A 57,671-nucleotide genomic window follows, 5' to 3' on the forward strand; every position below is an offset into this window, starting at 1 on the left:
ACTTCTTTTTTAGCTTATAAACTATACGAACAAGGAAAACAATTTATGAAAATAGACAAATGGTTTCCTTCCACAAAAACATGTAGCAGTTGTGGGAATGTAAAAAATATGTCATTGTCTGAACGAATATATTCTTGTATATGCGGTGTAAATCTCGATAGAGATTATAACGCAGCTATCAATATCAAAAATGAAGCAATACGCCTATTAGCGTTAGCATAAATAGCAATAAAATAACCTTTGGAACAAGGGAGTTAGCTCGGCTGTCTTAAGACGAATTCGTTAGCTATCAAAAGTAACGACTAACCGAGAAGCCCCCACTTCAAACAGTCCGTTAGGACGTTAAGTGGCGGGTAGTTCACAGGTATACTTCTATAAGAATTTTTGAGGGAAATGAATAAGTTGTGATAAACCTAATTAAATAAATGATTTGAAAGTAAACTAAACGGCTAAAAGTTTACTTTCATTTTTATTAAAAAAAGAACATGTAGAAATTACTACATGTTCTTTTTGATTTGATGGCAATATTACAACTTGTTTATATTAGTTTGCTACTTTCATACTTTTGTAAAACTCGTTTTCACTATATGGTGCCCCTAATATCCTGTTTACATTTGTACATATTAACAGATTGGTATTGCATAGATCGTAAAATTTGCCTAGGTAGAGCTAAATACTTTATGGTATTACTTAATGATTGTAGAGATGGCTTGTTTGTATACCAGTTGTTGTTTACCATGAACCATCATTAAGACAGTAAATTTATCTGTTGCAAGGATCTGCCCACGTACTGGAACGCCATTCTTTAAAAATACAGTAACTTCCCCTTTTTTCTCTTTCAATTGTTCATACATATCTTCTTGTAAATTAAACATGAAATGCGCCCCCTGGTTTGTTTGTATTTACTTTTCTTCTCATACTTGCTGCTTTTCACTGTTGGATATATGTGATTCCCATTCACTTTCTATTTTTCTAAACCATTTTCCTATTTTGCTTAGATAATATCTTTTTACTTCACCATAAAGAATCCAAATTTCACGTTCCTGCATTTGAATCATCACTTCATGAAGAATCTCATCATGTTCATACTTTCTAGGTTTTCTATGATGTGTTTTTAAAAACTGTGTATATTCTCTACGTAACCAATTAGAAATATGTTCTTTTTGTTTTCACTTGAGATGTGACCATTTTTTATTTGTTTGAAGGATTTTTTCCATTTACTTTTTTGTGGTTTTTCATCGAAACTCATCTCCTTTTACTAGTAAAACGAATATATAACTATCGTATCACATTTAAATTGAAATACTGCTTTAGGGACATATTTCGCAAGAAATCTATGCAAAATAAACAATACATGATCCATTTAGCGAATTAATTCAACATAAAAGTAAATGTAGACTATTTGTGTGGTGTTTTATCTTTTATTAATTATTACGGTACGTGAAATTATAATGTTAAACCTAAAAAAGCCCCTTGAAAGGAGCTTCTTATTTTACAAGGTATTGTTCTATTTCTTTTATTAATAATTCTGCACCTTCTGGACTTAATGCTATCTTACCATTTGCTAATGTTATGTTACGATTTGACACTTCTTCTGTTAACGCACAAACACCACCAGGCTGATACCTCTGTAAAACAATGTCTTCACCTTCTACAAAGATCTCTAATGGTGATTTTTCTTTCATACCTAGCGTATTTCTAAGTTCCTTTGGAATTACCACACGCCCTAATTCATCTATTTTTCTAGTTACTCCGGTTGCTTTCATCTAATATCTTTCCCCATTTCATTATCAATTGTACCCAAGCTATTCTTTACTATTGTAACAAGCTTTTCCCATACATGAAAATTTATTTGCATTTACAAAAGAACAAGTAAAATAAATAGAGGATTTTTGGCACGATAACAAGATAAGTAATTGAAATGAAGCAATTCTTCAGCTCGTAGAGAAAGCGTTAAGTCATAAAAAGCAAAGCCTTTTGGCTACGCCAAACCGAAATTCATCTCCCACCTACCGCTGGGCTACGCCCTTCACGCGCTTGAGGAAGGAGTATTCTTTCGAGGAATTCGTTAAAATTTCGTTCTGGGGGTGCCACAAAATTTCAAGTTGATAGCGATGTGTTGCTATCCCAATGAATAAAATTTGATTATATAAAAATAATAAAAACACGACCGTTATACGTAAAGAGGTGTAAATCATGTCTTTAAATGAAAAGACCTTAGAAACCATGGAAAATACCATTGTTGAAACTATCCAGACAAATAATTTACAAGAACTTAAGAATACATTAGAACAGATCTTTGATATTTGTGCCGATTTAGTTGAACATCCATTACAATTAAAAACAAAAACGAATGTTTTACTATATTATTTTGAAGGTCTGACAGATGGTTTTGCACTAAAAGGAAATGTCGTTACACCATTATTACAAGAAGTAAATGAAGACAGGCAAGTATTTAATTCTAATATTATTGCTACTTATACAAAAACAGTATATACATGGAATGAAATTAAAAAAGGGCTGCTCGAGGGACAATGTGTACTGTTTATGGAAGGAGAAAAGAAAGCCCTTCTCATAAATACAAAGGGATGGGCAGAAAGATCGATTCAGGAACCTATTTCAGAAGTTACCATTAAAGGTTCTCATGATGGGTTTATTGAGAATGCCACTAAAAACATAGGTCTCATTCGTAGATATATTCCTTCTACTGAGTTAAAAATCAAAAAATTGACAATCGGAGAACGGGCCACTACTTTTGTATATTTACTTTACTTAGGCGATGTAGCTAACGAAGATGTGGTACAGGAAGTGGAGACAAGAATCTGTAAAATTAAAACTGATACAGTATTGAGTGTAGGAGAATTGTCCAACTTTACAAAAGATCAAAATTGGACTCCCTTTCCACAGGCTTATTTAAGTGAACGCCCAGATGCTATTTCTAATCATATTCTTGATGGTAAAGTAGCAGTGTTAATTGATAGATCTCCTGGTGCAATGATCGTTCCAATGAATTTAATTGGATTTTTTCAGACTCCCGATGATTATAATGTACATTGGCTGATTGCATCATCTTTTCGCTTATTACGCTTTTTAGGATTTATTATAGCTATATTTTTACCCGCGATATATATTGCAATGGTTTCATTCCACTTTGAAATCATTCCTTTAGATCTATATACTTCTATTGCAACGTCAAGAATTAAAGTCCCTTTCTCGCCTTTATTGGAAGCATTTATTATGGAAATCACATTAGAAATGCTTCGTGAAGCGGGTATTCGTCTACCACAACCAATTGGACAAACAATTGGAATTGTTGGAGGTATTGTAATTGGACAAGCAGCTGTTCAAGCAGGACTTGTGAGTAATGTTATGGTTATTATCGTATCTATTACTGCCATTGCATCATTTGTTGTTTCTAATTATGATTTATCAAGTTGTATTCGGCTTATTCGTTTTCCAATGATGTTATTTGCCTACTTTTTTGGAATTGTAGGTATTGTTAGTGGATTAATGCTCTTATTTGCTCATTTTGTTTCACTAACTTCCTATGGTTCACCATATGGATTGCCAATTGCACCATTTCGTCTCCAAGAGTTAAAAGATTCTTTTGTAAGATTTCCCATTTCTATGATCACCACCCGCTCAAGCACAGGACAGCCGAAACAAAGAAAGAAAAAAGAAGGTGGCTCGCATGGGGAGTCTTAAATTCCAAAGCATAACCTTATTCGAATATATTGTTTTCATTCATTCACTGCAACTTGCATCAGGTATGTTAATTATGCCAAGCCCTCTTGCCACTACCGCTGGTACAGACGGCTGGATTTCTATCATTCTGGGATGGATAATTACTTCTATAATTGGTGTAATTATTATATTAATGTTACAAAAAAATCCTAACAAAAATTTCTCTCAGATCTTAAATGCATACTTTGGTAAATGGCTAGGGACAATTTTTCTTCTTTTATATGCCTTTTATCTATTTTTTGCTGGTTTTAATACTTTATTAAAGGCAACTGATATTGTAAAAGTGTGGATATTCCCTTCCACTCCTGCTTATCAAATTGCCATATTATTACTATTACCTTTTATTATTTTATCACTGAGTGGGATAAGGGCTCTTACTAGTTACTCTATGCTTGTTTTCTTCTTCACTACTTGGATGCCAATCTTTCTCCTTTTCTCATTACAGAGTATTTACAATCCTTTACACCTACTACCTATTTTTAAAGATGGCTTATATCCTATTGTAAAGGCAACAAAAGAAACCATTACTCCTTATGCGGGCTTAGAAATTGCATATTTTATTTATCCGTTCTTACAAAAAAAACAAAAAGCCATAAAAGGAATACTAATAGCGAATACTGGAACCATGTTTTTCTATCTATATGTGACTATTCTTTCTTATATATACTTTAGTCCGGAGGGGATAAAAGACGTAATTTGGCCAGTATTTCATCTGTTAAAAGGGGTTCGTTTTTCTTTCATAGAACGATTAGAAATTTTATATATCGCTTACTATTTGATTGTATTTTCCACTACAATATATCCGTATTTATTTTTCAGTTTCGAATCTGTGACCATTTTATTTCAAAAAACCGTTCGCAATTGGGTGCTGGTTGGTTTTATGGTATTAATAGTCGGCTTATTCGTTTTTCTAAATCCCGATGTGGATCAATATTTATTTATATATTCTCTTATGGATATCTTAAATATCATTTTCTTTATTCTATTACCAATCTTCTTTTTCGCTTACAGCATTGTTTTTACTTGGTTTACTAGGAGGAAACAGCTTTGATTCGAAAATGGATATGGATTGTAATCTGTTGTGTATGTTTAATTGGTTGTGGTCAGAGAATTCCTCTTGAAAAAGTTTCTTTAATCCTTTTAATCGGCTTAGATAGTACTTCTAATGGAAACATAAAAGTGGGCACAAGCATACCACTCTTTCATCATAAACAGCAAAGCAGCACTGTAGAGCATTGGGTTCAGGCGTCAACCATATATGATGGATTTAGCAAAATGGATACGAAATTAACAGGGTATGTGACATCATCCAAAGCTGAAGTTATTTTAATTGGGGATAAATTAGCACAAGAAGAAAATTGGATACAGGCGCTCGATTCCTCTTACCGTGATCCTTACGCTACCATCAATGCTAAAGTGGTGCTTGTTGATGGACCGGCAGAAGATATGTTTAAAGTTAATAGGCCTGATAAGCCATCACTTCCATCTTATATAAATGGTGTAATCGAGTCTTCAATTCAAAATAATCAATCCGTCTCTTCTACAATTCAACAATTAATGAGAGAAAAAAATGAACAGGGAATGACGCAAACTGTTCCCATTATCAAGAAAACAAATAATGAAATTGATACGGTAGGAATTGCATTTTTAAATCATCAAGGAAAGTACTTAACGAAGATTCCTAAAACCGATGTGAAGTTTTTCAACCTTATTAATAAGTCAAAAAATACAGGTCGGATGATACTACACCTTGTTCTTTCTCCAAAAAAATCTGATAAAAAGCCAAATACGTCTGTTTTCGTACAAAATGCAAAGAGAAAAATTAGTGTTGATTTCCAAAAAGGTAAATTTATTTTTAATATAGATGTAAGTATGAATGTATCCTTAATTGAAAAAACCAACGGAAACTTAACTAAAACTCGTTTACATGGTAATAAGAATATAGGTAGATTGGAACATGAAATCCAGGAAGAGTTCAATAAAAAATTACAAGGCATGTTACAGGATATGCAGAGAAATAAAATTGATCCAATTGGTTTATCGTTACACGCTAGAGCTTTTCAATATAAAGAATGGAAAAAGGTAAAAGAAGATTGGTTGCGCGCTTTTTCAAAAGCTAAAATACGTGTGAATACACATGTTAAAATAAAAGATACAGGAACAATTAGGAATTAAACTATCTAGATTATTTTTAGCCAAGAAAACTTCCCCCTCAATTTGGGTGAAGGTGCAAAGTTTCTCAAGAGATAAACAGAGGCATGAATATATGAGGAAATATTATGAGGCTACTAGTAATTCCTGTAATTCATGATATACCGAAAAGGCGAAGTCTCCAAAGAGACTCCGCCTTTTCAACGTACAATGAACTTCAACAAAATGGTTTAGTTTTAAAGCCATCGATTAAACTTCCTAATGTATATTTTCTTTATAATTTCAGTAACTAGAGCATATATTGTTAAAATTCCAAATAACCACGGGAAATAATACAACGGAAGTGGAGTTAAGCCAATTTGGGTACTTAACCTGGTAAATGGAAGGGAAATCCCTATAATCATAACTAAACCTGTAAGTATCAAAACAGGTCTAGCAGCCGTACTTTGTAGAAAAGGAATATGTTGAGTACGAATCATATGCACAATTAATAATTGTGTTAGTAACCCTACTACGAACCAACCCGTTTGAAATAAGGATTGCATTTCAGGAATATTTGCACCAAATATATTCCACATTACAATAAAAATAATTATATCAAAAACACTACTTACCGGCCCAATAAAAATGATAAAACGAAATAAATCTTTTGTATCCCAACTTCTTGGTTTCACTAAAAATTCATTGTCTACTTTATCCCATGGAATTGAAAGTTGGGATAAATTATATAGTAAGTTTTGACATAATATTTGAATTGGTAACATTGGAAGAAAAGGAAGAAATGCGCTAGCAATTAATAAACTTAATACATTTCCAAAATTTGAACTTGCTGTCATCTTAATATACTTCAGTATATTTCCAAACGTTGTCCGCCCTTCCACAATAGCATCTTCTAATACATGTAAATTCTTTTCTATAAGTATAATATCTGAACACTCTTTAACGATATCATCTGCTGTATGGATAGATACACCAACGTCAGACTGTTTTAAAGCAAACACATCGTTAATTCCATCCCCCATAAATCCAACTGTATGGCCATTCATTTGAAGTGCCTTAATAATACGAAATTTTTGACTAGGATTTAATTTTGCGAACACACTTGTTTTACTTGCAAGTTTTACTAATGCTTTATCAGGAAGACTATCAATTTCATAACCCAGTACTGGTTCTCCTATATACAAGCCCATTTTCCTACATACATTTCTTGTCACGGACTCATTATCACCAGTTAAAATTTTCACTTGTACCCCTTTCTTTTGTAGAGTATGAAGTGCAGCCATAGCCGATTGTTTGGGTGGATTTGAAAAACCAACATATCCAACAAGTATCATATCTGATTCATCATCAATAGAGTAACTCCCCACTTTATCACTCTTTAACTGCTTATATGCAACTGCAACAACACGCATCCCCCGTTCCTGCCAGAGTTCAATTAAGTGTTTATTTTTACGTTGGATTTCATCTGTAATAGGAATTATCTTATTATTTTCTTTTATATAACTACAAATTGATATAACTTCTCTAACAGCACCTTTACATAGCATTATTCGTTCGTTAGCATTTGTTTCTACAACAACTGAAACTCGTCTTCGATTAAAATCAAATGGGCATTCATCTATTTTTGAGTATTGAGATATATCATATTCACTACTATCTCTTACATAACGCATAACCGATAGATCAATTTCATTTTTATATGCTGTATGAAAGTAGCCATTTAAATACGCTAATTTCAAAACCTCATCCGACTTCTCTCCATTAGTATCTGTATGGCATACCAGGTCCATTTTATCTTCTGTCAATGTGCCTGTTTTATCGGTACAGAGAATATCCATAGCTCCGAGATTATGGATAGAAGATAGTTGTTTTACAAGTACCTTCTTTTTACTCATATTAATAGAACCTTTAGCCAAATTAGCGGTTACAATCATTGGAAGCATCTCTGGAGTAAGTCCAATCGCTACAGCTAAAGCGAATAAAAATGCCTCATACCAATTCCCATTTATAAATCCATGTATTATCATAACAATAGGTGTCATGATAATCATAAATTTAATTAATAGCCAGCTAACTTTGCTTACCCCTTTATCGAATCTAAAATCAGATTTCTTGTTCAGTTTAAACTGATTCTTTGCTATTGAACCAAAGTAAGTATCTGTTCCAGTACCCACAACTATTGCTTTTGCGGTACCACTTATAATATGAGTTCCCATAAAACAGAGATTTTCCAATTCGATCAAATTTTGGATTTTTCTAATTTTACGTTTTTTGTACATATGGAAATACTGATTTGTTTTAACAATGGGTAATGCTTCCCCTGTTAGTGATGATTGATTTACAAGTAAATTTTCCGATGAGATGATTCGTACATCTGCAGGTACAATATTCCCGCCAGATAATTCTATAATATCCCCTGGTACCAGATTCTCAAGAGCAACTTGTACCTTTCCACTTTCTTCTAATACCGCCCTCTTATTTTCCTTATATAAAACATCTCCCCCCCTGAGAACAGTTACCTTTTCATATACAAGATTTTTTAATTTTTCTATAGACTTCTGAGAACGAATTTCTTGTATGAACCGAATTAAAACACTTACAGCCACCATAATGCCTACAATAATAGTACCCTTTATATCATTAGTAAGAAAAGATAACATCCCTAATATGATTAGAAGAGAAATAAACGGACTTCTAAAAGAATTAAATAATGTAATATACCATTTTATCCTTTTTTGATAAATCACTTTATTTTCCCCATATACTTCAAGCCGCTTAGTAGCTTCTTCCTGAGAAAGTCCATGAGACGATGTTTTAAAAAAAGCAAACGTCGACTCAACATCACTTTTTGCAATTTCACTTAGCATTTTATAATTTTTGCCTAGTACTTCCTGATTATAAAAAGATTTTTTTTTATTAGATCGCAACAACTTAACCTCCTACCCATTAAATAAAATCCCCCTGTTTTTTCAAAATATAATTTTAAAGCTACATTTTTATAATCATCCTGAATTTTTAATCAAATTTAGAAGTGCAATTGCACTTAAATAGTATTATTCTCACCGTAAAAAGTAATTTTTATTTATCAGTTTCCTCTTATTAGCAGCAAAACTTTTGAATATAATGTGGTCTGTCGCAAGTATAATAGTGTAGACGCTTTATTTATTATTTTTGAAGTTAGTTTTAACTATATAATGGATTATGAAGGCCCATAAAAATCCTAAAACAGCTCCTATTAATACATCCAGCGGATAATGTACTCCTACCCAGACCCTTGAAAAAGCAATTAAAAAAGCTAACAATAAAAATGCTTTCCCTAAACGTTTTTCATATAAGCATAAAGTTATAGCTATTGCGAAGGCACTTGTAGCATGATCACTAGGAAAAGAGGCATTAGCCGTATGCTCAACAAGTTGTTTTATATTCAACTGAGAAACAAATGGTCGTTCTCTATAAAAAAACAATCCAATAATTCTATTCAACACAAAAGCAAAACAGCATGCTATTATAGCTTGAATTACACAGGTTCTATTTTTATATTTTTTGTTTAACCAAAGAATCATAAATAATAGTATGAACATATACTGAGCATATTCAGCAAAAAAGATCATTAAATAATCGATGTATACATTTCCTTTCACATGCTCATTTATATACCGAAATCCATTATAATCTAGATTGTTTATTAAATTTAACATTTCTCCTCCATAAGCAAATATATTATCTGCTTTTTTATTGAAAATTGAGATATTTATTAACAGTCCCATTGCTATTAAATTAGCCATTAAAGAACTTCCGCCAAAACCAATAAATGGAAGGAGGGTACCTGTAAGAGGGAACATTCCCGTGTCACCTCCTAAATTAACAATAGATTGAAGACCTATCATACTCCCGATTCCTATTGATATTAGACTTCCAAATTGACTTTTACACTCTTGAACAATCTTAAAAGAGCGAAGTACTATAGTTAATAAACCAGTTAATATGATTAGTACCCCTATAATTCCAAGCTCCTCAGATACAATTGACATAATAAAATCAGTATGAGGCTCAGGTAAAAAACCTTCCTTTTGAATACTATTTCCATATCCACGTCCACTAACTCCACCAGATCCTATGGCAATAAATGAATTTACAAGTTGGTAACCATCCCCTTTTGCATCAAGAAATGGATTGAACACCGTTGTAATACGTGCCATTTGAACATCAGATAAACCAAACCTAAAAAGAAAGTATAAAGTCGGTACCCAAACAATTGAAGTAACAGCTATCCATTTCATTAAAATAGAAATGTTTATTCCAGAACATATAAACATACTTGCCCCTATTCCTGAAATTAATAATGCAGAACCTAGATTGGGTTGTTTGTATATCAAAAAGAACGTAAACATTAAAAACAAAATAACTTTACCACTGCCTTACCAATATGATTTTTGCACCTCTTGACGCTTTGAAAAAAAACCTGCTAGTACAATAATCACACCCAGTTTAATAAATTCTGCAGGCTTTATTCCAAATATCCAAGATTGTGCATTATTAACAACTTTCCCTTTCCATAAAACTAAAAATAGTAATACAATACTTACCATTACAATACACACGGAAACGATGCGTTTTTTCCATATATGAAAAGGTAGTCCTATACAAATTATTAACCCTATTACTCCTAAAAAAGTTTATTTAATTGAGAGCGAAAAAAGAAATCACCACTATAACCATAATTTTTTACTGCAACAATTGAGCTAGCACTATACATCATCATAATTCCAAATATAATTGTAACGATAAGCGAAAACACCAACGGATAATCCAGTAACTTGAATATTTTTTTCATTTCTATTCTCTCTTTCTCCATGCTTCCAAGAATCTTGTCTACAAACTTTACGGGAACGAACCTAGGTATAAAAACTTAATATAAATTTTTTATAAGCCTAATAACGTTTTTGCAATGGTAAAGTACAGAATTAACCCCGTCCCATCGACTAATGTCGTAATGAACGGACCTGAAATAACAGCTGGATCCAACTTTAACTTATTTAGAATCAAGGGTAATACAGATGAAACAATAGACGACCAAATAACAATGAATAATCCAGTTATAGCTACAACTTGTGCGACTTCTGTACCTACGCCTAAAGTGTACGCACGAATTAATGCCGCCACGGCTAATGTAAGCCCAAGTAAAATACCTACTAATGCTTCTTTTTTCATAACACGAAATATATCTTTAAATTTCACCTCATTTAGAGCTACAGCTCGAACCAATGTAGTTACGACCTGTGTACCTGTATTTCCACCAGTTCCAATTAACAAGGGAATAAAAAAAGCCAGTGCAACTACATGAGTCAAAGTTTCTTCATAATGTCGAAGTACAGAACCAGTATATGCTTCTGCTACAAACAGAAGTAATAACCAACCTATACGTTTACGGTATATTTGCCAAATAGAGGTTTCGAAATACGGCTTATCTAATGGGGTGCTCCCTCCTAATTTTTGAATATCTTCAGTTGCTTCTTCTTCGAAAACATCCATTGCATCATCGAAGGTTATGATACCTATCATCCGATTATCCATCGTTGTTACAGGTATAGCGGATAAATCATAATCCATTAGCTTTTGTACAGCTTCCTGTTGGTCTAGGTCCACTGAAACTGAAATAACATCCGATGCCATTATTGATGATAAAGTTTTATCATCTGAAGCTAGCAATAATTCACGAATAGAAACAATTCCATTAAGCTGACCACGCGTATCAAGAACATAAATATACGAAATTGATTCTACCCCTGCCCCAATTTTTCTAATATGCGACAGCGTATCTTTCACTTTCCAATTTTCCCTGGCAGCAATATAGTCAATTGTCATCAAACTACCCGCTGTTCCAGATTGAAAAACCAACAGACTTCTAATTCTTTGTTGAGATTCTTTAGACAAAAGTTGTATCAGTTTTTCAGCCTGTAGTGGATGAATTGAAAGAATTACATCAACAAGGTCATCAATAGATTGCCTAGCTAATAGCTCTTCCCCTTTATCCACAGGCACGTTGGTGCAAATATTATATTGCTCCTCTGGAGTAAGGTAACTAAGAATTTTCGCACCTTTTTCAGCAGGAAAATATTTCATTAAAGATATCTGATCTTTATGGTGAAGATCTTTCATTTCCATCGCAATATCATAGGATTGAATTTTTATTAGCTCTCGCACTAAATGTATATCTTTTGTTGCTAATAATTGTTGTAAGCATTTTTTCATCGTAATTCCTCCTTAAGGACAGTGGTACTTGTTATCATTTTCCCACTTCTGGGAAAACAAATTTCTTAATAAATATGGGATCAATATCATCAATCATTAGTTTTCCCCCCTTTTATAAGAGATTTATTACAAATAAAATTTTGCATATAAAAAACCTCCCCTAGTGATTCAACTAAAGGAGGTTGATTTAAAAAAGACATAGCTAAATAAAGCTCATTCCCCCTAGTTGAGTTTTGGCACTATACAACGTAAAGGATGAATCATTCATCACTTAGCTATCTTAAGAAGAGCCTTAATCCGACAATTCCTGTTCTACCCATTGGCATCTTTCGATATTTTTGGGCAATAGCCTGTGTTTGTATAGGAGCCTCACCTAACAGGTTATAAATATTTAAAATTTTTGTTCGTTTCGTGTTAAATCATATCCACTATTTTTGAGCTTGTCAAGTAATAATAAAACTTATTTCTTCATTTTTTGATATCATACCATTCCCAAATCATAGATATAAACAACTGTATACTAATTTATATTTATACAACGAACTTTACAATTCATGCGCTAAATTTTCTAAACTATAAACTATTAAATTAATTTTTTTTTATTATTACACGTGTCCTGACGCTTTATAATTGAATATTGGTGTAAAAATAAAATATTTAAAACAAAAACGTCCGATAGATAACAAAAATTTCAACTTGATTTCCTCTCACTTTCGATATAATCTGTATCTTGAAAAGGGATGAATTTTAAACTCATTATTTTCACATTAGATAAACACACAACATTTAATTTGCTTATTAGTGCAAATAAAATATGTCTCTGTTAGGTGAGGCTCCTGTATAGAGAAACGCTGCTACCCAAAAATGTCGAGAGACGCCAATGGGTCAACAGGAACGGTCGAATTAAGGCCCTTCTTAAGGTAGCTGGTTTTAAACCTATGCTGTACAGTGCTAAAACTCAATGAGGGGGACCTTTATGATAAAACGACTTGTTTAGCTTTTTCCTAACAAGGTTTCTTTGTCTTGAAAAAGGCCTTTACTCATATGAGTAAAGGCCTTTTAAATGTGAATATAGTACAAAAAGAAAGGGTGAATCTTCATGAAAAAAATTGAATCTATCAAAATAAAATAAAAGTTCTCCCTCCTCTTCCCATATTCATATTTCTAATAATTACACGCATTTTAGAGTAGCGTATAAAAAAAGAACTACAATGATAAAGAATAATTTACCTCTTGAATTTCAGAGTTTAACAAAATTTTATGCAGTGAATATGGGGAAATTATGTCCGTTATTCGAATTATAATATTTATTTATATTAATTATATATTAAAAATAAAATTAACTTATTCAAAACAATATGTAAAATTATTCAAAGATATCATAACCACATTTTTTACTCAATACGCGTGAGAATTGCTCAATGTTTAGAATTAATAATTGAAGTACATATTATCTATGAGGTGCCTGTTCACTCTATTTAGTATGTTTTTTGATTTTCATTATTTAGAGACCTCATAAGCAAGTGGTGATAACGATCACTTGCTTTTAACATTATTATATTCTTAATATGTGATTTATCACATTGATGATACTGCTCACCAAATGTTCACAAAAATACTTACACAGTATTTTTTCGTTCAACTGGGCTTACAAATAAATATATAAATAATATCAATTTTCCATCCCAATTTATTATGTCATTTTTACTTAATCACTTAAAGAAAGCGAAATTACAGCCAACTAGCCAATCCATTGAATTCGCCTCTTTTTGCTCGAAAATTGTTCTACAACTATTACTCAAAATAACGTCTATCAAAACATTTCATTATCGAGCAGTTACATTCTACATGAAATTCCTTTCTAATATTCCTCGGTATTGTTTTGTATTCTTCTGCTATAATTCCCTCACTTATGAATGTAATTATCCGTTCTAATTTTAGGTTTTTTTGTAAAAAAACAAAAAATAAGAGCGTATATTGCAAAATAATTCAACATACACTCTTATAAAACCTTATGTGTTTTAATAATTTCAATAATTTCAATAATTTAAGGGTATACCAAAATTTTACATTTTAAATCCACCTATTAACTCCTGTAATTCTTCGGCCATTTGTGCTAATTGAATTGCTGAAGAATTTATCTCTTCCATGGAAGCATGTTGTTCTTCGGATGAACCAGCTATAGTTTGCATACTTGTGGTGTTCTCTTTTACAGCTACTGCTATTTGATTAATAGATGTATCGACTTGCATTGCATCAAATGTCATCTTATTTGATAGGTCCACCATACCATGTACTTTGGAAACGATATCATTCGCTGAATTTGAAATCTCATAAAAACTTTGTTTTGTATCATTCGCTACCTTAATTCCCGACTGTACTTCTATTCCTACTTCATTCATAGCTTTTACAGTCTCATGTACATCTAATTGTATTTCTTTAATTAATTTTCCAATTTCCATTGAAGATTGTCCTGATTGTTCCGCTAATTTCCCAACTTCATCCGCAACAATTGCAAATCCACGTCCCTGTTCTCCTGCCCTAGCCGCCTCAATCGCCGCATTTAGTGCTAGTAGATTTGTTTGTTCAGCAATATTTTGAATCGCTTCTAATATAGTGCCTATTTGCTGCGATTTCTTATCTAATAATTTAATTACATTATCGGATTGGGAAACAGAATGATGTATAGACTGCATTTGTGTTACAGTTTGTTCTACTAATTGTTCCCCCTCATTTGCTTTTTGTTTTGTGTATAAAGATGAGGTCGATACTTCAGAAGCATTATCAGCTACACATTGAATATTTCGTGTTACCTCACCTATTAATTTAGCTCCAGACTCAACTTCATTATTTTGAACTTCTGCACTATGTGAGATTTCTTCCATTTCTTTTGTAATTTGTTCTGTTGCAACACTTGCTTGCTCTACACTAGCAGTTAGTTCCTCAGAAGAAGCTGCTACATGTCCTGCAGATGTGTTAATTTGTGAAATAATATTGCGTAAAGACTCTGCCATTGCATTGAAACTATCACCCAATTGACCAAGTTCATCCTTTGAACGAATATCAATTTTCTCCGTTAAATCTCCTCGACTAATTCTTTGAGCTGAAATAACTAATTGTCTTAGTGGATTAATAATAGATCTAAGAATGAAGAAAATTATAATTCCACCTAATAATAAAGAAGCTCCTATTATAGCAAATGTTTTATAAAAAATAGGATTAGTAGCTTCTTCAATTTCTTTCGTAGGCATTACACCAGCTATTTTCCAACCTGTTTTTTTATTTGTCTTAAAGCTTATGTTTCGATCCTCACCATTAAGGCTATACGTAATCTCTCCATCTTCTTTCTTATAAAGTTCATCTGCTAAAGATTTATCTAATTTTTCACCAGGTTTTAATGTTGGATGAACAACTATAGTTTTATCTTGACCCACTATAGCTACAAAACCTTGCTTTCCTATCTTTATCATTTTAGATGTTTTTACGATATCATCAATATTTAAGTCCATACCAATGACACCACTTTTATCTGCATTTTGTTTGGCAATCGCTATTACCATATTTCCTGTAGCTTTTGATTTATACGGAGATGAAACAATAATTTCTCCATTCGCTTTTTCTGCATCCTTATACCAACTACTTTCTAACGGATTAAATCCTTCTGGTATTTCTCCAACAGGCGCATGAATAAATTGATTGTTACTGGATGCGGAATAAATTGTTTCTATCTCTGGATGTAACTGTATATATTGTTCAAATTTACTCTGCACATTTTGTAATTGATCAGGATTATAATTGCCTTGTGTGAGTAATTTTGCAAAATAAGTTACATCTATATATTTGTTTTCTAATTCATCATCAACAATCTTATCTAAAATACTTACATTATCTTTTGCTGTTTGTAGAATTGTTTCATTAAGATCTGTTTTCGCCTCATCATAAGATGTTATTCCTACAATAAGACTAGGTATAATTAATATTGTAATAAATGCCATAGACAACTTCGTTTTTAGCTTTATTTGTTCCAATCTTTTTTTTATATTAAACACGATTTTCTTCTCCTTTTCATTCTTACAACTCATATTATTTATTTAAATGTTTACTCCTTTATCTTTTTCTACAATTATTTATGGTATCATTTGAAATGAAATTACTACTACATCCTTTTACATGCATCTTCAGAGATAGCAATTTAGCTTTCACAAGCGGAGTTTTATTTATCCCCCCTTTCAAGTATGTTATTTTTCTATTTTAAGCAAATATAAAAATAAGAATTATTCCAAATAAACCGTATTAAATATATACTTCACTCTATTAAAATGGTTTTTAGTTTTGATTGGATAAAAGGTTTAATTTAGGCCTAATTAAATTGTATGAAATCCTTACCATAAGAAATTCTCTAAAACTTAACTAAGTGAATATATCCCCTGGATAATTCTACTTAATGGCTTTTTAAACCACTCTAACTGCTTCACTTCATTCATACATCTATTTACTACAGCCGCTTGTTGTTTTGTTGGATTACTGAACCATAAATTCTAAATAGAAGAATACAATAAATTGGAGGACTATATTGTAACATGTATACATAAGTTTTAAATATTAAAATCAAAAAATATATAAATTTTTCATTATACGTATCTCCATATATTACAAATAATTTAGTATGAATTTTAATTTGCTACCATCTATATAGAAAAATACTAGCATTAGAATATATAACCGCAGGAACCAATATGTATTTTGGAGAATGGAACACATCGCTATCAAGCTAAGGTTTTGAAGTACCCCCTAAACGAAAATTTTCCTTCTCTACAGGTAGCTACTTTGAGAAGTCAGTTCATTTTTTTCGTTTTTGGGGCGTTTATTTTTCTTAAGTTGATGGGCATGGCCTCACCATATCCAAAAAAGAAAATTGTACGTTTATACACAAAATTAACACGTTTCGATTAGTTCCCTGTACGTTAAAGAATTAGTTTGTATAATTGAGGAGATGTATAAGACAGGTGTAAATGTAGGGGAATCCAATATTTTCTATTCAAATATGATAGAATAGAAAGAAATCTAAAACGGAGGAAAAACAACTGAACTCAAACACAAAACAGTTTATTTATGATATCCAGCAAAGAAAGAACAATTATATGTAAGATATATTAAAAGCAATACAACACCCTAAAAAAGAGCAAGCTGAACAGGTCATTCAAAATATAGTAGAGAAGATGGATATGATGATTAGGTTAGTTACTGCTTACATGACTATTGAATCAGAATCTATGAAAGAATTAAAAGAACTTCAGGAAGACATTATTCATGCTAAAGCATATATTCAAGAACGAAAATTTGAAGAAACACAGAGATAAAACCCTGTGTTTTTATTTGTTGGTCTATGACAACAATCTGTTATGAATCAAATTAGATGTAAAAGGTGCTGAAAAGAGCTTAAACTTATATACGCTTAGCTTAATAGCAATGTGGCGTGATCCCTATTATCTTGCTTTTATTTTTGCTTATTGCCTTTATTCGGATCATATAATACCATTTGAACTTAAAAAATATCACTGTCCGTGAAACCTAAAACATTCATTTCTTCTTTCAATGAACGCCATGGTTCTATTTTAATGAATTTCGTAATTTTGTCCCTTAGCACGCATGCAGATAATATGCTTCTTCTTTCTTTTTCAAAATCCCCCCTACTGCAAGATAATAAACCATATAGCTATATAAAAATTATATAATTACTAAGTGCATTATGAAGTAATATGTGTTAGTTAGGTGGTTCATACTTTACTTTATTTCTTCTCTTTATACTCTTTAATTATAGATTCCAACGAAATAAACAAAGACGAAGTCTTCAATCAGACCTCGTCTTTTCGTCGTATAACGTATTACAAAAATTATTAGCGGCTTCATAAAATTCAATTGTAATTTCCTCACCGTTTTATGTGTTAAGAAACTTTACAACAGAACCGTTTCTAGTTTATCAGAAATCTTTTGGCTGCACCAAACCGAAAGATTTCTCCCACCTATCGTTGGGCTATCCCCCTGTACACGCTTGAGGAAAGAGAATTTTTTCGGATAATGTGTTAAAATTTAATTTCAAAATGAATCCAAATTATCACCATTAGAGGCAATAACATTTTTATACCATGCAAAACTTTTTTTTCTATAACGTTTTAGGGTTCCATTTCCATCATTATCCTTATCTACATAGATGAATCCATAACGCTTTTTCATTTCTGCTGTTGATGCACTTACTAAATCAATTGGTCCCCATGTAGTATAACCTAATAAATCGACTCCATCAGTGATGGCCTCTTTCATTTCTGTAATATGAGATTTCAAATAATTAATTCGATAATCATCATGTACTGTACCTTCTGTATTTAGTACATCTATTGCTCCAAAACCATTTTCAACAATGAATAGAGGTATTTGGTATCGATCATATAACAAATTCAAGGCTATGCGTAAACCTTTTGGATCAATTTCCCATCCCCAATTTGAGACCTTTAGGTATGGGTTTTTAACACCACCAACCTGTAAGTTACCGGCAGAAGTTTCATATTTATCAGGAGATGCAGATGCCGTACCGCTATTATAGTAGCTAAAACCTAGGTAATCTACTTTATGGGATGAGAGAATTTCCTCATCACCAGGTTCCATTGTGATTTGTATTTGATTTTCAGCGAAATATTTTTCAGTATATGACGGATAATATCCTCGAACTTGAACATCAGTAAAGAATACTGTTTCACGATCTAACATCATAGCTTTCCATACATCTTCAGGATTACAAGTATGTGGATAAGTTGGCGCATAGGCAAGCATGCAACCTATCTTACTATTCTTTATCGTTTCATGACCTGCTTTTACAGCTAAAGCGCTTGCGATAAATTGATGATGAGCCGATTGATACTGTATATTTTGCTTATGATCCCCTTCTTTAAACTCGAGTCCCCCACCAGTAAAAGGAGCATGAATTACAAAATTAATTTCATTAAACGTCAACCAATATTTCACGTGTTTATAGCGTTCAAATAAATTAGTGGCAAAATTTAAATAAAAATCAATAAGTTTACGATTTCGCCATCCTCCATATTTTCTCACTAAATTGAGAGGCATTTCATAATGAGATATTGTTACGATAGGCTCAATGTGGTATTTTTTCAATTCGGCAAATACTTGGTCATAGAAAGCTAATCCTTCTATACTTGGTTGAGACTCATCACCATTTGGAAAAATCCGAGTCCATGCTATACTCATACGGAAGCATTTAAATCCCATTTCTGCAAAGAGAGCAATATCTTGTTTATAGTTATGATAATAGTCAATTGCAGTATGATAAGGGCAATCTCCATTTAATAAGAAATTTGGTGGGCTAAAGACACCATTTGGTAGTACATCTGCTGTAGAAAGACCCTTTCCACCTTCTTTATAAGCCCCTTCAATTTGATTCGCTGCTGTTGCTCCACCCCATAAAAAATTTTCAGGAAACGGTTTAGTGAATGGTTTCATATTTAATACCCCCTATTTAACTATTGTTAATAAATTAGCATTAGTTGAGACGGATTGATTCGTCGTTTGAATAATATCTAGAAATTGATTGCTATTTGTCACAATAATAGGTGTCGTTGTTTCATATCCAGCTTCTTTAATTTTATCAATTTCAAATTGAATTAAAGATTGCCCCATCGACACTGAATCTCCTGTTTCTACAAGCTTAGTGTAATACTTTCCATCTAATTGAACTGTATCAATTCCTACATGAATTAAAATCTCGATTCCATCATCTGAGGTAATTCCCACTGCATGTCCAGTTGGAAACATAGTAGTCACAGTCCCGTTTACTGGGGAAATCACCTCACCCTTATTAGGATCAATGGCTATACCTTTACCCATTGCTTCGGATGAAAATACTTGATCGTTTACTTGTGATAATGGGATGACTTGTCCAGATAATGGACTGTTAATTATTTGTTTGTTTAATACTTTTTTCGTGTTATTAGGATTACTCAGCTGCTTAGGTTCCCCTTCCATCTTTCCCTTATGTTTTGAAGGTTTATCTTCATATCCAAAGAAATAAGTAAGCAGTGTAGCTCCACCAACTGTAAGTAAGATCATGAAAAAGTAAGGTAACCATGGAGTGGTAGAACCACCTAGTGTAAAAATACTATGCAGCATAAACGCTTTCGCTTCGGCTTTAAATGACCCAATAAATGCGCCTCCGATAGCACCAACAATAATGACGTAAGCTAGGGTACGTTTATGAGTTAAAATTAAGCCATAAATAATTGGTTCTGTTACACCAGAAAGTAAACCAGTAATTGTAGTAGATCCTGCTAGAGATTTTAGTTTTTTGTCTTTCGTTTTCAGGAAAATTCCTAAAGCGATTCCCATTTGTGCAAATGTACTTGCTGCCCACATTGGATCTATTGGATCTCCACCATTCGTTAAGTTTTCGATACTCATTGGAATGAGTGCCCAATGAAGTCCAAAGACAACTAGAATAATCATTGTACCTCCAATCACTGCACCAGTCAGTAATCCACTGTGTTCGCTTAAAAAGTTAATACTAGAGGTAATCATTTTCCCTACATAAATTCCGAATGGACCAAACACTAGTACTGTTAATGGAACTATAATAATCAATGAAATCATTGGAGAAAGAAATAATTGTAAATCTTTATGGATAACTTTTTTTAGGAACTTCTCCAATTGTGCATAAATAAGTACAGCAATAAAGGATGGAACGATACTTGAAGAATAATCCATTAATAGGACAGGAATTCCCAAGAATGAAGTTGTATCTCCATTGCTCATTAGACTAGTAAAATTCGGTTCTAATAATGAAGCTCCAATAATTCCACCCATATATCCATTAGCACCAAGTTTAATAGCAAGAGTAATACCAATCATAACAGGTAAAAAGTATAAAATAGCATTTCCTGCTGCTGCTAGGATTCCATACGTACCACTTCTTTCAGAAAGAACACCAAACATAACTAATACTGCTAATATCGCCTTTAACATCCCAGCTCCAGCAAGTGGTGCTAAGAGCGGTGTAAACGTACCAGAGATTAATTCGAAAATCATTGCTGTGAGCTTTACCTTTTCTTTTGGTTGATTATTTGATTGAACAGATCCACTATTAAAGTTTCCTACTTGAACTAAATCATTGTACACATCTGCAACATTTGAACCAATTACAATTTGAATTTGTCCTGTACTCTCAACAACACTAAGTACCCCTTCTAAATGTTCTAACTTTTCTTTGTCTAAAAGCGTTTTATTATTTAGTTGGAAGCGAAGACGCGTAGCGCAATGGACAACGCTTTTGACATTCTCCTTTCCTCCGATTCCTTGTATAATCTTTTTTGATAATTTTTCATATTTCATTCTACACACTCCTTTATTATTAAAAATTATTATATATATCAAGATAGCCTGAATTTCCTTAGAGATTTGTACTCAAAATCTTAATCCCTTGGACACAAAAAAGGAAATTGGAGAAACAAAAGGTTTCTTCTAAGAGAATTTCTTAATTTTTGATTAGATAAGGATCAATTATATAAAATGTAGCATCAGAAATATAAAAAACCTGAGTTGAAACTATGTATATACATAAGCTTCAACTCAGGTTTTGCCTGCCAAACAGTCACAACCCTGTAAATTAATCATTTTGATTTAATTTTCTTTGAGTAACACGATTTATATGAATAACAAAATAAGTAATCTCATTTTTTGTAAGTTTTTGATTGTAGTTAGATTTTAAAAGTGCCATTATCTTCTTTGCACAACCGTAAGCTTCCGGATAACTTTCCTTAACTTGTTGATATAATAAGCTATCTTCTTCTACTATTTGTTCATTACGAGAGAGACGATAAGCAAAATACCTTAAATGTGTAACAAAACGATTATAGTTCATAGATTTTTCATCTAATTTGATTCCAAAATGGTAGTTTACAATTTTTAAAATTTCTCCTACTATTTTTGTTACCATAATGGTTTCTTCCATTACAATATTATCTTGTTGTGCATTAATTACATGTAAGGCAATAGAACCTGCTTCTTCTTCTGGTAGTTCAAATCCAGTATGTTCTTTAATTATTGTAAGAACTGTTAAACTAACATTATACTCTTCTGGATAAAACTTTTTTATTTCCCAAAATAAAGGATTTCTAATAATTTGACCTTGTTGAAATCGATTAATTGCGAAGTTAATATGATCAGTTAAGGTAAGATAAATATTATCACTAATTAAGTTAGAAATTTGTTTCTTTATATATTCCACAATTTGGGTAGTAAGCTCGAAGTGTTCCGTAGGAATCTCATTAATTAATTGTAATAATTTATTCGATACTTGACTTTCCTTCTCTAGCACAAATACTTTATCCACTATGGATTCATCAATATATTCACCTACTTTTTTTTGAAAAGAAATTCCTTTACCCATGACAATCATTTCTGTTCCAGTTCGGTTTACCAAAGCAACATTATTATTAAAAACTTTTTTTATGAGCATATATCATCACCTTATTAGGTTTTTAGATATTGATTGCTCAGCAGCAGCTACATACTTTAGAGTATAAAAAAACCTAAATTAATTAGAATCCAGTATTTCAAAATCTGGTTTCACCATAATTTAGGTTTTGCCTGCCGAACAGTCACAATCCATTTGAAGTTTTATACCCTGATTATAGCCAACTATGTTAGCGTTTTCAATAAGTTTTTATAATTACATATTATTTCCTGTTTTTTTAACTGTTTTGACAGTACATGTTGACCATAGGGTTCGTAGCATAAATTGAATACGAATCCTAGCTAGCAATACTTCACTATGCTTTGATTTGAACTACTCACCACTTCAAACAGTCCGCGAGGATGTTAAGTGGTGAGTAGTTCAAAGAACCTTACCCTTATTAAAAAACTTTACAATAAAACCTTAATTTGTAATAGCGTATATTTTCACTGTAAATTTGCTAGTTGCGCCACTTGGGCTTGCAATATAGTATTTAGAATTTGTATATGCTTCAGTCTTAGATCCATTCGAAATGTTTCCCCAACGAACAGAATCCGTCCCCAGAGAAACATCGATCATAACATTGAAGGAAATAGTAGATGCATTATCTTTTTCTGTAGGCTCGATAACCCATTTTAACCCCTTTGTTCCTATAGGTAAATTATTAATGCTAAAGTTTTGATTTGATCGATTTTTTTGTCCAGATAATGGATTCGATTCAGAAGAAATTTGGGAAATTAATATTTCTTTTTCACTTGAGTCTATCCCATTTAATCTGATAATACTATCTATTAAACCTGGTCCAGGAAAATCAGCAGCAATAATACCAGAATGCTTAATACCACCTTGTTGTATGAAATCAGTTCCAAGTGTATTCATTCCCCCATAAAATACTTGTCCATTTATGTCTCGAGGGAAATCTCTCCATTCATTTGTTACATTTTTTTGAATCAGTTTTGGATTACTATTAGTATTTCTGCTCTCTTTTCCGCTTGCAACAAACCAAGGGTAACAATTATTCAATAATGCTGCTGCACCACCCGTGCCACTAAAATGGTTGAGATAGATCTTACCATTGTTAAAGTTATTATTTGCATTTAGAAGATGGGTTTTCACCGCATTCCATTTCTCATACATTCCGTCTGGTCCAGTGCCAACTTCAAACTTATCTTGGGTATTCAAAGATTCATAATTAATACCATATTCTTGAGATGCCGAGAAATTTTGTAATATTACAATTTTCCCTCGAACATCTCCTAACTTAGGATTATTTTTTTCTGAGGATGGTACAGAATTCGGATCCCAAAAATAGGAAGCATTACGGTCTTTATAATTTTTAAATATTTCCTCGAATGATAGCGAGCCACTTTCAGGATCAGTATCTTCCTTTAAACGCATTAAAATAGTTTCTTTAGGATTATCTCTTAGAAATTGAATTGTCTCTTTTAATACATCTTCAAACATTGCTTTTTGATTTACAATTCCATGGTGCATCGCAAAAGAATCTTTTACACGTTTAACACGCATGTCTACATAACGAATTCCTGCATTGAATTGTTGAGATAGGGTCATTGTTTGATTTCTTGTCAAATTTTCATCAATAAAACTTGCCCCATGTAAAGCCATTGAACCATGAGTCCCCGGGATAGATACTTCGCTTATTCTTTTTGTATCTTCTAGTTTTGACATCCATGTTGGATTTTGATAGCCTATATTGGATTCATAGGAATAACCTGGATGACTATCAGCAAATACTGTAGAAGTCGTACATAAACTTGCAAGTGTAAAACAAGTAAGGATTCCACTTTTTAAGATGTTTTTCATTTTTATTTTCTTCATTATATCTCTCCTAATTTTTAATAGATTCGTCTCATAAAATAAGGTACGTTTTTTTACAATATACATTGCTTCTTTTCCCAGAATAATGAGATTTTCTGCTTAAAAATATTTTTTGATAGCGGTCTGTTACTTGAAATTTTGAAGGGCCATAGCGGTTCATCCAACAACCATCAGATTCATGCATATACAAATTTCATAGAGCCGAACCATAGACATGTAAAGACACCATTCTTCATCATACTTCACGGATCTTAAAAAGAATCGAAGCCACTCATTTTTTATACAAACAAAACAGAAGTCTTAAACAAGACTCCTATTTTGTGACATATAATGATAGACAAGATGGTTAACAAATTAAGAAAATATAACAGGTGTGTTAATACATGGTTTATATTTATTTAAAAGCTTTTTATAACAAGGATGCTTACGAAAAATGGGCTTCTGCAAAACTAAACAATAACTTATTTCCCCTTCAATTTCTACTCATTAAAAGTTAAACTAACTACAGTGGCAATAGATTGTGCTGCTTGTTCCCAGCTTCCATCTATAACTTTTCCCATCTGTTGACCAAGTGAGTTTAAATCGTTTGGATTAACTGGGATTCCATTATACGCAGCAAGAATTGATAAAAGCGGAGCCACAAATGGTGTAAAACCACCCCTATCAATATTAAATACAGGCTTATCTATCACCTTTCCATCTTGTACTGTAAACTCATAATAAAATTGATCATCTGGACGAAAACTTAAATGATGAGAAATTTGTCCCTTAACATATTTTTTACCGCCAGCTAAATTTACAACTTCAATTGGTTTTACATTAAATTCGTGCTCGAATACTTTGATTTTTTTGACTTCGGGACCATGTAAAGCAGCATTAACAGCTGTTTCCAAATTATTCTGTGCAAACGGTTGAATACTAATTTGTGACTCTTTTTGTTGAATAGGTGCTTCTTTTTCTGCAGCAAATACCGATGTAGTAGGTAATGCACCTGTAGCTAAAGTAGCTGCAAGCGCTGTTGTCATGATCATCTTACTCTTCATTTTCATAGTTTTCTTCCCCCTTTAAGTTATGATATATAACCTTTTAAATACTGACACCGTACATTGTATTTATCACAATATACGCCAAAGATTATTATAAGAATACCGATAATTAATGTCAGAAAATTAAAATGAATTATATATGTATTTACAATAATATCTATCTACACACCTTTTCGCAATTTTCAGATAAATGATTAGGTAATAGCCTTTTATAAGATAGTTTATCATCTTAAATTTTTATATATACTCTATAAACATAGTAAAATCATATTGCTAATACTATAATTGAAGCGAAAAATCATATTAAAGTTAATAAATTAACACAAATTTTCATATTTATTTTTAGGTTCTGTTACAAACTTTCTTAACAGATAAAAGATGAGAGGGTTTACAAGGTGAGTATCGTGAACTACTCGCCACTTAGCAAAGCTTGAAGTGGGAGCTTCTCAGTTCCACGATGAAAGCAACCTTTCGTCTCCCTGAGCGTTACTTCGGGGTGTTCCATCCCTAGATGTCCAACGCTTGGACGCTCTTTTGGTACGGTTGATATTTTACGCAGGAACCGAATGGCTTGGTTTTCGCACTCAATTTTCTTCCTGCAACCTCATATATCAAGTTATCAAAGAACTTCATATAGCTAGTTTATCAAAAGCTTTTAGCTATGCCAAACCGAAATTCATCTCCCACCTACCGTTGGGCTACGCCCTTCACACGCTTGAGGAAGGAGAATTATTTCGGGGAATTCGTTAAAAAGATTACCTCATCAAATGTATTTTCGATTTCTTCTATTAAATAATTTTTTACACCATAACACAAAAAAGACATGAGTCTATACTTCTCAATGACTCATGTCTTTTCTTTTTAAAGTTTATTCTACCGTTTTTATTAAAAGCAAATACTTCTACTTTGTGCTACTATATCGAAACACATACTTTATTTTATAAAAAGTATTATTTTAATTTTGTCAATTCCCAGCATTGAGCATCTGTACCATTGTCTGGCCATTGTTGAATATTAGCACCATTGTTTTGTATACTACTCTTCAGATCAAGTAATTGGCCGCTATGCTTAGCTATCAATTTAAGCGTTCCATCCGAATTTTTTTCGATTTTCCATTTTTGATTATCTCCACCAATGTCTTCCCATTGTTCTACATTCGCACCATCACTGTTTGAAGCTCCGGACACAGTAAGCAATTTCCCACTATGAACTGCTTTGATTTTATAATACCCATCCAGCTTCTCTAGTTCCCATTTTTGATGATCTCCGCCGTTATAATCCCATTGTTGGACGTTTACACCATTATCCATTGAGGCGCTAGATATATCTAATACTTTTTGACTTCCTTTATTTTTGATGATATAGACACCACTGTAGTCAATCCCTTCAATACCATCGCAACAAAGTATTTTTGCTTTTTGCAATGTATCTTGTTGCAATTTTTCGTCTAAAATTATTTTTGTTAGTTTGTGGGTCAACTGTTCATTCTCATTGAGTAATTCTTCTGCACTCTGCTTCCCTTCGTTGAAGGCCCGAATTGCATCTTGTATTTTTAATTTTTCTGCTACGATTACTCCTGCAGCCGCTAACTCAGCTTCTCCAATACCTGTCACGATTTTCTTCTGTGCTTCTTTACAATTGCTTTCGTGAATAGCTGTCACTTCATTCGTCATTTCTACTTTACGATAAATTTGTCCATCAGGAATAAGCTTATATTTATAATCAACTTTTGCTTTGTTTGTCACTTTCTTAGGCACTGGGTTATCAATCAACACTTGGAAGGTGACTCTTGTTGTCGTCCCGGGCTCTACCGTACCAATATTCACGCCACCTTCTATATTGCCTGAGATAGGGCGCCCATCTATCTGTAAACTGCCTGGAACCAACTTCGTTCCATTTGGAACTTGATCCTCAATTACGACATCGGTCAGTTGTGTATCACCTGTATTAGCAAATTCAATGGTATAGGTTATAATGTTACCTGCCTTGACATAAACTGACATGTCTTGCCGTTTCACTACCTCTACCTCTACTTTTCGAATGACCGTAATGGCTTCATTACTATCTGCTGTACCTGAAGAGACTGGTAAGCCTGGGGCACTTTGGAAATCATACACGACAGTAGCTTTATTCACCGCTCTATTGTCTGGTGGCACTTTTAATACTAAGGCTTGAAAGGTAACTTCCGTCGGGCCTTCGATAGATATGGAACCAATGTCTACTCCTTTTATCGGATCTCCACCAGGTATAGGAACGCCATCGATCTGTAAGCTGCCTTCAACAAACTTTAATTCTGGTGGAAGAGTGTCTTTTAAAATAGTTTTTTGTGCTTCGGTCATTCCACTGTTTTCAATTAATAGAGTGTAAGTAAGGATTTCACCCACGATAGCTGCTTCTTTATTTACTTCTTTATTAATTTTGATTTCTGGACTATTCACATCAATTTGGACACCCAGACCTGTCACTATATAACCATCTGATTTCGAAGTCAGTTGAACTAATGCCTCCGTTTGTGAATTCTCCATAGCTGTAGAAGCGTCCACATTGGTAATATCCCAATTATAACGAACTGCTGGTCCGGCACTTCCTGGTATGACATTTACATTCCCATAGGTACCACTCGTATCCAGATTCCCTGCATCATCATTAATTTGTGAAGCAAAGAAGTTGTCAATCGGATTATTGGGACCTGAAATGGGCTTTAAAGAAGAGGCATCTTTTCCAAAAAGTAACTGATCTCCTGGAATCTTTGAATCTCCTTCCATTGCGGTTAGCAACAATCTTGCTTTGACATCACCAAGTTCAGGCGTAGAGAAGCCAGAAATTTTCTGGCTTACTGATCCCGTTTTCTCAATCGATGCTGTTCCGACATGAATGTTCATATTTCGAAGAGGCAGTGTAGGATCTTTATAAACCACAGATAAAGTCCATCCCCCCACGTTGTTCCCTTTATATCTTTGTACTGTCGCTGGTACACCACTGACAGTATAATTACCAGCCCCACCTGCATCTATAAAACTAGTAACATTGGCAGAGCGAACATAAAATATTTGGTTCGCCTGAGCTACTTGCTGACTCGTAGTCGGATCTGGCGTAATGAGGGTACTCCCTTTTGGCGAGATTAACGTTATGGCCCGATCTATTTCACTCGTCACATCCTCGGTACTCGTTTTTGTTGATCCACCCCAAATTAACTCTGCATATAATACTATGCTTCCCGTTGGTAAGCGAAGCTGTGCAGCAGAAGCATTTTCTTTCCAATCCAGTGTGGTACCTGCAGGATATCCTGGTACCTGCTTAGACAAATCTAATGTGATAAATGCACCAATATCTGTATAACTGATATTGGTATTACTTAGACCCAGTGTGTTGCCAGTAAAAGTAACCGCTCCGTTAGTCGTGGTTGAATATCGCTGAATAAACGCCATGATTCTCACCCTTTCTCTATTTATCTATTTCTATCCCTACTTACAACCACAACATAGGTCTTTAACTTGATCTAACTTTTTCTTCAACTCTTTTTCCAGATTAGCAATTTGCTGAACTGCTTCCTTTGCACTCTTGTTAATTGCTAGCAAATCCGTCACTTTAATCCGGCCACCTCGGAATGAATTAATTGCTGCTTGAATCTTTTCGCCTTCCATGTAAAGAATCATGGCTAGACTTTTTTCCTCTTGTGCGATGGAATGAATGATTAAGTCACGTGACCATTCACAGGTTGTTCGTCCTGCTGGCACATTGGTTTGTACTTCGTTACTGACCGCATCTACATAACCACCTGAATACTGAGAGCCCATGTAAGCTTTATTCCTAATCACTCCACTAGAATGAGGTTTAATCACTTCAACTTTAAATGTAATGATGATAGGCCCTTCAATGGATAGTCTATCAAGTACAATCGTTTTCGTTGGATCTTCACCAGGTTTTGATTCACCGTCAATTTCCACACTATTCGGGACAAACTGCACCTCTTCTGATAGAAAATCCTTAAAATGACAATTAGTAACATCAATTAGACTATCATTGGAAATGGTAAACGTATATGTTAGAATATCTCCTACCACCGCATCAATTTTGTCTACTTCCTTTTCTATACTCACTTTCGGAAAATTAGACATGTGCCTCTCCCTTTCTTTTCTGTAATTCATACCTTATTAGTGATGAATCAGATTCCCTATTTTTCAAAAGCATCTGAGGGAAAGTAAGACATCCTCTTCTTCTCTACTTACAACCACTACATAAATCCTGAATCGTATTTCTCTTGTTCTGTAGTTCTTGTTTCAATGTAGATAATGTTTGAGAAACACTATTTTCACTCTGAATAATCAAATTCTGTTCATTTTTTGTAATCCTACCACTATTAAAGGCTTGATTTGCCGTCTTTATTTTTTCTGCCTCTGCATCCAGTAACTCCTGAATGGCCTTCTCTTCCTGTTTAATTGAAAATTCGATGGTACTTTGATTGTTCTCACAGTTAGTAGGAGGACGCACAATCACTTTTGTCTCTGTTATATTACTGGCTGCTTCTCCTTTTTTGATAGGCGATCCAGAAGCACTTTCAAATTCATAATTTAAGGTGGCTTTATTTTTCACTAGCTCATCTGGAGGAATATTGATTACTTTCGCTTGGAATGTCACTTCAATCAGTTCTCCTGTTCCTACCATTCCTAGCTTAATCCCATTATTTACATTCACACTAGGTTGAGGCACACCATCCACAAAGACACTACCTGGAACAAACTTCAACTCTTTTGGAAGGATATCTTTCAAGATAGTGTTTTGTGCGTCAACAGGATCCATATTTGTTACAAGAACGGTATAAGTCAAAATATCTTTTACTTTTGCCTCATTTTTGTTTACTTTTTTATTTATTTCCATCTTCAGACTATCCTCCATTAATCTATTCGCCTCAGTTTTCATATTTACATACCCCCGACTTTGAGACATATTTCATCACCCTTTCCATCATCGAATCAAATTATATATGGATGTTATGAGCAAAAATCACAAATTTCTTGGATAACAGCGAGTTTATCTTTAAGCACTGATTCTAGTACGATTAGGCTGTCTAACATATCCTCCACACTTTCATTGACAGCGATGAGATCTTGGACTCCTATTTTCTTATCTCCAAACGCACGAGCAGCTACTTCAATTTTTTCTGCTTCTGCCCGCATAATCCTAGCAATGCTTTGTTCCGCCTCAGCAATCGTTTGGATAATCTGATTTTTCCCTTCTTCACAGGTAGGTGGCTCAATCACTTCAATCCCAGGTTTGTTACTAATACTCGTCGCTGTCGATATAGGTAAATCTGGTCTACTCTGAAAATCAAAGATCATCGATGCTTGATTATGCACCACTTTATCATCAGGCTCTTTCATGATTTTCGCTTGATACGTGATGAGGACTGTTTCTCCTACAGCCAAAGTACCAATGTTCACACCCTTAGCAATATCTTGTCCTGGCCATGCCGCACCTCTGATTCGTAAACTATCTGGTAAATATTCAAGTTCTGGATCTAAGTAGTCCTGAAGAATCACATTAGTCGCATCTACATAGCCATCATTTTTTACTTCCAAAGTGTAAGTTACTATTTCACCTACTACAGCTTGTTTTTTATCCCCCGACTTATTCATTTTTACGATTGGGCTATTGGCGTCAATCTGTACTCCATATCCACTCACCAAATAGGTATCTTGCGCCGTCGCAATACGGGCGATTGCCTCGGTTTGACTATGATGCAACGTGTGAGAAATATCTACATTCGTGATATCCCAACCCGATCGTACGCCAAATCCGTCTGATCCAAGAGGCTTATTGAGCGTTCCAGCAGTTCCACTAGTATCTAAATTTCCTAGATCATCGTTAATCTGCGACGCAAAAAAATTATTTCCAGGATTATTCGGACCAGATATCACCGAAAGCGACGAACGATTGGGACCAAATTCAAAGCGATCGCCAGGAAGATTAGAGTTTCCTTCCAGTGCCGTAAGCATGACACGTCCCTGGATATCCCCACCTTCTGGTGTTTTAAAATTATAAATCAACTCATCCACTGGAGGATTAGACATAGAAATCACTTGAGACCCAACATAAATATTCATATTTCGAATTTTAAGTAATGGATGTTTATAAGCGACAGCCAACGTCCATCCCACTGTATTGGTAGAAGCTAGAAAAAAAGTACAATCTCTTACCGTTCCGGGAATACCACCTACTATATAAGTTCCAGCTCCACCTTTTTGTACAAATTCAGTTACATTCGCAGAGCGAACATAGAAAACTTGACCGCCAAAGACGGACTCTTCTCGTGCAGTGAAGGCATCTGGTGCGATGGATACAGTAGCAGCTGGGGTAGTAAAAGTAATCGAAGTATTGATAGCTGAACGAACATCAGTATATTGATCTTTAGTCGATCCACCCCAGATCAACTCGGCATACAATATTTCACTGTCTGCAGGGATTCTCAGCATAGCCAAAGAGGAATTTTCTTGCCAGTTCATTGTACTTCCAGCTGGATAGCCTGACACTTGTTTAGAACTATCTGTTGTCAAAAAAGCCCCGATATCTGTACTTCCATCTGCATAACCTAATGTATTTCCTGTAAATGTAATCGCACCATTGGTTGTTTGGGTGAAACGATGAATAAATGGCATATTCTTCCCCCTTTTCAATCTAAATAAAGCTATAAATTCTTGTGCTTCTTTCTCATTAATCTACTAACAACAAATCTGCTTAGCAATTTCTAATTTATCTTTTAATAATTTCTCCAACTGTGTAGCTTTTTGGACTACTTTTTCGACACTCTGATTAATCCTAGCAAGTTCTTGGGCAGAGATTCGTTCTTCTTCAAATGCCTTTACCGCTTCTTGTACCTTTACACTTTCTGCTTGAAGGATTTTCATCAAACCGAGCTCTTGTTGTGCTACTGATTCAAAAATCTGATTTTGTGCTTTTTGACAATCGGTCTCCAACCACGCCGTAATTAGGTTACTTGTTACTATTTCCTCACGCACATTGCTACCTGGTTTCAGCTGAAATTGATAAATTGCCTCTGCTTGGTTATCTACTTTCACTGGCAACGGACTCTGTAACGCTACTTGAAATGTAATCACAGCTGTTTGGCCAGGAATTAATGTACCAAGAGGAATTCCTGTTGTTAAATCATCAAGCACCGGTGCACCATTTACTTTTAAACTCCCTGGAACGAGTACCGTTCCTGTAGGTATGACATCTTTAATAGAAATTGCATTTACTGAAGTATCTCCATTATTGGTAATATCGAGCGTGTAGGTGATAATATCTCCCTTTTTATCGTAAACCGAACGATCTTCACTTTTCACGAGATCGACTTGTACATGCTTAATGATAGTATTTACTTCATTTGAGCTACTAGATCCTGATGTGAGAGGTAAACCCGCTGCACTTTGGAACTCGTAATCCAGCTTACCCGTATTAGTCACCTTTCCATCTGTAGGGACTGCAATCACTTTCACTTTAAATATGATCTCGACTGGCCCTTCTATGCTTACAAATCCGATATTGACTCCTTTAGCTGGATTTTCCCCGGGTTTGGCTTGCCCATCGATAGTTAAGCTGTTCTGCACAAATTCTAACTCATCTGGAAGAATATCTTTAAAAATGGAATTCTGAGCTTCTACTAGTCCACTATTTTCTACTAAAATTGTGTAAGTTAACTCATCTCCGACTATTGCTATATCTTTATCCACTTGTTTGTCTATCTTGAGCTCCGGACTATTCACATCAATTTGAATCCCTAATCCAGAAAGGATGAATCCGTCCATATCTGTTTTGAACCGAGCAATCGCTTCAGTTTGTGAGATTTCCATGGCGTTTGAAATATCCACATTCGTAATATCCCAGCCATAGCGCTGTGTAGACTGTTTTTGCCCTGGGGTTACATTACTATTTCCCGCTGTCCCACTAGTATCTAAGTTTCCACCATCATCATTAATCTGTGAAGCGAAAAAGTTATCCACTAAGTTATTCGGTCCAAAAATGGCTTGTAATTGGCCTGGGGATGGACCAAATAAAAATTGGTCTTTAGAAATGAAACTATCGCCTTCGATAGCAGTCAATAAAGCTCTTGCCTGAAATGGCTTGGATTCAGGTGTCCCAAAACCTTTAATTTTTTGATCCACTACATTCCCTCTTTCAACAGATGCCACACCAACATATAAGTTCATATTTCGTGAAGGTAAAGAAGGATTTTTATATATAACAGCAAGTGTCCATCCTGCTGCATTACTTTTACTTGGCCGTTGGATTGTGGCTGGTACCCCACTTACAGTATAAGAACCTGCCCCACTCGCCTTTATTAGTTTAGTAACATCAGCTGTACGAATATAAAATGTGTGATTTTCATGCACTACTACTTGGGCCGTTGTAGCATCAGGAGATATTGTTTGTATTGAACCTTGTGGGGTAGTTAAGGAAATGGGAACGTTAATATCTCCTGTAACATCCACTGCATTAAATTTTGAGGTACCTCCCCAAATCAACTCTGCATACAGCACTTCACTAGCTACAGGAAATTTCAGAACTGCTTGAGAAGCATTCAATTTCCAATTCAATGTACTACCTATTGGATAACTTGGGACTTGTTGGGTAAGATCCAACGTAATGAATGCTCCAATGTCATTATAGCTAGGATTATTCGAACCAAATCCTAGCGTATTACCTGTAAACGTCATCGCACCATTTGTAGTCGTTGTATAACGCTGAACTATTGACATTCTCTTCGTCCTTTCTATAACAACTAGAATAATAACTATTATTTTATTTTTTAATAAAACTTAAGCGGGGATTTTAATTCATATAATTGCCTCCTATGTAAATATTTGATAAAACAAATTATATTTCACTCACTGAAAAACTATATCTATAATTAAATGTTCTTTCTATTTATCATTATTTATCTGATTTTTCAGGTAAATATATTTCAAATCCAGTTCTGCTGTGAAAATCATTTAATAGGAATACCACCACATCTCTATTTGGCTAATAATAAAAAAATGATATCATTCAAATTTTTCAGTTAACAATTATAAAGATTTTGATATTTGGACAGATTGTAACTCCTAGCATTTATCGTTTGAAGGTTGAAACAAAACATACTGATGATAAAATAGGAATATTTTACACTGATCCAATCGAATTGAAGAATAGGGATTGGTGGAACAATACAGACAAAAAAGCAACTAATTGAAATTGGTCGCTTTTTTGTCTTCTATTTACTTGGCCTCTTATAGGGAACAGCCGAGATACGTGTAAAAATAGGTCATAGACTTACTTTTATGGTTCTAGTGCAAAAACTATATGACTTATGTAACTAATCTCTGAAACTTGGACATACTGATACTAGTACTCTAAAAAAGGACGTGATTAGTATGGAAAAGCAAAACCTATTCAAGTGGAAACAGATTATTCATTATTTTCTTTAGGGGATTGAACAGGCATGCACGATTGCCCAAACTGTTCAATTGGACAAAACATTGGAGGAATGGCCTGGTGAAACCCCGGGCGGTGTGCTACGCAATATTGCATCTCACAACTCCTACCATTTAGGAGAAATTGTGCTGATTCACAGATTATTTAGCGCTTGGCCACCGCCAGCATTTCGGAAAAAAACCATGCTAAGAGCATGCAAGGTTTTATACAGTTTTTCGGCTAATCCAGTAACAAACAAGAACCCTAAAACCGCGCCAGGATAGGAATGTATAAAAAAATGCATAGATCCGTAGAACAAAAAAAGGAGGTTCCCTTGTGAGAGTAGGGATCCGCCTTTTTCTTTCTACCCATAATAGGACTTTATGTTAACTTCTATGAATACAATATACATCCATCTCATAAGAAAAACCGCTAGGAAAACATCTTGACGGTCCTTTTGTGTATAAATCCCATGAGGAGTGATAGATATGATCCGGCACTCGTAACCATGTATAGATCGGTATGTTTTCGTTTTCCAAGCAGGTCAAACATATATAATTCACTGTCTGTTTAGACTTGCGTAATGGCTAAATTCCTTATTGATTATTTTATCGTGAGCTGGCGCTACTTGTGGACCTACCGAGTTGATGCACGTTACCAGAATATGCTTCCCGTCTAGAGATCCGACGGCTCTCGATTCATATCCGAAAGTACCTCCGGCATGCCCCCAGTAAGATTGCCCGTCCGCTGTTTTAAATTCATAAATCCCTAGTCCGACTTTACCAAAAGGTCCATCTACTGTTGTGTGCATCTGGTCCATCATCTCTTGAGTCAGAAGCTTCCCGCCCAACAACGCACTGAAGAAGGTAGTCAAATCATTAACTGTTGAGACTATATCTCCCGCCGCATTTGCCCATGATTGATTCATTTCTGTTAAATCATACAAATGACCCGATCTATCCATATTATATCCTGTGGCATGCTTACCCGGAATTTCGTGACTATTTCCCATCACAAATGTCCCTTTCATTCCAAGCGGTATGATAAACCGTTTCCTGATCTGCTCCGCATACGTTTCTCCTGTTACCTTTTGAATAATTTGACCGGCTAGTACAGTATTCATATTGGAATAATTCCAGCCCTTCCCTGGTGCAAATACAGGTGGCTTTGAAAGTCCAAGGTCGATAAGCTCATCGACGGAATAGTAACGGTATGGATTTTGAGGCAAAGTAATATCTCGGAAATCCAAATCTGTATAGCTAGCAAGCCCGCTTGTATGATTCAATAACTGACGGATCGTAATTTTGTTGCCATCATACCCTTCACCTTTTATGACACCTGGCAGCCATTTTTCAACCGAATCATCCAGATTCAATTTTTTCTCGTCAGCCAACTGTAATACAACGGACGCTGTGAAAGTCTTTGAAATACTTCCAATACGGAATGAAAAATTGGACTCCACCGGGTGTGGTACTTCATAACTGGCTGTACCTGTAGCGTAAGACCAGCGTTTCCCGTTCTGTAACCCGCCAGCTATGACACTTGGGACTCCTTTGATGGTTACCACCTCATCAATGACGCGTTTGACTTCATCCCGATGCTTGCTTTTCTTTTCCTTCTCTGTCTCCACTTGTACCGCGCCTTTAGTCTGTACCGGGTTTACAGACCCATAAGCAGAAAATACCAGTGTACTCGCCGATATAGCTGTTAATGCAAGTACAGCTCCTTTTTGAATCTTGAGTAATTTCATAACGTATCGCTCCTATTATTTTGGAATGTTGTGTTGCTTTACATCCTCACCTTACCCCCAAAATTGTTAAATCGGATAGTGATGAAACCGCCAAACTTTTGTTGACACTCGGAATTGGACTTGTCACATATACCATATGACAAACTGTCAAATATCTCATGTGACGTGCTTGTTACAGTAAATTCTAACTGTTTACCCTCTCTTTCGCTTGACGGATCAGAAGTTTATGGTGCATGATAGGTTTGATTTATTCAGAATTTATTTTAAAAAATACAAGTAGGTGTGCATAATCCGTGTTCTCTATAATAAAAAAATGGTTCTGGTATGATTGGATATTTGTGGCCATACGAACGCTTTGGATGGTCATTATCATAAGCGCTAGTTTTATCAAACCGTCATTAATCGATGCGTCTTTTTGGGTCTTATTTTCTTTTGCTTTCGTCGTTTATCTCGTTCCATTAATCGCCTGGTGTAGAAATGCAGATTGGTATCTTGCAGTCGACGTCATGGCAGCGGGGGTTTTTCATCTTTATTTAGCCTATACAGCACCGGAGTTACTTTGGTCTTTCGTTTTACTTGTGATGAATATCGGCTTGGCCAGCAATCGAAGAACCTATGTATGGACAGGTATCCTCTGTGGAATCATATTGCCGGCATTGAACGGTTGGATCGCTGGTCGTCTCCCGTATGAATTTATCGTTAGCAACGGTTTTGGATTCGCCATCGGCTTCACGTTTAATATATTAATTCAGTCCCATAAGCAAGCCCTAATTATTCATGAGCAAAAGCTATTGTTGGAGCAGCATATTGAGCGGATTGAGGAACTTACGCTGATGGAGGAGCGCAGCCGGCTGTCACATGAGCTGCATGACACGATTGGCCATACGCTTACCTCACTCATCGTCGGCGTCGAATCGCTGCGATCGTCCGTACCGAATTCACAGATAGAGAGGATCGATTCGCTTGTCGGAATCGCCCAACACAGTCTGGTTGATATCCGAAAACATCTGCATCAGCTCTCTCATACTCCATTGAACCATTCGTTAAGTGAATCTCTACGGCAATTTACCGAAGATTTTATGAAGTCAACAGGTATAATGGTCAAATTCCGTGTGATCGGCAGCGAGACTCTCGTTATGCAAAAAATAAACTTTTGTCTATATCGTTGCCTTCAAGAGTCTCTGAACAACGCGGTTCGGCACGGTTCGGCGAGCTTGATATCCGTTCAGTTGTATTTCGAGAGTCAGCAGCTCAGGTTACAGATCGAAGATAACGGCATCGGAATGGAAGAAATCCAATTTGGATTTGAACTTAATGGGATGAAGGAACGACTTAAGCTATTTCACGGCACGGTGTCCGTGCATTCCGAGCCAGAACAAGGAACTTTCGTCATATGTAATATTCCGTTGCAGACAGAGCCTGCACATGATACAATCCGCCTGCTGCTCGGTAACGACCAGGTGATCATTACCGACAGTTTGAAGCAAATTTTGGATCAGCATACTGATTTTAACGTAGTTGGTACAGCCAGGGACGGTGGCGAAGCATTAGAACATTGTGAGCGGTCCCAACCGGATATCGTGCTAATGGATATTAGTATGCAGGGAATGAGCGGGATTGAAACTTTACTTGAGATGAAACAACGATGGCCTGATATGAAGGTTGTGTTCATGACAACGTTTGAGGATTCCTTGCAGGCAGCAACTGCATTGGAGCACGGGGCGGAGGGCTACATGCTGAAGTCGATTCATCCGCGAGAGATGAAGGAAGCCTTGAAACTAATTTATAACGGAGGAATCTGGATTGATCAATCGGTCGCTACGCGAATTTTCGAAGAGATGAAAAGTCAACGCGAGCAATTGGAGAAGATCGGTTCAAGTCAGGAAAACTTCCCGTACGGGCTTACGAAACGTGAAATGGAGATTCTGGAGCATCTGTCAGGTGGACTGCGTTATAAGTCGATCGCCGCCAAATTATTTTTATCGGAGGGAACGATCCGCAATTATTGCTCGACTCTCTACTCGAAGCTCAGCGTCAACAACCGCGAAGAAGCAATAACAAGGGCCCGAAAGGAAAATATTGTGTAGATGGTACTCAAGATATAATCATTTTTCCGTATTCGGGGCACGGCAACGATTACTATTTTTTGGGCCACTAATTATTTTAAGTAACAGAATTAGAGTTCCGTTAACTTTTGGAATGAATTTAACAAAATTTGTTTACAGAACACCTGTAAATATTGCTGGAAAATAAGTGGACGGAATACATTTAAAGAAAATCTTCTTGAAAACTTCAAATTTAATTACCTTAAAGTCATTGTTTTATCATACATTTCAAAGTTTTTTACAAGTGGTCCGAAAAAGAACGAATCGTTGTTATCCCCCATGCCCATCAACCCCCCAAAAAACAAATACTCTAAAACGAGAAAATTGGCATCTTTAGGTGAAAATGTACAATTTTTTTGTTTTTGGGGCGTTATAAAATTCTTAAGTTGATGGGCATGGGGTATTTGCATTTCTTAGGTTGATAGCGATGTGGTGCTACCCCATCGCTATCAACCTAAGCTCATAAAAGGTCAATTATAGTGGAGGCTGTTGCTTTTTTCTAAAGGCTATGCGTAGGGAATATAAAAAACCCCCTAGGAACCAACGAATTCCTGAGGGGGTAACTGCGTAATGTAATATATTTACAATTATATTGCGTTTGGGTTTAAAATGCGCATCTTTTTCATTTACATAATAACCACCATATTTAAGTTTATAATAGTTATGCTTTTTAGATAAAAGCAATTACTTGTTTTATAAACTCGTAACCAAAATAACCACTAAATCCGAATAGTACTATTGCGGCAGATATAGATACCCATTTAATAAAGATTGGATTTAGAAAACGTCTAGTAAAATGAACAAAACCCAATAAGACCATATCATGCATAAAGATACCTAATAAAATACCTACAGCTATTAATATAAATGTAGATGCACTTGCATTACCTAATGAAGAGACTAGAACCGGACCAAAGACCCCTATCCAAAATACAATATTAGCCGGTGATATAGCAATCTTAAAACCAGATAAGTAAGCTGTTAATAAAGATTTATTAGGATTTTCTCCCTCTATGTTAACTTCTGATTTTGCTTCTTTAATACTTTCTATTCCAATAAACATTAAAAAACCAAAACCTAGTAACCACATAACTGCTTCTACCCATGGTTTGGTTAATACACTAGAGAACCCTAGATAAATCAGGACAATTAAAGATAAATCTACAGTCATTCCTCCTATACCTACAAACCAACCATGTACGAAACCATTTCTCATTCCTTGTTTGGTCATTTGGACAGTCATAGCACCTGCAGGTATTGATAAAGATAAACCTAATATAATATACGTAAAAAGTGTTACAATCATAAAAATTCTCCTATTTTAGTCAAGTACTATTCTTTTCGCTTGGTTCAACAAATAAAACTAGAGCGTTGCGATTTTTCACATTACTTCTAGCAATCTCCAAAAACTCATAAAGTACCCCTTTGTTGAAGATCAATGCCTATAATCCCATAAGATCCCTTACATGTTTAGCGTTCTTTTTAGATGTTAGTTTTTCAAGTAATAAAAATGCAACATCAAAAGCTGTACCTGGATTAGAAGATGTAATAATATTTCCATCTTGAACAATTAAATCATTTTGTACTATTGCACCTAAATTCTTTAACTGCTCTTTTCGTTTACTCGTTGGATGACTGTATGTGGTGGCTTTTTTATCTGTAAGAATCCCACTTTTACCAAGCGCTAATGATGCAACACAAATACTGGCAATAGGCTTCTGCTTGACATAAAAATGTTGAATGACATTTAAGAATTCTCTACTGTATGCATCCCGATAAAAACCAGCTTCTTCAAACCCTCCTGGAATAGCTAGTGCATCAAACTCATCTAATTGAATATCATCAACTGTTTTTTCAGGTATGACAGTAAAATTCCAAGTACAGGTTAATTTATTCCGAAGACCAACTGTTACGACCTTGGTTGATCCATCTCCCTCCCATTTATTCCAACCTAGTACGTCTGTAAATACACTAGCTTCCACTGCTTCAAATCCGTCAGCTAATAATAATAAAATCTTTTTCATATCGTAAATCGCCTCCTGATATCCTTATTTTATACAAATATAGAAGGCTGATAAATAAGTTTAATAAGGATATTCGATCGTTCGACTTTATTATATAAAGAATTTAGTTTATTCTAGTTTATAAAAAAAGGTTGGATACTTTATGGATCAAATTGATAAAAAAATCGTGGGATTATTACAGTCAAATGCAAAAATTTCAATGAGGGATTTAGCAGAAGCCGTTCATTTATCTTCTCCGTCAGTAACTGAGCGAGTACGGAAGTTAGAGGAGCAACAAATTATTGAAGGCTACCATGCACATGTTTCTCTAAAAAAAATAAACCGTCCAATTTCTGCACTTATATTGTTTAAATCAAAGGATTGTAAATCATTAGCTAACTTTTGCTATAATCATCCAGATGTACTTGAGTGTTACAGAGTAGCAGGGGAAATTAGCTATATTGTCAAATTAGCAACATATTCTGTAGAAAGTTTAGAACAATTTATTGATGATACAATGCAATATGGTACGCCATCAACGAATATCGTGTTATCTTCTTATGAAAAAAAAATAATTGCTCCCTTTATTAGTGAAGAATAAAAATACTGGAATAATCAATTAACTATTGCTTACTCAATAATCCTCAATCCTTTAAAAATAACCCTGATTTTTCTAACTTGTATAAAAAAATCAAGGTCTCTAATCATTTTTATCGTTTTGGGGTAACCCATTTTTATTAGCTTGATGATGATGTGGTGATCCCTAAATAAAAAAGACCGTCTAATGACGGTCTCATGAAGTAAAGTCCCCCTTTAGTTGAACAAAAGCAGGTAAGTTTCTCATTATTTCTCACTTCTTAAAGTTTTTTTGTTTAACAAAGATAAAGTGGTCTTCAGGCTTCCAAACGTGCAGATGGTCAGCAATGTATCCACGTAGCCACAACACGCCGTTAATTCGTCTAAGATAAAAGCCTTTCGGAAAATCATCGTCTTTAGTTAATATCTCCGATGCTATTGTGATGGAGCCAGATGGAGCTTGATGTTGTTGTGAGGCATTCCCAAAATAACCTTCAGGCTGTACCAGATACTCCAGTCTTAGTTGAGGTCCCAGCTCAAGTGGACACAATTCCAAACCAAGTTCGCTCGCTCTTCTAAAGAGCTGAGCCGTAGTAGCTCCATCAGGAAAGCCAAGGTCTATAACGGTTAGTTCAACGGTCTCCAGGCTGTACTTTGTATTAGAAGTCGTAAATTTATCATCAGCTAACAGTCTTTCTCCATACTCATTCATCAAAATGGAGTATTGTTGCAATTTCTGAATAAGCTGCGATTTCGTAAGTCCGCCAACCTCTACTGTTCTGGTGATAATTGGACAATCAGGATATATTCGCATTTGTAGTCACTCCTAAAAAATTGGGTATAAGAATTTCAAATTATTACATTCTACAATTTTCCATAAATCCCCTTGTTGGAGTACAAACCCATCGCTATCAAACTAACAAAACTAAATTTTCTTAAAATAATATACTTGTCCCTTAATAGTTTGTAAGCCTGTTTGCATAACACCATCTTTATTAAAGTAGTATTTGTATCCATTTATAGATTGTAGGCCTTTAACCAGAGGGCCCTCTTTATCACGATAATACCAGTTTCCATCTTTTTGAAACCATTTAACCCAAGGATATTTCTCACTAACTTCTTTTATATTAAAATATTATATTTTTAAAAACAAATAACATCCAGGCTAACTAAAAAAGATAGATGTAAGTTAATATACTACTTTTACGTTTTTATATAATTCTAGTTTTTTATTAGTCCAAACATTTCATATTGTTACCACATACAATATGAAATGTTTGAATTGAATTGTATTATATTAATCAAAACTTAAAGTTAGGAGGGCTTAATATGGCAGAATGTACAGGTTTGGCTTGCTTTTTATTCTCTTCGTGGCCAACAGGAACGGTTGTTACAATTACCACTAAATCAGGACAAATTATTGGACCTGCTACTTTTTCATTGTTCTTTCCGACTATTTGTGCGGTTGTATTAGTTGAAGAAGATGTGATAACCCCCTCTTCTACCAATACCATATTCATAAGTTGTGAAGATATAGAAAGTGTTACTTTAACCACCCCTTAAGATGCTTCAAGTGGTTAAAGTTCAATCCATAGTTAAGACATTCTAATGAATGTCTTAACTATGGATAATCTAATCAAAATGTATTATTCCATTGTATCTATCATTTCAATAAGTTGCTTTAAACTGAATTTTTTCCCTTCTAAAGGTTACTTGTCTACACATCCCTCTACATACTTTCATATGATATAGTATATTGTTTAAAGGAGGGATAAATTTGTTCTTATGTAATTTATTTCGTTGTTCAGGTGGAGTCTGTAGTATTTTTAAAAATTTACAACCAGGCGAAGTCGTTACTGTGACTGGTAAATCTGGAAATATTATTGGACCTGCTATTTTTACAAATTTTAACCCTAATACTTGTATCGTCACATTAGAAGAGGAAAATTCAGTTACTCCTCCTACTACAAGTATTACTAAGATCAGTTGTAAAGAAATAGAAAGTGTTACATTTATCTGATAATATATTTTAAACCTAAAGCAGGGATTGAAATATGAAACTCTTATACATTACTTCTGGTTACTCAAAAATCTATCAATATCTAGATCAAAGCATACAGAGAACACTTATCGATCAAAATTTCGAATGGTTAGCAGTACAGCCGAGTGAATTAATAGAGCAATTGGATTTCATTACAACAACGTTTCATCCTGATATTGTTTTCACCTTATTAGGTAATCATCTACCACAAAAAGCAATTCAATATTTTAAAAAAAGGAACATTAAATTAGCTGTCTGGTTAACAGAGGACCCATTTTATATAGATACCTCTCTTCTTCTATTAAAGAACTTTGATTTTATATTTACTATTGATAGTGAAGCACTTAAATATTATTCAGGTTTAGGATATACCAATGTATACCACTTACCATTAGCAACTAATATAGATGTATTTAAGCCTGGTCTAAGAAATTCGAAATATAAAAGTGAAATATTGTTCATTGGATATCCTTATCCAACCCGAGTAAAATTGATGCAGTTTCTTTTGGAAAAAACCCCTTATCACTATACCGTTATTGGTCAACACTGGAGAAATAAGTTAATTAAAAAATGGAAAAATCACCGGAGAATTAAAATTATAGAAGAATGGATTCCACCTCAAGAAGTTGCACTCTATTATAATAACGCTAGTCTTATATTAAACCCTCATCGTAGTCATCTATTTTCACAGAATAAAAATAAAAATAAAGTAAAAAATAATACCATTAATAATCGTACGTTTGATATTGCAGCTTGCCAAGGCTTTCAAATTATTGAAGAAAAATCTGACCTTTCATCTTTCTTCAATAAAGATGAAATTATATCCTATAATAGCTTTGAGGACTGTTTAAATAAAGTATCTTTTCATTTGAATGATACGACTTCGAAAAGATTAATGGTCGAAAAAATTCATACAAAAGTTATTACACAGCATACTTTTCATGAGAGAATCCATTTTATTACGACTATTTTACAATCACAACTTTATTAGGTTATTAAATTAAAAATATCTTTTTTCTATAATCATTCTGAATAAATTAAAATGCCTTTTCATTAAATTGAAAAGGCATTTTAATTTATTCAACGAATTCCTAGTAGTATCTAATTGTACCCTATCAAATAAGATCCCACGAAACAGGCGTTCCTTTTTCAATGTCCTTATTCGCTTTCTTTCCGATAATTTTGGATAGGTGTTTTGGTAATAAGCCATTACCTGGTCTAATAGCTTTAATATTTTCTATCGTGAAAGCCTCTCCCGCTTTTATGTTTTCTACAACATATAATGACCTTCTAAATTTTAAAGAATCTTTTTCTAAATCAGTAGGGCCATAATATACTTTCCCCAAAGATTCCCATGCTTTTTCAGTTTCGCTTACTAATAATTTAAATTCAGCAGGTTCCATTGAAAAATCAGCGTCAACTCCTCCATCCGATCTCGAAAGCGTTAAATGTTTCTCTATTACTGTGGCTCCCAAGGCGACACTCGCTACAGATACTCCTACTCCAAGTGTATGATCAGACAAACCTACTTCACATTTAAATAACTCCTTCATATGAGGTATCGTAGCTATATTTGTAGATTTCGGAGATGCAGGATACGTACTTGTACATTTTAATAGAATTAATTCTTTACATCCCTCTTCTCTCGCAGCTCTTACTGTTTCATCTAATTCAGCAATAGAAGCCATACCTGTCGAAATGATTATTGGTTTTCCTGTCGTTGCTACTTTACGTATGAGGGGAATATCAGTATTTTCAAAAGATGCGATTTTATAACAAGAAACATTCAATGATTCTAGAAAATCTACAGCAGTTTCATCAAATGGAGTACTAAATGGTATCATTCCTAATTCTATACAGCGATCAAAAATGGGTTTATGCCACTCCCATGGTGTATATGCTTCTTTATATAAATGATAAAGTGTTTTACCTTTCCATAAGCTTTTCGTATCCTGAATTAAAAAATCACCATTTTCTATATTTAAAGTCATTGTATCTGGTGTATATGTTTGAATTTTAAATCCTTGTGCTCCAGCCTCTGCTGCTGCCTCTACGATTTGCAAGGCTCTATCTAATGATTGATTATGATTCCCTGACATTTCTGCAATAATAAATGGTGGCGAGCTATTGCCAATCTCTCTACCCCCGATATATAAATTACTCATATTTTTCACCTTCAATTTCTGTTTTTATAGCTTCTTTCCTTTCCATCCATTGTTCATAAAAAAGGGTCATTGTAATAACGTCGATAAATTCATTATCCCTGAAAATATGGTTCACATATCTTCCATCTTCCTGGAAGCCGAGTTTCTGATGAAAGTTTAAACTAATACGATTTGATTCTAATATTTCTGCACATACTTTTTGTATGCCATTTGTTTCAAAAATATAGTCTAATGCTACTATACCTAATACAGTTCCAGCACGCCTTACACTCTGTTTATCTCCTATATAAAATCCCCAATTACAAGTTCGATCTATTTTATTTATTTTTGTAAAATTAACAAATCCAATTGGCTTTTCTTTATATATTAGTAATCTTGCAATCATTGTTTCATCATATTTTAGTTTTTCAAACCATTTATAGTGTTCGTCTATTGTTATTTTATGATCTTCGTACATAACAGAACGAATTTCTTCTGTATTCCTCCACTTTAAAATAAGATTTAAATCTTTCTTTTCTATACATTTCAAATGGAATTTTTCAATGTTTAACATACTATCCTCCTAAAATAATTTTTGTTATTTCATCCGAATTACTGGCACACTTTATGGCAAGAGCTTTATTAGACATTTCTCTCACTTTATCTGAATCTGTTAAAAGTTTGTTTAGACATTTCGTAATGGTTTCATCTGAAACACTTTCAGCTGTACCGATATTCCATGTAGCTCCGGCCTCCGCCACAGCTTTGGTTACTTCTATTTGATTTTGTGCAGTTGTAATTGTTATAGAAGGTAATCCAAGAAAACAGCGCTCCCATGTTGTTGTGCCCCCAGCTCCTATCCCTAAATCCGCTCGTATCATAAACTCTTCAATATTCTCTATTTGACAATAAAATGAAGCGTTTGAAATGCTCTTGCAATAATTTTGAATATCTTTCTTATGAGGATTTTGGCTTCCTACCACTACATCTATTTTTAAAGTATCACTATTAATATTTTGTATAGCTCTTAACGTTTTTAATGTCTCATTCGTTACATCGTGCCCACCAAAAAATATAAAAATATGTTCAACCGCACCCGTTCTTTTTCGTAAAAATTTCTTAGCAGAATGGAACTCTGGCCGTAATATGGCATATTTAGGTCCTAATTTTATTAAAGAGTGCTCTGGTATTAATTCTTTATAGCGTTCATTAAGACTCTCGTGTAGATTTTGATCTAATAACAATTCACAATCATGTACTCGATCTGCAAGATCATCGATTACCATAATCTTTTTTACAGTTTTTTTTAAAACAGTCTCCCACTTTTTATCTAACCCATAATGATCAACTATTAACCAATCAAATTGGGGGAGTTGAGACAAAATGTCATTGGTTTGTTGTGCATCAACAAACCAATGACATTTTAGCCAATTCAAATAACTCCCATATACTGTACTTGAGAATTCAGTATTTTCATCATTTGTATCTAATAAAAATACGTGGAATCCTTTACTTAAAATATATCGCTGAAGATCACCTTGTAGCTTACGACAAATGAAATAAATTTGAGCACCTTTATTCTGTAACTCCTGAGCCAATGTTAAACAACGCATAATATGACCCGTCCCTATTTCAATAGATGCATCAGCACGAAAGACAATTTTTTTCTCAAGCAAGTTACTCCCTCCTCACTAAAAGCACTACAATTTATTAATTTATAATTTCGTTTCTCTATTTAACTCATCCACTAATGATTGTTGATTTGCCCATTTCAATTTCACATGACTATTGATTTGAATAAGTTCAGGATTTCGAAGGATATAATCTTTTATTTGATGAAAAAATAAAGGTTTAGATTTTACATTCAGACTTTTATAAAGTTCATTGAACATATCTAAATCTGGTTGTTCATCTAATGTTAACCTCCAAGTAGGGTAACAAAATGGCGGAGGGAGTTTTACTATATTGACCCGGAATAAATGTGGATTATTAATAAAATAAAACGGAAGGTATTCTGCATAGGTTAAAGTTTTTGGGGTTTGTAGCAATCGTTCGATTGCCTCTAAAGTAAAAATATCGCCTGCTGTTCCGACAGGTAACGTACTTAACTCTGCCTGTGTATAGTCTGCACCGCTTTTCAAATGTTGATCTAGTAAAAAAGTATTAATTTCTGGTGATACAACTGGGCAATCTCCGGTAATCCGTATTACAATATTTGCATTTTCTTGTTTTGCAGCTTGGAGTATGCGATCTGCGGTATTTCCTGGATCACCTCTGAAAATTTTAACCTTCCCACCTAGATCAAATTTTTCTAAAGGATCATCTTGTGCTACATCTGAAGTAGCAAGTATGACCTGGTGTTTCCCTGGAATAGCTAATGTATTTATAAGACATCGTTCAATGGAAGGAACTCCATGTATTGGCAATATTGCCTTTAAAGGTAACCTAGTAGATTTTAACCTACAAAGTACAATAATTACTACTTTAGGAGGTTCAATAACCTCTTTCGTTAATGGAGTTCCTGCTTGCAAATTATATAAAGCTACTTGAGGTAATAATTCCTCAAACTGAAGCTGGTTCAGTGCATTTTCAACGATACCTAGTTCCATATCAACTTTATTAGCTGTAATGATTTCTCCTTTTTTTATATCAACTTTTGTTACTGCTCTTAACAACTTTTTGTTTCGCAATTCTAATAACACCCCTTTCATTTAATGTTTAGCAACTCTATAAAACGAAAGAACTTTTCTTACTGCTTTTATTACATCCCCTACATCACCTTTTGTCATTTTAGGAAATAGAGGAAGTGTAATAATTTCCTCATATAAATTTTCGGCTTGTGGACAAAGGCCTTTTCTATAACCCAAATTTTGATAAAACGGTTGTAAATGTACGGGTATATAGTGCACATTCACACCAATATTTTCTTTTTGTAATGCCTCATAAATTTCTTTTCGATTACCCTTTAATAATTTAGTATTTAACCGAATGATATAAAGGTGCCAACTTGAGTGGGTTTGGGGCAATTGCTTTGGTATGATGATTTCAGGTAAACTATTAAATTCTTTATTATAAATGTCTACATATTTCTTTCTAATCTTAATAAAAGAATCTAATTTACTTAACTGTGATAAGCCAAGAGCAGCCTGTATATCAGTCATCCTGTAGTTGTAACCCAAAAATTGCATTTCATAATACCAAGGCCCATGATTATCAAGAAGTTTTTGAGGATTCCTTTCAATTCCATGTGTACGAAATTGAACAAGCTTTTCATAAAGCAAAGTATTATTTGTAGTAATTACTCCACCCTCTCCTGTTGTAATATGTTTCACAGGATGAAAGCTAAACATTGTCATATCACCAATTGAACCAATCTTTTGGTTTTTATAAGTGGCTCCTAATGCATGTGCTGCATCTTCAATGATAATCAAGTTATTCTCATTTGCTATTTTTTTTATTTTATCTAATTCTACAGGCTGCCCAGTAAAGTGTACGGGAATAATAGCCTTTGTTTTGTTTGTAATCTTTTCCTCTATAGACTTAGTACTGATATTGTATGTTTCATAGTCTATATCAGCGAAAACTGGCTTTCCACCCTGGTATAAAATACAATTTGCACTTGCTACAAATGTCATTGAGGTTGTAATTACTTCGTCTCCCTCTGTGATTCCAGCTGCATAGCAGGCAGCATGCAAAGCAGCTGTACCACTTGAAAAAGAAACAGCGTAATTTGCCCCAACGTATTTTGCTATAGCCTCCTCAAACTGTTGAATCGTTGGTCCTGTCGTTAAAAAGTCTCCTTTTAATATATCTATAACTGCCTGAATATCATGGTCATCAATTTGTTGTTGACCATAAGGCAAATATGTTCCTCTAACAGGATTTCCCCCATGTATACCGAGAATTTCCCTGGCCATTATTCTTTCTCCTTAGGGTTAATTTTTAAAGATTTAATCCACTCTTCTGTTTTAATAACTCCATCTTCTAAAGAAACTTTCGGTTCCCAATTTAATATTGTTTTTGCTTTTTCATAGTTACATAATAATTTTTGAATTTCACTTTGTGGATGGATATGAGTTACATGTTGAATACTTACTTTATTTCCCGAAATCAATTCTGCTAATTTATTAATTGATATATCTTGTCCTGTTCCTGCGTTGATAATATGACCATTTGCTTTAGAAGAATAGCCTGCTTTCACAACGAAATCTGCACAATCTTCAACGTATAAAAGGTCTCTCGTTTGTTTCCCATCTCCATAAATATTTACTGGTATTTTATCTAATTTATTATTTATAAAAATGGCAACAACCCCACCTTCACCTCCAGTTTTCTGGAATGGTCCGTACGTATTAAATGGACGAATTACCACAACTGGAAGCTTATAAGCATAATAGTAAGATAGAACCATATTTTCAGCAGCTATTTTTGATCCAGCATATGGAGAAGCTGGTTTAATGGGGTCTAATTCTGATATTCCTTGTGCATTAGTAGCTTTATCATATACCATACAAGTACTCATAAAGACCATTTTGACATTATGCTTATGACATTGTTCTAACAAATTAAAAGTACCTATTGTATCATTTTCAAAAGTCGTTCTAGCATCATCTATACTATCTTGAACATTAATACTTGCTGCTAAATGATAACAAAGGTCAAATGAATGATTTTTAAATAATTGGTCAAGCAATTTTTTATCTTTAATATCTCCTTGTATACATTGCTTCAAGTTTAAATCATAAACGAACTCGATAATATTTGCTGTAGTTGAATTCGCTAAATTGTCTAATATCCATACTTCATGCTTATCTTGCAATAATCGCTTTACAACCCACCTACCAATAAATCCTGCACCACCAGTTACTAATATTTTCATAATTTCTCCCCTCCTGCTAGTAGTTGCTGGTTTATAATCAAATTTCTAAGTTCTTCTTTTGAAATCGCATCTTGATGATCTGAGCGATAAAATCCTGGCTTCGCTCTATTGGCATTTTCATATTGAGCACCCTTTTTTAGTGGACTTGGTATGATAAACATATCCGGTAATTCAAAAGCCTGTAAAGATTCATCATGTGTCATAAGTTCTTCATACATTTTTTCACCAGGTTTTAATCCAATTTCTTCAATCTTAATACTATCCTTGGACAAACTATACAACTTTGTAACTTCTTCTATCATCACTTCACTTAAATCTTTTAATGAAATAACTGGCATTTTCAATATGAAAGTTTCACCGCCCTTTGCTATTTTCATTGCTTCAATGGTTAACATCGTTGCTTGTTTCAGTGTCATCATAAATCTGCTCATACTAAGATCAGTTACAGTTATTTTGTGATTTTCTTTAATTTGATTTTCAAATAAGGGAATAACAGAACCTCTCGATCCCATAACATTTCCGAAACGTACACTTGCAAATATTGTTTCACTAGATCCTTTTGAATATTCTGCTGATGTTATCAATCTTTCAGCTGTTAGTTTTGTTGCACCATAATTATTTGTTGGTGAAATTGCTTTATCAGAGCTTGTGAAAATCACCTTTTTTACTTTCTGGGCAATTGCTGCTTTTATTACATTTTGTGTTCCAAAAATGTTGGTCAATACCGCTTCAAACGGATTATATTCACAAAATGAAACATGCTTCATCGCCGCAACATGGAACACATAATCAATATTTTCCATTGCGCTATATAGGCGATCATAATTTCGAATATCCCCAATTAAATAGCGAATATTTTGATTTTTACCCCTAAACTCTTCTTGTAATAAAAATTGATTATATTCACTTCTACTAAAAATTCTTATAACTTTTGGCTTTCCCTCTAAAACATTAGAAAGAATGCTTTTTCCAATTGTTCCTGTTCCACCAATAATTAAAACGTTTTTATTTTTAAAAAACATAGATATGAATACCTCCTCTTTTTAAAATAATGTTTATCCTTGTGCGCTTTGAATTAAGCCTTGCAACTTTTTGGTGCTTACTTCTTGTGGATAATTTTCACTAATAAATTGTTGTCTTAATTCTTTTGCTAGACTTGACTGCAAAGAATCGTTTAGGACCTTTTCAATCGTGCCCACCATATCTTCAATAGAGTGATTTACAAGCCAATCTAATTTATCATAATACTTATAATCTCTATCCTCTAATAACGATTTATAAACAACTACAGGTATATCTAATAACATTGCCTCTAACCCAACTGTTGAATTAGAAATAACCACAAGATTCGCATGTAAAATAACATCATACATGTTCACTTCATTTGTTATATATTTAACATTAGGATATACGTTACTTAACCGAACATATTCTCCCACTAGGTTACGCCCTTTTTCCCAAGGATGAGGCTTTATAATAACTGTGATATTTTTGTCTTTAACTAATTCTTCTGTCAATTCGATATAAAATGAAGTTTTAAATGGCTGGGTTGCAATAAAAACTACTTTTGTAGAGGGGTCTATTTTTAATTGTTTAAAAAGATTCTTTTTATCCATATATACCCTATCGAAGATATCATCATATCTGGGATGCCCTATAACCTCAATTTGAGATTCACTGACCCCTTTTTGAAGGTACCAATCTCGTTCATATCTTCCATATACAACCTGTTTTGTAGCGAAAACTGGAAAGTATGCTTCTTCACCCATTATCGCACCATGCTGAAGACAATAACTCGGTATCCCTTCACTTTTAGATAGAAAAGTAAGAGCTCTGCTTGCTATATCCTCCGTTGTGCCAACAATCACACCAGAAATAACTTGTTCTTTAAATATGAAATATGCCATATTAAGTTTCTCAATCATAATAGGGAGGTCACTGAGTAATTTTTTTTGAAAAAACATGTTTGAAAATAGTGGATGTTTATTAAACTTTGAATAAATTTTTTTAGCCTTTTCGATGAAAACATGTGCAGTATTAGGGGCTTTATTTATATAATCTGGTGCACAAATTGTAGGAAGACCATAAAGTTCTGTCTTTTTTGATCTAGTTAATATCTTTGTATGATTTGGATTAAAGTGAGTAAAATTACTTACTGAAAAACGGAGATAATCTGAATTCAGGAGAATCACTCCATTTTGATTTATTCTTTTTATCTTTGATTGAAATGAAGACATTCTTTTTTCAAACTCTAACTGCAACTGTGTTTCCTCTATAGGTTCAATTGACAGTTGTTTATAAAAATCTTTTTCTTTCATTTTATTTTTTACATCTTCGTCCAAATATTGATAGAAATTACTCAGTAATGGTAAAGGAACATTATAATGCTTTAATTCAGAAAAAACATTTATATATTCTAGATTTAATAACCAGTAATTTTTCAAATAGATGTCACTCAATATTTCACCCTCTTTTTTTTCTTAAGTCTTCTCTTAATTCTTTACATGTTCTTTGTGATGGTAATAATTGTACAAATTCATTTTTTTCTTCCGCAAATAACTGCGCATGTATTGAATGTGAAGTAATATAATTGATATCTAAAATTTCATCTAAAGGATAAAAATCCCAATAATGATTTAATCTCCAAAAAAAGCGTGCATCTCCTATACGATAAAACTGAGGGTCTTCATCCCAGTAAGTACTCCACCTTTTTTCAAGAATCGGCAAAACAGATGCTCTATGCATTATAGAACAATGATCAATTGCGCATGGCGCATTATTAGTGACTTTTTTTGCAGGCCTTTCAACAGTTTTGATAGGTAAATCTGATTCATCTAGATGGATCGTTTTTGATGCAGAATATACAATTTGAACATCTTTATTCTCATCAAGATAACTAGACATCATTTTAAGTCGCTCTTTTTCGTATTGATTATCATCTGTAATATAAGTAATATACTCCCCTTTTGCATGTTTAAGTGCCTCGTTAATTAAAGCAGCATATCTGACTTTTTTTGTTCGTTCAGAAATATGGGCTACATTACTTTTATAAAAGTGTACATTTTTCTTGTTTATGAATGGTTGAATCACTTTCTGAGTCAGTTCGTTAGAATCATCATCCATAATAAAAAGTTCAAAATCTTGGAAAGTTTGGTTTAATACACTTAATATCGATTTTTCTACAAATGTGGGCTTATTATAACTCGTCATAATAACTGTAATTTTAGGCAAATATTACTCTCCTCCTTATCATTAAATAAAAAATAGTTACGTTATTATATAAAGAGAAAGGACGAACCGTTCCGATAATTTTAAAAAAGATTTATATATGTAATAAAATGATAAAGTAGCTATTTTATTTGCCCATGCATCTTTTTTATAATCCGCTATAGTCTATACCATATCTATGAACAAGTAATAAACTATTTAAGTACAAAAAAGAAAATATCAATAGTTAGAAACAACTAACTCCAAAGATTCAATTAATATTCACCTGAAAATATTAAGCTATCCAAAATTCTCACAAGAGGTGACAACTTTGAAACCCCTAATTTCAATTATCCTCACTAGCTATAATAAACCTTCTTTAATTAATCAAGTTATTGAAAGTGTTCAGATGCAAACTTTTAAAGAATGGGAACTTTTTATTATGGATGATAACTCTTATCCAGATACTATAAATATCATAAAAAAGTATTTAGATGACCCTCGAATTTATTATAAGAATAGTTTTATACAAGGTAATGAAAGATATAAAACCACAAGATATGCAACGCTCATTAATGAGGCGCTTCCATTAACATGCGGAGATTATATTTGCTATTTAACCGATGATACTATGTACGTTCCAAATAGATTAGCTGAAATGTTATCTTTCTTACAAAAAAGTCCTGAAATAGATGTGGTGTATTCTTCTCAGCACGTAAAATGTGTTGATTATAATCTACAACCTACTCATGAATATGTAAGAAAAGCCTCGGAAATTTTATATACAGCTGCAAATGTTGTGGATCACTGTTCAGTTATGCATACAAGAAGAATTTTATTAAAGGTTTATCAAAAATACAGTAATTATTGGGAGACCGATTCTCTATATTGGTTTAACGGAGATGCAATGTTTTGGAAACGTCTAAATACATTCCAACCTTTCTATCCTATTAACAAAGTGCTCGATATTACTTTCAAAACACCTTTTTCCTTCCAAAATCTATATGCCAACCTCCCATCTAAAGATTTAAATGGTATATTGCTTAGAAATTCACAAGGTGACGTATTTTTAGTTGATAATTATAAACGTAGGCCCATATCAAAAGAAATGCTTTCTTACTTCAAATATAATCAAAATCAAATTGTCCCAATACCTGAACCATTTATTTACAAATACACAGAAGGACCACCTATATCTCTTACAGAACCCATTCCAAATTTACGTGTTGTAAAAAATGAAAAAGGAGAATTATTTTATATAGAAAATAATCAAAAACGTCCATTTATTAACACTACAGCATTTCGCAAGTTTAAATTTTCAGCTCAAGAAATTATTAAAGTTTCGCAACGTAATTTAGATGAATTTTCAGATGGACCACCTATTTACCCGAAATTATCTAATTACACGATTCTACCTGAAGGGAAAGTATTTATCTATCATCACAATTATTTCATTATGACAGATCGCATGCTTCACCCAATAGATAAAGACATGTTACAAAAACTGTATCTATTAAAGAACTGTATACCGATTTCAAAAACTAGCTTATCCTACTTTAAAATTGGTCCTCCTATTTCATCATATCCATCTCACTTAGCTGAAGAGTACCAAGAAGACTGACAAACGAGATTGTGCCAAGAAGTACTATCCCCATGCCCATCAACTTAAGAAAAGTAAGCACCCCAAAACAAAAAAATGAGCTGTTTTCTCAAAATATCTACCTGTAGAGAAAGAAAGTTTTCATTTAGGGGGTACTTCAAAACCTTAGCTTGCTAGTAGGGGTCACCATCTATCAATATTAGTAATGCAGATAACATCATCCTATCGAATAATAAGAAATATATATAATGCCATACTTCATCATTATTGCATGCTTGTTTCTTTCATCTTTCACAACAAATTCTATATGATAATAGGTGCACTTCTTCTCTTCATGAAGTTTTGCTGTACCATTATGACTCTCTCAATTCTGTCAAAACAGTCACTTCTTTTTTTTATTTTTTCTTTCTCAAATAGTTCTGATTTTCCCATTGATTCTTTTAGGTTCTGGTGCAAAAATAAAGTAAAAGAGAATAAAGCATATATATTCCTAACGGAATCGTATCTTATGCTACAAGTCCAAACAATTGATGGACGAATTCTTTCTGATGTTGGATAGACTGGTTCCGTAAATTAATCTGTTCTTTTTTAATCATATGCATGGCTTCTACTCCAGAAAGAATGGATATAGCTGTGTCAAAAGATTTGAGCCCTAGCATAGAACGGATACGCTTCTTTATAAAGCGATGATCTTGTTCTACTATATTATTCAAGTACTTTTGTTGTCTAAGTTGCATACCATCAGGTATGCTTTTTTCTTTTTTCAACAGTTCAATTTCTATTGGATAAGCCGGATTCTTATCGACTGTTATCACACGTGGCTTTGATACATGAAAAGACCGCAAAGCTTTCTTGAAAAAGCGCTTTGCAGCCTTTCGGTCTCTTGTTTTGCTTAGACAAAAATCGATTGTGTTTCCTTTCGAATCAACAGCACGGTACAGGTACATCCATTGCCCTTTAACTTTTATATATGTTTCATCAACTCTCCAAGGGTCATTGGTTTGCTTAAGGTGACGACGAATTCGTTGGTCCAATTCCGGGCCATACTGATGAACCCAACGCATAATCGTGGTATGAGAAATAGATAAGCCCCGTTCCTTCATCATTTCCACCAAATCACGAAAACTGAGGTTATACCGTAGGTACCATCTTACCGTTAACAAAATTATATCAGGCTGATAATGCTTCCATTTGAACAAATTTTCCTTTTTCATACTGATCACACACCTTTTCTAGAGTAGTAATATCAGTATGTCCAAGTTTTATAGATTTTTTGCACCAGAACCAGTCAACCCGTTCCTAATCCAAGTGAAAATACTGGAATCCCTATAGGAAGTAGTGCTTTGAAAAACTCCCACTTGTAGTACCAAATAATCTCTAAAACATCCTTAAAACTTGTTGGACCCCACATTCCCCTCACCCCTTATCATCCCCTTAACAACAAACAAGACGGCAGCGCCTACGATAATTGCTATTGGTTTAATCACGACTTCACCAACAATCCTAATTCACGTAGGATTCCTGAGAACTAATAACCATACGCAAAACCTACAATACAAATTCCTGGAGTGTATCTATGTTCTAAATCTTCATTGTACGTTTTCTTATAATAAGCTAGTTAAGAATCAATGTTATGTTTGTCGTTAATAATTACTTCCTCGCTAGGAAATCCATCCATTTCAATCTGAACAGCTACATACTCTGCTTCTTCATTTACAACTTCATTAAAACACTTTTCTAATTCCTCTAATTTTACACCCACCATTAACCTTCTATTTAAATGTACATTTTGCTCAATAAAAAAGAGCACCCACGTCAGTAGATGCTAAAATATGTGAATGGACTTCTCGATGAGCATTGAATAGGATATAAGCGGTTAACTTGTCCTACACTATACTATATGATTTCTTTATCAAAATAGTTCATCAAAAAGGCACCTTATCCAGGTGCCCTTTCGTGAACATAGAGGTAACACTAAAACGCAGCAATAAACTTGATATCGTGGTGTGTCAGTGTGTCAATATCATTCTATGCTCGATATTCCCTAATATGCTTAATGGTTAATGTGTAATTTCTATATAACAAAGAAAAAAGCACCCTTTTTGGATGCTTTTTTTGTATTTAATCCTTCTTCTCTTTTACCACTAAAGAGAATATATTGTCCAAATTAACCATACGATCTCCAAATCTGAAGAATCTAGCTTCTCTTGCTTGTATAGAATTTTCTATAGCAGCAACTGTTACTGTCTTTTTATACTCAATTTCAAATTCGTGTTGTTTACCATCGACTGCTTCTATGCTTATTATAAATTTTTTCATTTACTTATTCCCCACCTCTCCCAATCTATCTATTCGACAGAAAAGA

The 57,671-nt window shown here is 33.9% G+C and carries 42 protein-coding genes, 6 pseudogenes and 2 riboswitches; of the genes and pseudogenes, 12 read left to right on the plus strand and 36 right to left on the minus strand.

Features of this window, described 5'->3' with window-relative positions; genetic code table 11:
• A partial coding sequence (locus tag DET63_RS27990) for a zinc ribbon domain-containing protein (protein WP_142675694.1) occupies nucleotides 1-222 on the plus strand: 222 nt, incomplete at its 5' end.
• 464 nt (nucleotides 223-686) lie between these two features.
• On the opposite strand, the gene hfq is transcribed toward DET63_RS27990, so the two are convergent.
• The 3 genes and pseudogenes from hfq to DET63_RS28005 all read right to left on the minus strand — a co-directional run bounded on the left by hfq (nucleotide 687) and on the right by DET63_RS28005 (nucleotide 1,766).
• Complete coding sequence (gene hfq / locus DET63_RS27995) at nucleotides 687-875, minus strand: RNA chaperone Hfq (RefSeq protein ID WP_002203963.1); 189 nt, start codon at nucleotides 873-875, stop codon at nucleotides 687-689.
• A 39-nt stretch (nucleotides 876-914) separates the two neighbouring features.
• Nucleotides 915-1,239: pseudogene (locus tag DET63_RS28000) on the minus strand (transposase).
• Nucleotides 1,240-1,487: 248 nt separating this feature from the next.
• A complete protein-coding gene (locus tag DET63_RS28005; protein ID WP_113938455.1) occupies nucleotides 1,488-1,766 on the minus strand; it encodes an AbrB/MazE/SpoVT family DNA-binding domain-containing protein in 279 nt (92 codons plus the stop codon).
• A gap of 430 nt (nucleotides 1,767-2,196) precedes the next feature.
• Between DET63_RS28005 and DET63_RS28010 the strand changes: the two genes are divergently transcribed.
• Genes DET63_RS28010 through DET63_RS28020 form a run of 3 tightly spaced genes read left to right on the plus strand, consistent with a single transcriptional unit; the run spans nucleotide 2,197 to nucleotide 5,919 of the window.
• Entirely contained in the window at nucleotides 2,197-3,705 is a 1,509-nt protein-coding gene (locus DET63_RS28010; RefSeq protein ID WP_113938456.1) for a spore germination protein, read from the plus strand.
• Nucleotides 3,692-4,795 carry a GerAB/ArcD/ProY family transporter gene (locus tag DET63_RS28015; protein WP_113938457.1) on the plus strand — a complete coding sequence of 368 codons (1,104 nt, stop codon included), beginning with the start codon at nucleotides 3,692-3,694 and terminating at the stop codon, nucleotides 4,793-4,795. Before DET63_RS28010 ends, DET63_RS28015 begins: the two co-directional genes overlap by 14 nt.
• Nucleotides 4,792-5,919, plus strand: coding sequence for a Ger(x)C family spore germination protein (locus tag DET63_RS28020; protein WP_002203957.1), 1,128 nt, complete (start codon nucleotides 4,792-4,794; stop codon nucleotides 5,917-5,919). Before DET63_RS28015 ends, DET63_RS28020 begins: the two co-directional genes overlap by 4 nt.
• 212 nt (nucleotides 5,920-6,131) lie before the next feature.
• Here the strand turns inward: DET63_RS28020 and mgtA are convergent, their stop codons facing one another.
• The 5 genes and pseudogenes from mgtA to DET63_RS28045 all read right to left on the minus strand — a co-directional run bounded on the left by mgtA (nucleotide 6,132) and on the right by DET63_RS28045 (nucleotide 16,196).
• The gene (gene mgtA, locus DET63_RS28025; RefSeq protein ID WP_113938458.1) at nucleotides 6,132-8,825 is read right to left on the minus strand and encodes a magnesium-translocating P-type ATPase; all 2,694 of its coding nucleotides are present in this window, start codon (nucleotides 8,823-8,825) and stop codon (nucleotides 6,132-6,134) included.
• A gap of 228 nt (nucleotides 8,826-9,053) precedes the next feature.
• Entirely contained in the window at nucleotides 9,054-9,593 is a 540-nt protein-coding gene (locus DET63_RS28030; protein WP_016126998.1) for an undecaprenyl-diphosphatase, read from the minus strand.
• Nucleotides 9,594-9,626: 33 nt separating this feature from the next.
• Nucleotides 9,627-10,729, minus strand: a pseudogene (locus tag DET63_RS28035) (FtsW/RodA/SpoVE family cell cycle protein); the annotation flags it as partial.
• Nucleotides 10,730-10,818: 89 nt separating this feature from the next.
• Nucleotides 10,819-12,147, minus strand: a complete 1,329-nt coding sequence (gene mgtE / locus DET63_RS28040) for a magnesium transporter (RefSeq protein ID WP_061675983.1) — start codon at nucleotides 12,145-12,147, stop codon at nucleotides 10,819-10,821.
• A gap of 211 nt (nucleotides 12,148-12,358) precedes the next feature.
• Nucleotides 12,359-12,535, minus strand: a riboswitch (M-box (ykoK) riboswitch).
• 424 nt (nucleotides 12,536-12,959) lie between these two features.
• A riboswitch (M-box (ykoK) riboswitch) is annotated at nucleotides 12,960-13,123 on the plus strand.
• Nucleotides 13,124-14,213: 1,090 nt separating this feature from the next.
• On the minus strand, nucleotides 14,214-16,196 hold the full coding sequence (locus DET63_RS28045) for a methyl-accepting chemotaxis protein (RefSeq protein WP_113938459.1): 1,983 nt from the start codon (nucleotides 16,194-16,196) through the stop codon (nucleotides 14,214-14,216).
• Nucleotides 16,197-17,231: 1,035 nt separating this feature from the next.
• Between DET63_RS28045 and DET63_RS28055 the strand changes: the two are divergent.
• Nucleotides 17,232-17,507, plus strand: a pseudogene (locus DET63_RS28055) (hypothetical protein).
• Nucleotides 17,508-18,243: 736 nt separating this feature from the next.
• Here DET63_RS28055 and DET63_RS28060 read toward each other — a convergent pair.
• The 10 genes from DET63_RS28060 to DET63_RS28115 form a co-directional block, all read right to left on the minus strand.
• On the minus strand, nucleotides 18,244-19,662 hold the full coding sequence (locus tag DET63_RS28060; RefSeq protein WP_113938460.1) for a 6-phospho-beta-glucosidase: 1,419 nt from the start codon (nucleotides 19,660-19,662) through the stop codon (nucleotides 18,244-18,246).
• Nucleotides 19,663-19,674: 12 nt separating this feature from the next.
• Complete coding sequence (locus DET63_RS28065; protein ID WP_113938461.1) at nucleotides 19,675-21,543, minus strand: beta-glucoside-specific PTS transporter subunit IIABC; 1,869 nt, start codon at nucleotides 21,541-21,543, stop codon at nucleotides 19,675-19,677.
• Nucleotides 21,544-21,817: 274 nt separating this feature from the next.
• Nucleotides 21,818-22,669: a BglG family transcription antiterminator LicT gene (licT, locus tag DET63_RS28070; protein WP_016097116.1), complete on the minus strand. Its 852-nt coding sequence runs from the start codon at nucleotides 22,667-22,669 to the stop codon at nucleotides 21,818-21,820.
• Between the two features lie 420 nt (nucleotides 22,670-23,089).
• Complete coding sequence (locus DET63_RS28075; protein WP_113938462.1) at nucleotides 23,090-24,505, minus strand: phosphatidylinositol-specific phospholipase C; 1,416 nt, start codon at nucleotides 24,503-24,505, stop codon at nucleotides 23,090-23,092.
• A gap of 479 nt (nucleotides 24,506-24,984) precedes the next feature.
• On the minus strand, nucleotides 24,985-25,554 hold the full coding sequence (locus DET63_RS28080) for a hypothetical protein (RefSeq protein WP_002069635.1): 570 nt from the start codon (nucleotides 25,552-25,554) through the stop codon (nucleotides 24,985-24,987).
• A gap of 947 nt (nucleotides 25,555-26,501) precedes the next feature.
• The gene (locus tag DET63_RS28095; RefSeq protein ID WP_033707367.1) at nucleotides 26,502-28,979 is read right to left on the minus strand and encodes an RICIN domain-containing protein; all 2,478 of its coding nucleotides are present in this window, start codon (nucleotides 28,977-28,979) and stop codon (nucleotides 26,502-26,504) included.
• Between the two features lie 36 nt (nucleotides 28,980-29,015).
• Nucleotides 29,016-29,669 carry a DUF11 domain-containing protein gene (locus DET63_RS28100; RefSeq protein WP_113938464.1) on the minus strand — a complete coding sequence of 218 codons (654 nt, stop codon included), beginning with the start codon at nucleotides 29,667-29,669 and terminating at the stop codon, nucleotides 29,016-29,018.
• A gap of 103 nt (nucleotides 29,670-29,772) precedes the next feature.
• Nucleotides 29,773-30,498 (minus strand): DUF11 domain-containing protein, encoded by a 726-nt coding sequence (locus DET63_RS28105; RefSeq protein WP_002169677.1) that lies wholly within the window; start codon nucleotides 30,496-30,498, stop codon nucleotides 29,773-29,775.
• A 44-nt stretch (nucleotides 30,499-30,542) separates the two neighbouring features.
• Complete coding sequence (locus DET63_RS28110) at nucleotides 30,543-32,207, minus strand: alpha-helical endospore appendage domain-containing protein (protein ID WP_113938465.1); 1,665 nt, start codon at nucleotides 32,205-32,207, stop codon at nucleotides 30,543-30,545.
• A gap of 63 nt (nucleotides 32,208-32,270) precedes the next feature.
• Nucleotides 32,271-34,307, minus strand: coding sequence for a DUF11 domain-containing protein (locus tag DET63_RS28115; protein ID WP_002068929.1), 2,037 nt, complete (start codon nucleotides 34,305-34,307; stop codon nucleotides 32,271-32,273).
• Nucleotides 34,308-34,982: 675 nt separating this feature from the next.
• On the opposite strand from DET63_RS28115, the pseudogene DET63_RS28120 reads away from it, so the two are divergent.
• Nucleotides 34,983-35,285: pseudogene (locus DET63_RS28120) on the plus strand (hypothetical protein); the annotation flags it as partial.
• A 275-nt stretch (nucleotides 35,286-35,560) separates the two neighbouring features.
• Here DET63_RS28120 and DET63_RS28125 read toward each other — a convergent pair.
• A pseudogene (locus tag DET63_RS28125) lies at nucleotides 35,561-36,622 on the minus strand (serine hydrolase domain-containing protein); the annotation flags it as partial.
• 422 nt (nucleotides 36,623-37,044) lie between these two features.
• On the opposite strand from DET63_RS28125, the gene DET63_RS28130 reads away from it, so the two are divergent.
• Nucleotides 37,045-38,838, plus strand: coding sequence for a helix-turn-helix transcriptional regulator (locus DET63_RS28130; RefSeq protein ID WP_002069631.1), 1,794 nt, complete (start codon nucleotides 37,045-37,047; stop codon nucleotides 38,836-38,838).
• Nucleotides 38,839-39,526: 688 nt separating this feature from the next.
• Here the strand turns inward: DET63_RS28130 and DET63_RS28140 are convergent.
• Nucleotides 39,527-40,162, minus strand: coding sequence for a LysE family translocator (locus tag DET63_RS28140; protein WP_113938466.1), 636 nt, complete (start codon nucleotides 40,160-40,162; stop codon nucleotides 39,527-39,529).
• 136 nt (nucleotides 40,163-40,298) lie between these two features.
• Nucleotides 40,299-40,880, minus strand: a complete 582-nt coding sequence (locus DET63_RS28145) for a DJ-1/PfpI family protein (RefSeq protein ID WP_002069624.1) — start codon at nucleotides 40,878-40,880, stop codon at nucleotides 40,299-40,301.
• A 142-nt stretch (nucleotides 40,881-41,022) separates the two neighbouring features.
• Here DET63_RS28145 and DET63_RS28150 point away from each other — a divergent pair, with 142 nt between their 5' ends.
• Nucleotides 41,023-41,460, plus strand: coding sequence for an Lrp/AsnC family transcriptional regulator (locus DET63_RS28150; RefSeq protein ID WP_113938467.1), 438 nt, complete (start codon nucleotides 41,023-41,025; stop codon nucleotides 41,458-41,460).
• 249 nt (nucleotides 41,461-41,709) lie between these two features.
• Here DET63_RS28150 and DET63_RS28155 read toward each other — a convergent pair whose 3' ends face one another.
• Both DET63_RS28155 and DET63_RS28160 read right to left on the minus strand, forming a co-directional pair.
• On the minus strand, nucleotides 41,710-42,249 hold the full coding sequence (locus DET63_RS28155; protein ID WP_002069623.1) for a hypothetical protein: 540 nt from the start codon (nucleotides 42,247-42,249) through the stop codon (nucleotides 41,710-41,712).
• Nucleotides 42,250-42,360: 111 nt separating this feature from the next.
• On the minus strand, nucleotides 42,361-42,561 hold the full coding sequence (locus DET63_RS28160) for a hypothetical protein (RefSeq protein ID WP_113938473.1): 201 nt from the start codon (nucleotides 42,559-42,561) through the stop codon (nucleotides 42,361-42,363).
• Between the two features lie 203 nt (nucleotides 42,562-42,764).
• Between DET63_RS28160 and DET63_RS28165 the strand changes: the two genes are divergently transcribed.
• The 3 genes from DET63_RS28165 to DET63_RS28175 all read left to right on the plus strand — a co-directional run bounded on the left by DET63_RS28165 (nucleotide 42,765) and on the right by DET63_RS28175 (nucleotide 44,467).
• A complete protein-coding gene (locus DET63_RS28165) occupies nucleotides 42,765-42,998 on the plus strand; it encodes a hypothetical protein (RefSeq protein WP_002016601.1) in 234 nt (77 codons plus the stop codon).
• Between the two features lie 214 nt (nucleotides 42,999-43,212).
• Nucleotides 43,213-43,455 (plus strand): hypothetical protein, encoded by a 243-nt coding sequence (locus tag DET63_RS28170; protein ID WP_033707502.1) that lies wholly within the window; start codon nucleotides 43,213-43,215, stop codon nucleotides 43,453-43,455.
• Between the two features lie 34 nt (nucleotides 43,456-43,489).
• Complete coding sequence (locus DET63_RS28175) at nucleotides 43,490-44,467, plus strand: CgeB family protein (protein WP_113938468.1); 978 nt, start codon at nucleotides 43,490-43,492, stop codon at nucleotides 44,465-44,467.
• A 124-nt stretch (nucleotides 44,468-44,591) separates the two neighbouring features.
• On the opposite strand, the gene pseI is transcribed toward DET63_RS28175, so the two are convergent.
• Genes pseI through DET63_RS28220 form a run of 9 tightly spaced genes read right to left on the minus strand, consistent with a single transcriptional unit; the run spans nucleotide 44,592 to nucleotide 53,730 of the window.
• Nucleotides 44,592-45,641: a pseudaminic acid synthase gene (pseI, locus tag DET63_RS28180; protein ID WP_002169371.1), complete on the minus strand. Its 1,050-nt coding sequence runs from the start codon at nucleotides 45,639-45,641 to the stop codon at nucleotides 44,592-44,594.
• On the minus strand, nucleotides 45,634-46,194 hold the full coding sequence (gene pseH / locus DET63_RS28185; RefSeq protein WP_002069616.1) for a UDP-4-amino-4,6-dideoxy-N-acetyl-beta-L-altrosamine N-acetyltransferase: 561 nt from the start codon (nucleotides 46,192-46,194) through the stop codon (nucleotides 45,634-45,636). The genes pseI and pseH overlap by 8 nt, the downstream gene beginning before the upstream one ends.
• Nucleotide 46,195: 1 nt before the next feature.
• Complete coding sequence (gene pseG, locus DET63_RS28190; protein ID WP_002069615.1) at nucleotides 46,196-47,296, minus strand: UDP-2,4-diacetamido-2,4,6-trideoxy-beta-L-altropyranose hydrolase; 1,101 nt, start codon at nucleotides 47,294-47,296, stop codon at nucleotides 46,196-46,198.
• Nucleotides 47,297-47,335: 39 nt separating this feature from the next.
• A complete protein-coding gene (locus DET63_RS28195; protein ID WP_113938469.1) occupies nucleotides 47,336-48,331 on the minus strand; it encodes a cytidylyltransferase domain-containing protein in 996 nt (331 codons plus the stop codon).
• Entirely contained in the window at nucleotides 48,332-49,537 is a 1,206-nt protein-coding gene (gene pseC / locus DET63_RS28200) for a UDP-4-amino-4,6-dideoxy-N-acetyl-beta-L-altrosamine transaminase (RefSeq protein WP_002069610.1), read from the minus strand.
• Nucleotides 49,537-50,499: a dTDP-glucose 4,6-dehydratase gene (locus DET63_RS28205; RefSeq protein WP_002204252.1), complete on the minus strand. Its 963-nt coding sequence runs from the start codon at nucleotides 50,497-50,499 to the stop codon at nucleotides 49,537-49,539. The genes pseC and DET63_RS28205 overlap by 1 nt, the downstream gene beginning before the upstream one ends.
• Nucleotides 50,496-51,521 carry an SDR family NAD(P)-dependent oxidoreductase gene (locus DET63_RS28210; protein WP_002191469.1) on the minus strand — a complete coding sequence of 342 codons (1,026 nt, stop codon included), beginning with the start codon at nucleotides 51,519-51,521 and terminating at the stop codon, nucleotides 50,496-50,498. Before DET63_RS28210 ends, DET63_RS28205 begins: the two co-directional genes overlap by 4 nt.
• A 33-nt stretch (nucleotides 51,522-51,554) precedes the next feature.
• The gene (locus DET63_RS28215; protein ID WP_113938470.1) at nucleotides 51,555-52,958 is read right to left on the minus strand and encodes a CDP-glycerol glycerophosphotransferase family protein; all 1,404 of its coding nucleotides are present in this window, start codon (nucleotides 52,956-52,958) and stop codon (nucleotides 51,555-51,557) included.
• Between the two features lie 4 nt (nucleotides 52,959-52,962).
• Nucleotides 52,963-53,730 (minus strand): glycosyltransferase family 2 protein, encoded by a 768-nt coding sequence (locus tag DET63_RS28220; RefSeq protein WP_016093944.1) that lies wholly within the window; start codon nucleotides 53,728-53,730, stop codon nucleotides 52,963-52,965.
• 307 nt (nucleotides 53,731-54,037) lie between these two features.
• On the opposite strand from DET63_RS28220, the gene DET63_RS28225 reads away from it, so the two are divergent.
• Nucleotides 54,038-55,327 carry a glycosyltransferase family 2 protein gene (locus DET63_RS28225; protein ID WP_098168522.1) on the plus strand — a complete coding sequence of 430 codons (1,290 nt, stop codon included), beginning with the start codon at nucleotides 54,038-54,040 and terminating at the stop codon, nucleotides 55,325-55,327.
• Nucleotides 55,328-55,812: 485 nt separating this feature from the next.
• Here DET63_RS28225 and DET63_RS28230 read toward each other — a convergent pair whose 3' ends face one another.
• The 4 genes and pseudogenes from DET63_RS28230 to DET63_RS28240 form a co-directional block, all read right to left on the minus strand.
• Nucleotides 55,813-56,520, minus strand: a complete 708-nt coding sequence (locus tag DET63_RS28230) for an IS6 family transposase (RefSeq protein ID WP_113938471.1) — start codon at nucleotides 56,518-56,520, stop codon at nucleotides 55,813-55,815.
• A 74-nt stretch (nucleotides 56,521-56,594) separates the two neighbouring features.
• Entirely contained in the window at nucleotides 56,595-56,717 is a 123-nt protein-coding gene (locus DET63_RS30870) for a hypothetical protein (protein WP_258550643.1), read from the minus strand.
• Between the two features lie 117 nt (nucleotides 56,718-56,834).
• Nucleotides 56,835-57,068 (minus strand): annotated as a pseudogene (locus DET63_RS28235) (hypothetical protein).
• 359 nt (nucleotides 57,069-57,427) lie between these two features.
• Nucleotides 57,428-57,625: a hypothetical protein gene (locus DET63_RS28240; protein ID WP_113938472.1), complete on the minus strand. Its 198-nt coding sequence runs from the start codon at nucleotides 57,623-57,625 to the stop codon at nucleotides 57,428-57,430.
• Between the last annotated feature and the right edge of the window lie 46 nt (nucleotides 57,626-57,671).

Source organism: Bacillus sp. DB-2, from assembly GCF_003315125.1.
GTDB classification, from domain to species: domain Bacteria; phylum Bacillota; class Bacilli; order Bacillales; family Bacillaceae_G; genus Bacillus_A; species Bacillus_A mycoides.

Bases quoted from the DNA above. Each gene is read 5' to 3' on its own strand.
- pseI (WP_002169371.1), bottom strand. From the start codon at position 45,641: ATGAGTAATTTATATATCGGGGGTAGAGAGATTGGCAATAGCTCGCCA.
- DET63_RS28110 (WP_113938465.1), bottom strand. From the start codon at position 32,207: ATGCCATTTATTCATCGTTTCACCCAAACAACCAATGGTGCGATTACA.
- DET63_RS28005 (WP_113938455.1), bottom strand. From the start codon at position 1,766: ATGAAAGCAACCGGAGTAACTAGAAAAATAGATGAATTAGGGCGTGTG.
- DET63_RS28095 (WP_033707367.1), bottom strand. From the start codon at position 28,979: ATGGCGTTTATTCAGCGATATTCAACCACGACTAACGGAGCGGTTACT.
- DET63_RS28165 (WP_002016601.1), top strand. From the start codon at position 42,765: ATGGCAGAATGTACAGGTTTGGCTTGCTTTTTATTCTCTTCGTGGCCA.
- licT (WP_016097116.1), bottom strand. From the start codon at position 22,669: ATGCTCATAAAAAAAGTTTTTAATAATAATGTTGCTTTGGTAAACCGA.
- mgtE (WP_061675983.1), bottom strand. From the start codon at position 12,147: ATGAAAAAATGCTTACAACAATTATTAGCAACAAAAGATATACATTTA.
- DET63_RS28140 (WP_113938466.1), bottom strand. From the start codon at position 40,162: ATGATTGTAACACTTTTTACGTATATTATATTAGGTTTATCTTTATCA.
- DET63_RS28100 (WP_113938464.1), bottom strand. From the start codon at position 29,669: ATGTCTAATTTTCCGAAAGTGAGTATAGAAAAGGAAGTAGACAAAATT.
- DET63_RS28240 (WP_113938472.1), bottom strand. From the start codon at position 57,625: ATGAAAAAATTTATAATAAGCATAGAAGCAGTCGATGGTAAACAACAC.
- DET63_RS28030 (WP_016126998.1), bottom strand. From the start codon at position 9,593: ATGTTAAATTTAATAAACAATCTAGATTATAATGGATTTCGGTATATA.
- pseC (WP_002069610.1), bottom strand. From the start codon at position 49,537: ATGGCCAGGGAAATTCTCGGTATACATGGGGGAAATCCTGTTAGAGGA.
- DET63_RS28175 (WP_113938468.1), top strand. From the start codon at position 43,490: ATGAAACTCTTATACATTACTTCTGGTTACTCAAAAATCTATCAATAT.
- DET63_RS28015 (WP_113938457.1), top strand. From the start codon at position 3,692: ATGGGGAGTCTTAAATTCCAAAGCATAACCTTATTCGAATATATTGTT.
- DET63_RS28155 (WP_002069623.1), bottom strand. From the start codon at position 42,249: ATGCGAATATATCCTGATTGTCCAATTATCACCAGAACAGTAGAGGTT.
- DET63_RS28150 (WP_113938467.1), top strand. From the start codon at position 41,023: ATGGATCAAATTGATAAAAAAATCGTGGGATTATTACAGTCAAATGCA.
- DET63_RS28205 (WP_002204252.1), bottom strand. From the start codon at position 50,499: ATGAAAATATTAGTAACTGGTGGTGCAGGATTTATTGGTAGGTGGGTT.
- DET63_RS28065 (WP_113938461.1), bottom strand. From the start codon at position 21,543: ATGAAATATGAAAAATTATCAAAAAAGATTATACAAGGAATCGGAGGA.
- DET63_RS28105 (WP_002169677.1), bottom strand. From the start codon at position 30,498: ATGTCTCAAAGTCGGGGGTATGTAAATATGAAAACTGAGGCGAATAGA.
- hfq (WP_002203963.1), bottom strand. From the start codon at position 875: ATGTTTAATTTACAAGAAGATATGTATGAACAATTGAAAGAGAAAAAA.
- DET63_RS28210 (WP_002191469.1), bottom strand. From the start codon at position 51,521: ATGTTTTTTAAAAATAAAAACGTTTTAATTATTGGTGGAACAGGAACA.
- DET63_RS28115 (WP_002068929.1), bottom strand. From the start codon at position 34,307: ATGTCAATAGTTCAGCGTTATACAACGACTACAAATGGTGCGATGACG.
- DET63_RS28080 (WP_002069635.1), bottom strand. From the start codon at position 25,554: ATGAAAATGAAGAGTAAGATGATCATGACAACAGCGCTTGCAGCTACT.
- DET63_RS28230 (WP_113938471.1), bottom strand. From the start codon at position 56,520: ATGAAAAAGGAAAATTTGTTCAAATGGAAGCATTATCAGCCTGATATA.
- DET63_RS28075 (WP_113938462.1), bottom strand. From the start codon at position 24,505: ATGAAGAAAATAAAAATGAAAAACATCTTAAAAAGTGGAATCCTTACT.
- DET63_RS28060 (WP_113938460.1), bottom strand. From the start codon at position 19,662: ATGAAACCATTCACTAAACCGTTTCCTGAAAATTTTTTATGGGGTGGA.
- DET63_RS30870 (WP_258550643.1), bottom strand. From the start codon at position 56,717: ATGTGGGGTCCAACAAGTTTTAAGGATGTTTTAGAGATTATTTGGTAC.
- DET63_RS28010 (WP_113938456.1), top strand. From the start codon at position 2,197: ATGTCTTTAAATGAAAAGACCTTAGAAACCATGGAAAATACCATTGTT.
- pseH (WP_002069616.1), bottom strand. From the start codon at position 46,194: ATGTTAAACATTGAAAAATTCCATTTGAAATGTATAGAAAAGAAAGAT.
- DET63_RS28145 (WP_002069624.1), bottom strand. From the start codon at position 40,880: ATGAAAAAGATTTTATTATTATTAGCTGACGGATTTGAAGCAGTGGAA.
- DET63_RS28195 (WP_113938469.1), bottom strand. From the start codon at position 48,331: ATGAAAGGGGTGTTATTAGAATTGCGAAACAAAAAGTTGTTAAGAGCA.